Below are 57671 nucleotides of genomic sequence, written 5' to 3' on the forward strand. Positions count from 1 at the left end.
CGGACGCTGCGGCAGGGGAAGTATTCCCGGAAACGTTATACTTCAAACAAGACACCCCGAGCATTACGCAATAACTCACGCTAAAGCGTATGATTTTCATTCTTTTTACAAAGAAGAATTACTTCAGAGAGAAAAACTTTTTTATCCGCCGTATTGCGATGTGGCAAAAATTGCCGTGCGAAACAGAGACGAACAAAAAGCTTTGCAAGACGCTGAAAAGCTTTTTATTTTTTTGGACGGACTTGCAAAATCTTTTGAAATACACGTAAAACTTTTGGGGCCTGCAACGCCTTACATAGCAAAACTTCACAATACGCACAGACGCCACATAATAATTAAAGGCGATAAAAAAAATATTTTAAAGCTTGCCGAATTTGTTCAAAATTATAAGCAGTTGCCGGGCACGCATGTAAGCGTAGAAATAATGCCGTCGGATTTAATATAAAATGCAGAGGTAGAAAATATGTTGAAAAATGCAATTGCCGTTTTTTTAGGCGGAGCTTTTGGTTCGCTCTTTCGCTTTTTGATAAGCGAAGCGTTGCCGGTTGTTAAATACGGAATTCCGTTTACGGTAATATTTATAAATTTCGCGGGATGTTTTATTATGGGCGCCGCGGACGGTGTTTTTGAAATTTGTCAGCCGGCAAAAGTTACAAAACATTTTTTAACAGTTGGACTTCTCGGCGGGTTTACGACTTTTTCAGCTTTTTCGCTTGAGTTTTCAACTCTTATAAAAAGCGGTTCATACGGCGGCGCGTCTTTATACTTGCTGATATCAATTTTTATGGCGTTATTGGGTTTTTGGCTCGGCTATTTTCTTATTAAATTTGTTAAACTTCATTGGTAAACTAAAGTTTGACAACGGGCTGACTTTGTGATATAATCATTCAGCTTTAGTTGGTGTGTCTTTGAATAAATTTTTGCGGTAATTCGGGGGGTCGTGGTGTAGCCTGGTTTAACACACTGCCCTGTCAAGGCAGAGATCACGGGTTCAAATCCCGCCGACCCCGTTTTTACTTCGTTTTTTGAGTTTATATTTTATTATGCCGCTTTTTATTGTATAAAAAGGGACACCCAATGCGAAGACTGCTGCTTATATCATTCATATATAGAAATGTTTTATAAAAAAACCTGTTTCATTTATTTGAAACGGGTTTTTTTTGTTTATGGGTACTTTGCATTTTGACAGTAAGTTTAGCTATCGTTAATTGCCGTCAAATTAAAAATTATATGTCCCAAATAACAAGGGGTAAAAAATGAAGAAATCCATGCATTCAAAATGGAATCCGTTTATTTGCATGTTGCTTTCCTTCTGTATGACCGTGTATGCCTTTTCTCCTGTCTATGCCGTTAATGTAACTCAATCGTCCGATTTTGCTTCTAACTGGAACAGCGCGGTATCCCCCATTGTAGTGGTTGGCGCTCCAATAGACTCAAACGGCAATTACGGTATAATACTATCCAATTACCTAAATGCGATCGGAACAAATATGTCTCTTGTGGGTTATTCCGGCTCTCCCGACGGAGAAATGCTTGTGCTTGGTCAATACGCGCTTGCTTTTGCTCCGGGCTGGAGCAACGATATCAACGTTAATATTTCAAGTCTTAGTATAAGCGGCGCAACCAACGGAGCTGTTTCTTTTCAAGGAAACGGAACAGGCGCTCATAATTTATCGGTAAGCGATATATATTTTTACAACAACCAATTTGCAAGCGGCAACGGCGGCGCGATAAATGTAGGAACTCAAATTCAAAGCGTCGCAAATAACAAATTTATTTTGACTGATAACGATTTCATAAGCAATAAGGCGCAAAACGGCGGCGCAGTGTATGTGTCGGCGGTTAACGCCTATCTTTCATCTTTGCTGCAGCCTGTTTTTTCCGTAATTGACACCACAAACAATAACGGACATTATTTTGCTTTCAACCAGGCAACCAACGGCAACGGCGGCGCGCTGTATTTTGCTTCTCAAAATGCCCAATCTACGGTTGTAAATCAATTTACCGCACAAGGATATTCATATTACGCCAATTATGCTTCAGGTTTGGGCGGAGCTATTTATAACGGCGTTTCAAACGGCAATTCTCCCGCAGTAAACGAATTCAATATCAGCAGCGGAGTTTTTTCAAAAAACCAAGCGGGAAGCGGCGGAGCGGTAGCCACAACCGTTAACGGCGGCAATACTGCCGTAAATGTTGTCATAAACGGAGAGTTTTATTCAAATGCGGCTACAAACGGCGGCGGAGCTGTTTATAATTTCGTCGGCGATCAAAGTTCCCCTTACGGCGGAAATATTAATTTTAACGTTAACGGAATTTTTGACGGCAATAAAGCCGTAAACGGCGGCGCTATTTACAATAATATTCAGCCCGGACAAGCAACTATCGTAACTAATGCCGGCGGCTCTTTTACAAACAATTTCGCAAGCGGCAACGGCGGAGCAATCTATAACACTGCAGGCTTAAATACGGCTATATTAAATATTGCGGACGGCACTCTTTTTTGGGGTAACGGCGCAAGTTACGGCGGCGCAATTTTTAATTCGGGAAGCGGCGTAATCAACTTAAACACCGTTTCAGGTAATGCCATAACGTTTGGCAATAACTATGCTGCAAACGCTTTAAACGGCGCCGACATTTATCAAGATTCCGCAAATGCCGTTATAAATATAACGGGAAGCGGCACAGTTAATATAAACGACGGCTTTGGCGGAATAGGAACTATAAACCAGCAAACCGGAACAACTCTTAATCTAAATGCGCCGGGAATAAACAGCGGTTTTACCGGAACTTTTAATCAGGCGGTCGGCTCAATATTAAACGCCTCAGGCGTTATGTTTGGCGGGCAAAACAACATTGGCGGCACGGCAAACATAAATTCTTCGCAGAACTCTTTTTATTTTAACGCTAATATGCTCTCCGGCGCAACTTTAAATTTTACATCAGGCTCTAATGACAGAGTGTCAATCGGCGTCGCCTCAAGCGTTTCTTCTCCCGGGATTCGCTTTCAGGGCACAGGCGCCTCCGTTGGGTTTAACTCAAGCGTTTCATCCGGTTCGGCATATAACTTGATGCAGGATATCAGCAACGGGCAAAGCAATTCCGTTAATTTCAATAACAGCAATGTTACATTCGGTTCTACTCAATTTACCGGCGCAACTGCATATGGATTCTATAATAACTCCGTAATAAACCTTGCCGACTCGTCTTCAAACTATCAGACTTATAATTTTTCAACTTTGACTACCGACGGCAGCGGAGTTATGAATTTAAAAATCGGCAACGATCAAAACGCGTTGTTGTCCGATGCCGTAAACGTGCAAAACGGCGGCGGCAATATTGGACTTGGCAAAATATATATAAACGATGAAGAAGGATTAATTACCGGTTATATGCGTATAATTTACGGAGGTCCGTTAAAATTTGTAAACGGATTAACGCAATACGTTGCGACAAGCACGGGAACATACACAATAACAACCGCTAACGATTATTATGTTCAATTTAATTCTATACCTCAAACGCCTCCCAGCGGCGGCGTTGTAGTAAGCACCGCGGGCGCGGGCGGCGATACGAGCAGCACCATAAATAATATTGACGGCAGCACCACAACCGTAAATACAAACACCGACGGCAGCGCAAGCAGCACTACAAATAATGTTGACGGCAGTTCTACGACCGTAACTACGGGCACTGACGGCAGCGCAAGCGTAACCAATACGGGCTCCGGCGGAACAGATACCAGCGCAAGCACAACAAATCCTGACGGCAGCACATCTACCACAGTTACAAACCCTGACGGCAGCACTACAACAGTAACTACAAACCCCGACGGCAGCACATCTACTACAAATACTAATGCAGGCGGTACCACTACCAGCCAAAGCACAACAAATCCCGACGGCAGCACAACAACTACAATTACAAACCCCGACGGCAGCACCGTAACCACTACAACAAATCCCGACGGCAGCACTAGCGTAACGCATACTGATTCCACAGGACAATCTACAACCGTCGTGACAAACCCCGACGGCAGCGCGGTTATAACTAACCCTGACTCAAGCACTACGCCGATAAACCCGGGAGACTCTACAAGTGTAACAACGCCCGATGGCAGCACCGTTGACGTTAACGCCGGCGGCGACGGAACTACTACTACAAATGTTACCCCTTCCGGCGGAGGAAATGCCAGCGCTACCACAAATCCGGACGGCACTACAACCAGCACAACAACGGATGCAGACGGCAATGTGATAAACAATACGACAGGCTCCGACGGAACATCTACTACTACGGACACAACTGCAGGCGGGGGAACCGCGGGCACTACCACAAACCCGGACGGAACTACAACCAGCACAACAACAGATTCTAACGGAAATACTATAGATTCCTCTACGTCATCCGACGGAAATTCTACTACAACAAATACTACGCCCGGCGGAACGACCACTATTACTACTAACCCCGGCGATAATACTACCGTTGTAACTGACTCGGGCGGAAATACTACTACGGTTATAACAAATCCCGACGGAGGCGGATCAAGCGCATCTTTGCCTGACGGAACAACAACGTCAACTACTGTAGATAACGGGGACTCCACTGCGCAAATAAATACGCCCAATAATCAGCCGTCTTTGGTGTTGGTTCTAAACGATGTAAATGCCGTATCCGTAGCTGCATTCGGCGCCGGTATTTCTTCTTCAACGCCGCGCTCGTTTCAGATAGGCGCAAATGAGACATATTATAATGATGCGAATCTTGACGCTATGGCGGGCGGCGTATTTACCGTGTTTGGCGCAAATCCGGGCACAAGAACGTCAATTCTTTCAGGGCTTAATGCAACGGATTTGACGACGCAGCAATCTCTCTTCAATATAGCGTCAGACAGCATAACGTTTACATTGGAAGATTTGACTATAACCAATGCATATGCGGCAAGCGGCGGTTCCGTGCTTAATATGAACGCCGCAAATTCTTCGGCATATCTTGGTAACCTGCTTATAACGGGAAATTCATCAGGCGCCGACGGCGGAGCTATTAATGTTTCAAACGGCTCGGTTTATATAACAGGCGTTGATTTTATAAGCAATTCTGCTGCCGGCAACGGCGGAGCAATATCTAACGCCGGCGGAACCGTTGTGCAATCAGGATCGTTTATTGGAAACTCTGCGGTAAACGGCGGCGCAATTTATAATACGGCTTTGGCAGCTGCGCCAATGTCTATATATTCGGCAACGAGCAATTTGTTACTTTCAAACAATACGGCGGCAGCCTTGGGCGGCGCAATTTACAATGACGGTTTTATGACTATAGGTTCTGCAACCGGCGCGGATATTGTATTTAGCTCAAATACAGCTAACGGCGTTGCAAATGATATCTATAACTCAGGCACTCTTAATTTTGCAAGCACCGGCGGAAACATTTTAATAACCGGCGGCATAGCGGGAAGCGCGGCAGGCATAATAAACAAGAACGGATTGGCTGATGTAGTCTTGGCAGCAACCGCGGATAACTCGCAGTATTTAGGCGCGTTTAATATGACTAACGGTATTGTGGACGCTAACGGCAAATTCTTCGGCGGACAAAGCACGGTGCAAAGCGGTATTTTGAATTGGAATGCCGGAGCTTCAAAAGAAGAGTCTGCAATTCTTGCGGTAACCGGCGGCGTAATAAATATTTACGGCAATTTAATTCTTGCCAATGCCAATGATGTTATAGGTCAATATGCAAATTTAAATTTGTTTTCAGGCGGGTATTATGAAGTGGCAGGCGGTTCTGTTTTCATAGATTCCAACGATATGCTGGTAGCGCCGGACGGCAGTTACGGCTCTGCAAAAATGAGCGACGGACATTTGGTGCTAAACGGACAAGGATTAGTAGTTTATTCAGGCGCCTATAATCAGACAGGCGGAGTGCTTCATGTTGAAAATCAGGCAGTTACTTATACTATTTATGAAGGCGCGCAAAGCAATAACGGAATTTTAGGCGGGGATATCTCTATAACGAACGCCAGAGTTAACGTTCTTTGGTACAATTTCAATATTAGTTCGGGAACAGGTTCTATTATACCTACAAAAGGTTCATTGTCTATGGGAGACGGCGCGCTTTTCTATACGGTTGACAATACCTTGCAAACGCATACTTTTGCCGGCGATTTCGCATTGTTTTCCGCTGTGTCTGCTTTTAATACAGCTGCCAATTTTGAAGTTGATTTAGACGCGCAGGCGCATAAATCCGATATTCTCGTATTTGGCGGCACCGCTGCTCCCGGAACGATAGTTTCGCAGGGAAATCCGGCTGCCGGTATAGCAGATGTAGTTGCTTCAAGCGGAGTAGTTAATCTGTCTGGCATCAACTTTATCAACTCTCCAAAAGATGCGGTAGTGCCGTTTAGAATTATGGACGCGCCGTCATTTGACGCCGGTATAATATTTTCCGCGACTACAAAACGGTATTACACGCCTATCGGAATATATGACCTTTACTCTTTTGGCGAAGGAAATTACGAGCTGCGCATGGATTCTTTAAACCCAGTAACGCTTCGCGCGGAAGCCGCTGTCTTGGCAATGATTGACGCGCAGAACGTTTCAAACAGCGTTTTGTTTGATCACGTATTTTTTGACAGCAATCAAATGCTTGTTAACGCAAATAAAAACGAATATCGCTTTTTACCAAGACAGTTTTTAAAAGAAAACAGAGAAAAAGATTATTGGATAAAAACTTATTACGAACACGAAGCTTTCTCCGTTATTGATAATACGGATTTGAAAAATAATCTTTACGGAGCAATTTTGGGTCTTGATTTTACCGCAAGCGATATAGGCGAAAATTCATATTTTATGCCTACCGTGTTTGCAGGTTATACCGGCGCGTCGCAAACTCTTGATGCGGCAAGTATGCATCAAAACGCAGTAAAAGCCGGTTTCATGGCTTCCGCAATGGTTAACGACGTTTACACCGTGTCGGCTTTAGTTTACGGCGGATTATATCAAAACCATATGGAAGTTGACGGAGCCGAAGACAATCTTAACAACTGGTTTGCCGGCGTGTCCGTAAAAAACGCTTACGATATGTATATTGATAATTTCGTTTTACAGCCGTTTGTTACTTTTTCTTACAACATTTACGGCAGTCAGAAATGGAACTCTTCTTACGGCAGTATTGCAATGCAAACCGACAATGTTGACGGCTTTAACGCCTCGCCCGGGGTCAATATTATTTACGGATTAGACACATGGAATTTCGTTATCGGCGAAGCTTATGTTTATAATTTAGGCAATAAAATTTCCGGCAAAATAGGAAATATAGAGCTTCCGGATTTAAATAACGGAATCGGCTATTTTGAATGGACGGCAGGCGCGTCTAAATTATTCTCAAAACAACTAAACGTTTGGCTGCAGGCGGTTTATAAAACAAACAGAGACGCGGATATCGGAGTAAAAGCCGGCGCAGGGTGGAGGTTCTAAAATGAAAAATAAACATACTTTGAAACTTCGTTTGAATATTTACTTTGCGGCTGCAATTTGTTTGAGTTTGTTTTTGTTCGTTTCGTCTGCGTTTGCGGTTGAAGAGCTGGTTTCTCTTGCGGCATTAAATAACGCCGTTTTAAAAGCCGGAAGCAATTCGCTTAATAAAAGGCTTGGAGATTTAAGAAGAACTCCGGAAAGCGCGGCGGGCGTTTGGTTTCGGGGATATTATAATGAAACGTCTCGTTACGGCGCAATAGATCTTGACGCAAATATTTCCGGCGCAGAAGCGGGGGTAGATGCGCTGCTTTCTTCCGACGCTTCGCACAGATTTTACATAGGCGTTTTGGGCGGCTATATGGGCGCGGATAATTATCAGGATATTAACAAAATTCAGTCGCGCGCGCCGTTTGCCGGTTTATACGGAACATGGTTTAACGATGCCGGCTGGTTTGTAGATGCAACCGCAAGATACTTTTTCTATGAAACGAAAGATATTTTAGCGGAAGAAAAAACGAACTGGGGCATGTGGGCCGTAAGCGCCGAGGCGGGAAAAGAGTTTAAAATGCCGATAAACGCACGGTCATTTTTTAAGCTGGAACCGAAAGTTAAATTTATTTACGGGCAAATATCGGCGGAAACATTAAACGCTATTGATTACGTGGCGTCCAATGTTTTCTTTATCCGTCCGGCATTGTATGCGGGCTATGCGGCAACCGTAAGAAACGGCGCAATTGTGGAACCGTATATTGAGTTTGGTTTCAACGGAGATTTGTCGTCGGATTTAAAAGTTAATTCCGTTGCGTATAATGTGAAAGGCGGAAGTTTTGATATTGGCGGCGGAGTAAATTTTATAGTAACCGACATCATTTCGCTTTATACTTACGCAGGATATGAAAAAGGCGATAAAATTGCAAATTTGGCAACCAATGTCGGCGTGCGTCTTGCGATTGCAGGCGTAAAACACAAAGAAAAAACTAATGCGGATACTGCTGCGGATGCTGCGGTTGCGCAGTCGTCGGCAGCTGCGTCCGATTATTATGTAACAGCTTCCGGTTCGTCTTTAGCGTCGGCATCTAATGATAATGCGTCTGCGATGTCTGCGAAAAATTCAAATTCCGGCGAAGTAGTTGCTAATGCTTCAAATGCGAACACTGCGGAAAAAACTGCCGCAACTTCCAATGCAGCGGCAACTTCTGCAAACGGAAAAACTTCCGATGCCGCGGCAGCAGCAGCTAATAATAATGTTGCCGGCAATATCAATGGCGCTGCCGGTAATTCTGCAGACAGCAACGTTATACCGCCTGCATATTCCGGAAGCGGAAGTTCGCAATCTAACGGCGTTAACGCTTCAAAAAAAGTACATTTTGAATTCGGAAAATATGAGATAACGCCGTCGTATGCAAAATATTTACAATCGCTTGCGCCTTCGTTAAAAAATAATCAACAAATTGAAATTGACGGGCATACGGATAGAACCGGTCCCGCCGAATATAACCAAATTCTTTCCGAACATAGAGCAAAAGCGGTTTATGACGAACTTGTAAATTTAGGCATTGCGAAAGAAAAAATGATATATAAGGGTTATGGGTTTACTCGTCCGTTAAATAATGCTCATACTCGCGAAGCCGACGCTGAAAACAGAAGAGTTGAAATTATTATCGTTAAATAGTAAATAGTTAAATAAAATATATACGTTTTGATAAGCGTAAATTGAAGGATTGAGAATGAAAAAATTAAATATTTGTTTTTATGTTTTTATTGCAGCTGTAATTTTTATTTCCGGCTGTGCGGTTAAAAAGATTTCGCAGCAACCGCAGATTTCGCAAAGCGAAATAAAACAAGTTGAGTCGCAAGCGGCAGATTTAAGCAAAAGTTCTCCGCTTCAATTCAAGGAAGTTTTGGGATACTATGTTAAAAACAGCGTGAAACTCCCTAAAGATATAAATTTTACTGTAATAAATTCCGCAAAAAATTTTGACACAGTGCTGGCAAGATCAAAAACCGCCTCGTTTGTGTCGGCAGAACCGAGTTTTAAAAACAAATTTGCGGCGGTTATTGCTGTAAAGCCATCGGTTACAATAAACTCTGTAAAAATAAATAATGTTTATGCCGTAGGAAGCGATGTATATGTAGATTATGAAGTTATCTCGCAGGGATATGCCGGCGTAGGTTATTTTGTTTCAAATATGAAAGCGCTTGAAATTGTAAAGCCTAACCCTATTACAAATATCTGTTTTATTTCTGCGGGGAAGGTAAGCGAAGTATTGCCTTACGGAAACAGAAGCCAAAATTCTCCGGCAAGCGTTGATGATTTGCAGAAAAACTATACGGGAATTTTCAGCGGAACAATTCCGTCGGCAAGCGGTTTGGGAATGACAATTACTTTAACGTTAAACTCCGATTTTACTTTTGCTCTGCGTCAGATATATTTAAATAATCCCGACAGAAGTTTTGATTCTGCCGGCAACTGGATGCCTTCGGAAGACTTATCTTCTTTTACGTTAAATTACGATAAAGATGTTTTGTCGCAAATGAAATTTTATTTCACCGATAAAAACGCCATAGAAAAACTTGACGAAACAGGCGAAAAAATAAATTCGCAACATAATTACAGCCTAACAAGACAGGCGTTGCAATGAAGTTTTCAAAATATGCCCAAACCGCTCTTGCGGCGGCAAACGCCGGCGCTGATGTTCTTATGAAGTATTACCAAAAAACGCTTAATGTGGAATATAAAGGTATTACCGACCCTGTTTCGCAGGCTGATAAAAATTCACAAAAAGCCGTAATTAAAGTTATCAAAGATATTTTCCCGCAGCACGGAGTTCTTGCCGAGGAAGACGGCGTCAATGAAATAAAAAAAGATTACTGCTGGATTATAGACCCGCTTGACGGAACCGTAAACTTTGTGCACGGCGTTCCGCTATTTTGCGTATCTATAGGATTAAAATATAAAAATGAGATTATCGTCGGAGTTATTTATTCTCCGGTTATGAAAGAAATTTTTATAGCTGAAAAAGGCAAGGGCGCTTACTTGAACGGTAAAAGAATTAAAGTTTCCGATACCTCTAAACTTATACGCTCGCTTGCCGTAACAGGTTTTCCTTACGAACTTGAAGGCAGACGCAAAAGAGTTTTCGGCAATTTTGAAAATATAGTTTCTTGCGCACAGGGGATAAGGCGTTTAGGTTCCGCGGCGCTTGATATGGCTTATGTTGCGTGCGGGCGCTTTGATTTTTTCTGGGAAGAAACGTTAAAACCGTGGGATATTGCCGCAGGAATAATTATTGTTAAAGAAGCCGGCGGCATTGTTACCGATTACAACGGCACAAAAAATTATTTTTCATCTTCAACGCTTCTTGCCGCCAATAAAAAACTACATAAACAGGTTTTAAAAATTTTAAATGAAACAAAATAAAAAAGAATACGTTGCGGAAATAATAAAACTTTTGCTTAAAAGTTATAAAAAAGTAAAATGCGCTTTAAATTACAAAGAGCCTTACGAATTGCTTTTTGCAACCATATTGTCTGCGCAGTGCACCGATGAACGCGTAAATAAAGTTACCGAAGAACTTTTTAAAAAATACCGCGCTGTAGCCGACTATGCGAATGCGGATGTTAAAGAGCTTGAAGTTTATATTCGCTCCGCCGGCTTTTATAGAAATAAAGCAAAAAATATAATTAACAGCGCAAAGGTTATAATAGAAAAATACGACGGAAAAGTTCCGCAAAGCATGCAAGAGCTTCTTGTTTTGCCGGGCGTGGCGCGCAAAACCGCCAACGTTGTTTTAGGAAACGCTTTTAATAAAGCCGAAGGCATTGCCGTAGATACGCATGTTATAAGAATTGCAAATCTTTTAAAACTTACCAAAAGCGACAACCCCGTAAAAATAGAGCAGGATTTAATGGAAATTGTTCCTAAAAAATATTGGACGGAATTTTCTCATCTGTTGCAAACTCTCGGAAGGCGCGTATGTAAAGCAAGAAATCCGAATTGTTCCGGTTGTTCTTTAAAAGAGATTTGCCCGTCTGCAAAAGCATAGTTTGACATATTTCCGGCTTTTTGTTAAAATAACCGAACATGAATTTAGATACCGTAATAATTATTTGTTCAATATTGGTAACCGCCGCAATAGTCGTTCTTGCGGTTTATTTAATTATTTCTCTTGTGCAGATAAGAAAAACCGCGCAGGAAGCAGAATCTGTTTTGAAAAAAGTAAATGAAGATCTTGAAGTTGTAAATAAAGTTTCAAGCAAAGTCGCGGAAGTAACGGACAAAATTTCTTCTCCTATAATTGCGGCGGCTTCTGCTGTTTTCTATATCCTCTCGGGGATAAAAAAAAGAAAAAATGAAGACGGGGAGGAATAAAATGTCTGATAAAAAAGACGCTTTGTTAGCTTTTATTGTAGGCGGAGTAATCGGCGCAGCCATTGGAATATTGTATGCGCCCAAATCAGGTAAAGAAACAAGAAAAGATATTAAAAAGCTCGGCGACGAGTTTGCAGATACAGTTGGAGATTTAAGCGACGAGGTTAAAGAAACCGGTCGTAAAATTTACGAAGAAGGTCGCGAAAAAGTTTTATCCAAAAGAGATAAAATAAGCGAAGCTTTAGAAGCCGGAAAAAAGGCTTTTGAAAAATACGCAAAAGAAGATTAACGTATGCTGGGGTAGCTCAGTCGGTAGAGCACAGGTCTGAAAAACCTGGTGTCGACAGTTCGATTCTGTCCCCCAGCATATTTTTTATATATATTTAGGTCATTTTTAGGTCATCGGCTAAAAACCGATGACCTAAATATATAATATGCTTAAACGTTTTATAAGCGCCAAATTAAACAAATGCAATTTCCGCATCTTTGATACTGCTTCTTTGAGAATTGTCGGTAACGCCTCCACTAATGAAGAAAATCGGTATTCTTATTCTCTCTTCGGCTTTTTGCATCACGATTTTTGCTTCCAAAATTTTAGCTGAATATATTGCTGATTCCGAAGGTTCAATTTCTTTATACCAGAATTTGAGTCAGGGGAGTTTTTTTATTTACCATAAATGGTATAGTCTTGACGCCTCTGTTTTTCCTGTAGCTTTTACGCCTATGTTTTATAACGATGCAAGCGAAGATTATTCGTTAGATCACGAATATTTTGAAGAGTTTGATTACGCTCCCAACGTAAAAATAGACATACTTGCAAATGTTCATAGTACAAATACATACCATATTCCTTCCGAAGGCGCCGCGGTTTTTAGCGTGCAATACACCGATATTTACGAAAATCCTCCAAGCGCGGGATACCCTAAACTTGAGCTTATTTATCCGGACAGTTCAACCCAAACGTATTCTTTAGAGTCAACTTCCGACGCGGCTGTATTTTCCAAATCTCTTAATCTTCCGATGGGCGCTTACCAATATAAATATTACACCACAAACGACGAGTACGAAAGAGGTTTATACGAACTTTCCGGAAACTGGTATGCCACCACAAGACCTTATAATTTTTCAAAAACTAACCCGATAGATTTTGTTGAAAATTTGCCCGACAACGTCCAGTTTGCATGGACTGTAACTACCGACGAGCCCGGCGATATTTTAACGTATGAGCTTTATATAGGAAGAACTCCGGAGCAATCTTCGCTTGTAAAACATACCGACGATCCGTCGCCTAACGCAGTTTCTTTTACAATTCCTCAGCTTGAACATAAAAAGCAATATTATTGGTATATGGTTGTAAAAAATAAATACGGAGCCGAGCTTGTAACTCAAGTGTATAATTTTTACACGGGCGGTATGGTGCAGAAATTTTACAATGCGCCAAATCCGTTTAACCCCGCTACAGGCGTTAAAACAAAATTTGTTTTTCCTATGCCCGAAGACGGAACCGCAAAAATTACTGTTTATTCCGAATACGGCGATAAAGTTTGGGAATCAAACTCAATTAACGCCGCAGGCAACAGCTCCGTTGAAGTTGAATACGACGGGAAAGATAATTCGGGCAAAATGCTTTACAACGGAACTTATCTTGCGATACTTACAAAAAAATACGGCGGAAAAACGCAAACCGAAAGATGCAGAATACTTATAATAAAATAACAATTTTACTTATCATTACGCTTCTTTTAAGCGCGCAGTTTGCAAGCGCGGCTTCGGGAAGAAGGAAGCATTTCTTATCGCACGGTCCAAGCGTTAGCGCGTTTGGCGCCGGCGAAACGCTTTTTAGCGCATACCGAGATCCGTCTGTAATTCAGTATAACCCGTCGGTAATGTCATATTTTGATGATAATGCTCTTACTCTTTCGCGATATAATTTATACGAAGGAAGCTCATATAATTCCGGCTCAATAGTTTTCGGGCTTGGCAAAAGATATTTTCTCGGCGTGTCTGCGGCAAATTTATCAAGCGGAGATATTGAACTGCGCGAAACAATTTACAGCGACGAAAAAATTGCAAGCATTAACACATGGAATTTTCTTGTATCGTTTTCAGGGTTTTTAGATTTTCTCGGGCTTTCTTACGGCGCAAATGTAAAATATTTGTATTACGATTTATATCTTAACAAAGCCGGAACTTATATGTTTGACGCAGGGCTGTCAAAATATTTCAGAGGCCCTGAAATATTCAAAAACACGTCAAGAATTAAACTTGGGCTTGCGGCTCAAAATTTTTTTCACGGGGAACTTAAAGCGGACAAAGAAGCCGATGAAATTCCCGCTATTTACAGATTAAGCGCGGCAATATCTTTGCCTGTATATTACAGATTTTCAACGCAGGATATTTTAAGTTTATATTCCGACATAAAATATGAAGACGAATTTGCGGATTTTAGCGCCGGAGTAAGTTATTCTTTTGCGGATAAATACGCGCTGCGCGCAGGATATTATCCTCAACATATTACTTTTGGTTTTGGCGTAGATTTTTATGCCTTCACCGTAGATTACGCCGGAGATTTCAGCGAGATAGATTTAATACACAGACTTGGTCTTACATACAGATGGGCAAATAAAAAAGATTACGAACTAATGAAAGAAGCGGAAGAAGCGCTTGTAAAAGAAAAACTCGGGCTAAAAGAAGCCGAACAGAAATTTAAAACCGCAAAAAAACTTTACGGCAAAGGCGAGTATCTGCGCGCCACAGACATGCTTGCCGATATAATAGTGTCTTATCCTAATTTTGAATCTCCGCTTCATTTTTATAAAAATATTAACGAGTCAATGAATGAAACGGCTTATTCAAACGACGAGCTGGATTTCGGCAAGCTTACTTATGCAAGAGGATATTGCGCGTATTACGCGTCTAACTATCAGGAAGCTTTAAACGAGTGGAATAAGTTCATTCATTTTACCGACGGCACGGAAGAAGTATTTGAATATAAAAATAAAATTGACGACGCTATAAAACTTCAGCAGCTTCAGGCTCGCGAGGCGGAGCTTGACGCAAAAGCAAGCGAAATATTCAATGCCGGCGTTGCAAATTTTAATGCCGCAAGATACGTTCAGTGTATAAAAATTATGGAAAATTTGCAGAAGTTTGTAACCGATAATAATTTTTCAAAAACTGTAGAATACTACGGCAAAGCTAAAGAGTGCATAAATAAATCCGTGGCGGAACTTGCAAAATCTCTAAAGAAAAAAGAGCCTGTGCCCGTTAGCGAAGTTAAAGAAGAAAAACCTGATATAGACGAATCTTCCGCCGATAAAAAATACAATGAAGGTTTAATTCTATACGCTCAAGGCAAATATTTAGAAGCGGAACGCGCGTGGGAATTAACTTTACGCCTAAACCCCAATCACCAAAAAGCCAAAGTGGCGCTTTCAAAAATAAGAAATAATGAGTAAAAGGGAGATATTTATGAAAAAGATATTTTGTTTAGTTTGTATGATTTTTTTAAGCGTCGGAATAATTTCTTGCTCGTCAGGTTCATCTGAAAATAAACAATCTTATTTGCCGCAAGAGCAAAATGAAATTAATGCTTTTAAAAAACAGATTAACTTAAAAGACATAAATGCCGTAGATGTCAACGGCGACACTCCGTTGCTTTTTGCTGTAAAAAATGAAAAGTCAGACGCTGTGATAGATTATTTAATTTCACAAAAAGCAAACATAGAAGCAAGGGATAAAAACGGATATACTTCTCTTATGATTGCCATAAGAAAACATTATAATCGTCCTAAACTTGCGCTGGCTTTAATAAAAAATGGAGCTGATGTAAATGCAGCGTTTGACAAACCTTATGATAAAGAAGATAAAATGACGCCGCTGATGTATGCTGTAAGCGAATATATTTACACACGCCCGGAAGTTATTCAAGCATTAATTGACGCCGGCGCGGATGTTAATGCTAAAAATGCCGAAGAACTTACTCCATTGTTAATTGCTGCAGGAGATTCAAGAAATTTTGAACATATCAATATACTTGTTAAAGCCGGAGCAGATATTGAAGCAAGAAGTAAAACCGGACGCACTCCTTTAATGAATGCAATAAGACTAAACGGCAGGTGTCCTGAAATTGCAATAGCGTTAATATTAAATAAAGCAAATGTAAACGCAACTTACAACAAACCATACGACAAAGAAGATAAAATGACGCCTTTAATGTATGCAACCGACAAGGGGGCTATGACGATAAAATCAACAGTTCTGCAGGCGCTTATAGACGCAGGCGCAAATGTAAATGCTAAAAATGCAGAGGGAAATACTCCATTGTTGCTTGCTTCGCATTATGCAAGTGACCCTGAAAATATTGAAGTTTTACTTAAATCCGGAGCAAATATAGAAGAGCGTGATAAAAATGGATATACTCCTTTGATGATATCTCTTTGGAATGGAGCTTTCCCTGATATAACATTAACATTAATACGAAATAAAGCGAATGTAAATGCCGCAGGTATAGATGAAAAAAAACGCACAGCGTTGCTTATAGCTTTAGATTATTATACCGCTGCTCCGGCAAAAATTATTAAAGCTTTAATAGAATCGGGAGCAAATGTAAATGTAAAAGATGCTGACGGCAAAACCGCTCTTATATATGCCGCAAAAAATACAGATGATGAAAGAGTTAAAATTATTATAGATACCAATAAAGTAGATTTATACGCTAAAGATAAAGCGGGTAAAACAGCTTTTGATTATGCAAAAATAAACTCGCGTTTAAAAGAAAAAGATTTAAAAAAGTTAAAATAAAAAGGGGAAAATGCTATAATGATTAACATGAAAAAAATATTGTTAGGATTTGCATTTGTTGCGGCAATTTTTGCCGTTGTTTACGCAGAAGTGCCAAATGAAATACGTTATACGGGAAGATTGAAATCTTATCAAACGCCCGTTAACGGTTCAAGACAAATGAATTTTAAATTATATAATGCCGCCACAAGCGGAACAATGCTCTGGGAGACAGGCCCAAGGACTGTTGTTGTTAACGACGGAATTTTTGTATCTACCCTTTCCCCTACCATAGAGTTAGGCACTTTCCCTGACCTTTGGTTAGAGATCACTATTGACAACAAAACCCTCTCCCCAAGAGAAAAAATTATGGCTCAGGCTTATGCTCTTCATTCTCAATCCGCTGAGCTTCTATCCGTTTCCTCCGGCGAGATTCAAGTTAAAATAGGCACTTCTACCGCTTTTATAGGCATATCCAAAAATAGACTCTATGTTAAGTCCCCTACTCCTTTAGGTAATGAATATATAGGCGTTCCGGCGGGCACCGTTATTGCTTTTGCAGGCTCCAACATTCCTGTCGGTTATTTTGAGTGCAAGGGCGACTGGAAATTCATTGCCGAATACCCCGAACTCTACTCCGCTATCGGTTCTACTTACAATGACGGCGAATCCCGTTCCGGTCAGTTTAGACTCCCTGATTTTCGCGGCATGTTCCTTCGCGGTAACGGCTCTTACAAAGACGGTCTTCCCATTCCTCATCCTTCTTTCTCTACTTCCACTATCTACGTCTCTGCTCCCCTTGGCTCCCTTCAGGGTGATTCTATTAGAGGGATTTATGGGGTTGTTGCGAATGTTCAGTCTCAACAATCTGCTACTGTACCGACCCCAGCCACAAACCCGCCAAATGTTTTTACTTCGGTAGTTAGATATACAGGAAATTCAGCAGGAGGTTCTCCCGCTTACGACCTATATTTTAATGCATCTAGAGTCGTCCCAACAAGTAATGAAAATATACCCATAAATTACTCTGTAAATTACTACATCAAATATTAGGTTGAGAATGGGTAAAGTTAAAGAAACTACAAGAAAATTTAGAAGATCTTTTGGAAAGTTTTTATTTGATAAACGAAATAAGTCATTGAAAACTTTAGATATGAACAATGTGAAATCTATTTTGTTTGTCAGATATGATGATAAAATAGGTGATATGGTAACTGCAACAAGCCTTTTTAGAGAAATAAAAAAGAAATATCCAAATGTTAAAATCAAAGTTTTTTGTGGGGTAAAATCTGCCGAAGTAATAAAAAATAATCCTAATGTAGATAAAATTTATCTAATATATAAAAGATTTTGGGATATGTTTACATATCTGGAAATTAGGAATAAAATTGATATTGCTTTTGACTTTGACAGCGTTGCGCCAAAGTTTTCACATCTACTGCGTTGGCGTATTATAAAACCCAAGCTTATAATTGGCTTGAATAAAGAAGATTATAATATTTACGATTTATCTATTAATCTTTCTGACGATGAAATTTATAACAAGCACATAACATACAGATATAAAATATTTTTATATGCGTTTGGAATTCAAGCTTTAAACTTTGATTATGATATTTTTATCCCACAAGAAACAGACAATAAATACAGAGCAATTGTTGCGGAATTTAATGATAAGAAAAAAATTGTTATAAACCCTTCAGCAGATAATATTGGAAAATGTTTGAGCAAAAATCAAATTGAAGGGTTGATTAACGGTATCTTAAAATCACAAGACGCTCATATTTTTTTATTGTGTTTTGGTAAAATTTACGAGGATATAAAATATCTTCAGTCAAACAAAGTTAACATAGTAAAAGTTAGTTCAATATTAGAATCAGCGTCAATAATTAAGCACAGCGATATGGTTATTACGCCTGACACATCTATAGTACATGTAGCTTCTGCTTTTAAGAAAAAAACTATCGCATTGTATTGTCAGTGGGCTGCCAATCAAATTATTTGGGCGCCAAATAACCCTAATGCTATTGTTTTAACTCCGGAATTAAACAATGGCGATATTGCAAATATAGTGCCAAGTATAAAAGTTGAAAAGATTCTGGATGTGTTAAAGAATTTTATATAGAACACAGTATTTGTACAGCTGCTAAAACTTCCTCAACTGTTATATCTTTTATATTTGTATTAACAATAATTTTAGAATTAATGCCTTTTTGATAATTGCCTGAAAAAGGCATATGTCCGCCGCTATTCATTAATATAACTCCGAAAATATTCAAAGCATTAGCCAAATGCGCCATTGCGGAATCTATACCTATAAAAGCATGCGCTCCCGCTATAATATCTGCGCTGTCTTGAATACTTTTTAAACCGGTTTTGTCAATATAATTTTTATAGCGCTTTTTTATTGAAGGAAATAATCCCAATTCAACTATTTTTATATTAGGAAGTATTAATTCTAACTGTTCAATTAATGATTGCCATTTTTCTATTGTCCAATCTCTACGCCATTGTGCTGACACAGTGTGAATTGCTATATATTTTTCATTAATGTCAAATTTATATTGTTTGTCTTTTGGCCTGCGGTAAAACATAGGCGCATCATTAACAGGTTTAATTCTTGCAGCCCGCGAAAAAACATCAACAAGAGAATTTCCTTTGCTTACCGAATTAATTTCAGGATCATTATCGTTTATATAAACTTTACCTCTGTCAAGAATATACGCTCGTTCTCTGAAATGTAGATCAACTATAGTAACGGATTTTGATAAATTTTGTTTTAAAGTAATCCATTGAGAAACGCTGTTTATTTTAATAACACTCTTCAAGCATGGGTTATACTTTATAACGTCTGCATACTGCGACCCTATAATCCAATACAAAGGTCTATTAGGATACTGCTGTTTCATTCTTCTTGCAACAGGTTCACATGCAATAATATCCCCAAGTGATTCAAATAGAGCAATTATAACAGCATTATCTTCTATCTTTATCTTGCTAAAATTAACATTAATTTTTTTTGTACACAATTTCACTAAATACTTACCTGCTAAACCAAGAAATTTTTCTCTATTTCCAAAGGGAAGTTTTGATAGCAAGATATAAAAGATATATTTCAGTAAAAAGTATATTTTCATTTTATTCTTGAAAACTTTAATATTTGATGTAGTAATTTACAGAGTAATTTATGGGTATATTTTCATTACTTGTTGGGACGACTCTAGATGCATTAAAATATAGGTCGTAAGCGGGAGAACCTCCTGCTGAATTTCCTGTATATCTAACTACCGAAGTAAAAACATTTGGCGGGTTTGTGGCTGGGGTCGGTACAGTAGCAGATTGTTGAGACTGAACATTCGCAACAACCCCATAAATCCCTCTAATAGAATCACCCTGAAGGGAGCCAAGGGGAGCAGAGACGTAGATAGTGGAAGTAGAGAAAGAAGGATGAGGAATGGGAAGACCGTCTTTGTAAGAGCCGTTACCGCGAAGGAACATGCCGCGAAAATCAGGGAGTCTAAACTGACCGGAACGGGATTCGCCGTCATTGTAAGTAGAACCGATAGCGGAGTAGAGTTCGGGGTATTCGGCAATGAATTTCCAGTCGCCCTTGCACTCAAAATAACCGACAGGAATGTTGGAGCCTGCAAAAGCAATAACGGTGCCCGCCGGAACGCCTATATATTCATTACCTAAAGGAGTAGGGGACTTAACATAGAGTCTATTTTTGGATATGCCTATAAAAGCGGTAGAAGTGCCTATTTTAACTTGAATCTCGCCGGAGGAAACGGATAGAAGCTCAGCGGATTGAGAATGAAGAGCATAAGCCTGAGCCATAATTTTTTCTCTTGGGGAGAGGGTTTTGTTGTCAATAGTGATCTCTAACCAAAGGTCAGGGAAAGTGCCTAACTCTATGGTAGGGGAAAGGGTAGATACAAAAATTCCGTCGTTAACAACAACAGTCCTTGGGCCTGTCTCCCAGAGCATTGTTCCGCTTGAAAAGGTATTTGCCGTTTCCCCGAGCAAAATTTCCCTCTGATGGGAAATTTTGCTCGGGGGGATATGCTTTTTTTGACCTTGGGAATAGGGGTTTTTGATAGCAGGTAAAAATTTTGTATAATACTTATTCGTAAAAACATATATTTTCAAACAGGAAGAATAAAAATGAAAGAAGAAAAATCTCTTGATACTTTAAGACATTCTACGGCTCATATAATGGCGGCAGCCGTTACCGAGCTTTTTCCGGAAACAAAAGTTGCAATAGGTCCGTCAATAGAAGACGGTTTCTATTATGATTTTGACCGCCCGGAGCCTTTTACGCCGGAAGATTTGGTAAAAATTGAAGAAAAAATGAAAGAGATAGTAAAAGCAAACTATCCTTTTGAATGTTCTTCCGTCTCAAAAAGTGATGCTGTAAAAGAATTTACATCTAAAGGCGAAAAATATAAATCTGAAATAGCTTCCGGTATTACCGACGATAAAATAACAATTTACAAGTCGGGAAATTTTACGGATTTATGCAGAGGTCCTCACATTGCTTCTACGGGCGAGGCTAAAAATTTTAAACTTTTATCCGTAGCGGGCGCTTATTGGAGAGGGGATTCTTCAAAAGAACAGCTTCAGAGAATTTACGGCACTGCTTTTTGGACAAAAGAAGATTTAAAAGATTATTTAACTAAAATTGAAGAAGCGCAAAAGAGAGATCATAGAAAGCTCGGGAAAGATTTAGATTTATTTAGCATTTCAGACGCTGTCGGCGGCGGGCTTGTTTTGTGGCACCCCAAAGGCGCCTTATTGAGAAATATTATTGAAAATTATTGGAAACAGCTTCACTTGGATAACGGATACGACTTGCTTTTAACGCCCCATATTTCAAGCGAAGAACTTTTCAGAATAAGCGGACATTTACAGACGTATTCAGAGAATATGTATTCAGCAATAGAAATTGAAGGAAACCCGTATCGCGTAAAGCCTATGAATTGCCCGATGCATTTGATGGTTTATAAAACAAGACTTCATTCTTACAGAGAACTGCCTATAAGATATGCGGAACTGGGCACAGTTTACAGATTTGAAAAGTCGGGAGTTTTGCACGGACTTCTTCGCGTGCGCGGGTTTACGCAGGACGACGGTCACGTTATAGTAGCTCCGGAAGAACTTGAAGAAGAAATGCTGCGCGTTTTCAATATGGCAATAAATTTGCTTAAAACTTTTGGTTTTAACGAGTATAAAATTTATTTAGCCACCCGTCCTGAAAATAAATACGTCGGTGAAATTTCAGATTGGGAAAAAGCGGAAAACTCCATAAAAAACGCTTTAGAAAAAACAGGTTATGAATACGAAGTTGACGAGGGCGGCGGCGCTTTTTACGGGCCGAAAATAGACATAAAAATAAAAGATGCAATCGGCAGATTATGGCAGTGTTCAACAATTCAGTTTGATTTTAATTTGCCTGAAAGATTTGACATATCTTATGTGGACACTACGGGAAAAAAAGCAAGACCTTACATGATTCACAGAGCATTAATGGGTTCTTTGGAAAGATTTATAGGCGTTTTGCTTGAACACTATGCCGGCGCTTTACCGTTGTGGCTTTCGCCTGAACAGGTTGTTGTTGCAAATATAAATGAGAATCAAATAGAATATTGCAAAACTGTCGTAAAAAAATTAAAAGAAAACGCAATAAGAGTGCGCTTTGACGACAGAAATGAAAAAATAGGGCACAAAATAAGAGAAAACGCTATGCAAAAAGTGCCTTACATTATTGTAGCCGGCGATAAAGAAAAAGATATAGATTCCGTAGCCGTTCGCGCTAGAGGCAATAAAGATTTAGGCGTAATAAAAATAGACGATTTTATAAATTTAGTTAAAAGCAAAAATGTTCCCGGAGTAAACGAGCTTTAAAATTAAACAACAAACCCAACGGCTGCAGCAATATTTCAGCCGTTGGGTTTTTAATTGGACAATAATAAAATGAAAAAACTTTTAAGCATTGTAATAATGTCGGTAATTATATTGCAAAGCTGCACGGCGGTAAAAGAATATACGTCGTATGGAATAGATAAGGCGGCAACGTCAGCGGGAATAGATAGCCGCGCAACAAATGCAGTAAAAAAAGCAGTAACGCCTGAACAAAAAAGCTGGGACTACGGGGACAGCTTTGCTGATATGGATATTGTTTATAATGCGTCCAAATCGCAAAAATATCTAAGTGATGTTTTTAATAAGCTGCAAAAACAAGCAAATGTCAAAGATGTAAGCATATACATGTTGAGGACAGCGCGCGTGCAGGCTCTGGCAGCTTGGGGCGTTCAGGTCAAAATAACGCGCGGTATGTTTAACATGATAAACGACGAAGCGGAGCTTGCCGGCTTGATGGGGCACGAAATAGGACACATAGCATTAAAACACGGAGAAACAAGAAAAGAAACAAGACAAATAGCAAATAAAACAAATGATGTTATAGATAAAGTAACAGACAGCAGCATACACAGAAGCGTCTTAAAAAAGCAGCAAAAAACGTCATTTGAAACAGGCAGAAGCAGAAAAGAAGAAAAAGATGCAGACAAATATGGAGCAGAGTTAGCGGCTAAAGCAGGTTATGACCCGTATGCATTATGTGATTTGTTTGAAAGATTATCGCAAAGAGTAGATTTAGGATTGGCGTATAAAATCCGAAAAATGGAAGGAAGCCACCCTGCATTAGACGACAGAGCGCAATCATTAAGAGAGTATCTGCAAAAGAAAGGGTATAAACAGAACCAAGGGAAAAGAAACAGAGAGCAGTATGTAGAAGGAATGAGCGATTTGCTTTCTATGCACACAGGGGAAGGCAAGGAAGAAAATAAGCAAATACAAAAAGAGGTAAATGAAGAAGGGAAAAAAGATTTAGAGAAGTTAGAAAAGATATATAAGGAAGTAAATAGCAGCAAATCCATAAGCGCAAAAAGGTTTATGGAAATAATGGACGAAGTGTCGTCGTTATGCCAGAAGTATGGCATAAGCGCAGACGATGTGTTCTTTGATAAAAGTAATAAAAGTTCATTCATGGAAGAGTCTATAGTCCAAGACGAGCCGTTTTGGAATATATTCGCAAGCATAAAAGATGCGGTAAGCGGGAAAGTCGGACAAATATTAAACACATTAGGACATGTGGCAATAGGAGCAATTCCGGTAGTAGGCGACGTAGTAGATTTGTATGAATTGATAAGCGGCAGAGATGTATTTACCGGAGAAAAGCTTACTGCAAATGAAAGAATGTTAACAGCATTGGGAATACTCGTTGGGAGCGGAGGTCAATGGCGGGCTTTTGCAAAAGGGTTAGATGGAGAGATTTCAAGCCTCAGCGTCAAAGAAGCAAAAAGTAGTTTAAATTCAGCTGTTGGAAAAGTTGAAAAAGTTTCAGGTAGATTAGGATATGATACTACAGAATCTGTGTTTGACGTTGCAAAATCTGGTGGTGTACATAGCGGAACTTATAAACAATATGTAGGTAAAAGTAATAAAGAGTTAGAAAAGAGCATAAAGAGCTATGAAAAATTGATTGAAATTCACACTAAAAAAATTTCAAATCCTGAATTATTTTATCCTGATTTTCAATTGTTAGATGCAAGGCAGCAATATAGTTTGATAAGTAAAAATTGGCCACAAGAAATACAATTGTATAAGGAGCAAAAAGAGGTAATAGAAGGTATTCTTAAGGAAAGAGGAGTTTTATAAGTATGTATAACCTTTTTCTTAGTGATTATATTGAAAGTATACAATATTCGTACAACGATAATTTTAAAACAAAAGATGAGTATGAGCAAGGTATATTGCAAGGATACACAAAAATATTATCCGTTATAAAAAATCTGTTGCTCAAATATGGATATATTGATAAAAAATATAATATTGTGCTTCCTGAAGATGGGCATATTATAAGTAAATTTTTCAATAATTCTTTGCTTTTGAAAAAATATAAAAAGAATGTAAACGAAGAAATGCTTATAAAGTTGACAAGGGAATATATAACTAAAATTCAAGAATTCTATAACATTGCTTTTGATAATAAGTCTCAATTTTCAAACGGTGAAGTTGTGGCATATTACGTTGTTCTTGACAGATTGGATAATCTGTTGAAATTATGGGGATTTAAGAAACGATTTAAAAATGTACAAATTGCAATATTTCTAACAAAGAAATTTGGGAAAGTCTGAGATTTCAAGTCTGCAAATATAGTTGACAAAACGCAAAAGTTATTATAAAATTAACGCATATTAATAATAAAGAAGCCGTCCCGGCTCACCTTTACCGTAGGGGAAAAGGTTACTCAAACTTAAAAAGCAGAATATAATTCTGTTATTTTATATTTACGGGGCGGAAAGCAATTTCCGCCCCGAATTTTATTTATGGCAGGAGGGTGTCATAGACAACAAAAGATTTCGTACAAACCAGTTTATCAGAGTGCCGGAAGTAAGGCTTATTGATTCCGACGGAAGTCAGGTGGGCGTTGTTAAAACGCCGCAGGCTTTAGCTATGGCTCAAGCCAAAGAGTTGGATTTGGTGGAAATATCTCCGCAGGCAAAGCCTCCGGTGTGTAAAATAGTTAACTTCTCAAAATTTCGTTACGAAACGGAAAAGAGAGAAAAAGAAGCCAGAAAGAAACAAAAAGTTTATCAGGTTAAAGAAGTGCGCGTAAGAACAAGAATCGGCGAGCACGATTTGGAAGTTAAAATAAAGCACGCCAGAGAATTTATAGAAGACGGAAACAAAGTGCAGCTTACGGCGATGTTTTCCGGCAGAGAAATGCAGCACAAAGATTTAGGCATAAAAATTATGAACAGAATAAAAGACGCTCTTGCCGATATTGCCGAGCCGGAAGGAAGAACGTCTTCAATGGGCACAAGAGTGTTTTTAACTTTAGCTCCTAAAAAACAAACGGTTACTAAATAAAATATATATCGGAGGACGTAAAATGCCAAAAATGAAAACGCATAGCGGCGCGAAAAAACGCTTCAAAGTTACCGGAACAAAAAAAGTGAAATTCAAAAAACCCGGACAGAGACATCTTTTAACCGGAGATTCCGGAAACCAAAATAGAGCTTCCAGAAAGTCTTCTATCGTCTCAAAAACAGATATGAAAATAATGAAAAAATATTTGCCTTACGAATTCTAAATTTATTTACAAATAACACAGGAGAAATTTATAAATGCGTACTAAAAGCGTAGTTTACACAAGACAAAGAAAGAAAAAAATATTCAGGCTTGCGAAAGGTTCTTACGCAACGAAGAAAAATCGCTGGAGAATGGTAACGCAGCAGGTTCAAAGATCTTTGGCGTATGCTTATGTCGGCAGAAAAGATAACAAAGCAAACTACAGAACTTTGTGGATTATCCGTTTGAATGCCGCCGTTAGAGAAGAGGGAATGTCTTACAACAGATTTATTTCCGGACTTAAGAAAGCAAATATAGTTATAGACAGAAAGATGCTTGCCGATATAGCCGTTAACGACAACGCTTCTTTTAAGCAACTTGTTGCAGCAGCAAAAGCCGCTTAATAAATAAAAATGAATTATTCTCCGACAAAAATCCTTATGTTGTTTTTTCTCGGATTAATAGCCGCCGGGGCGGCTCTTTTGTCGCTGCCTGCGGCAAGAACTTTAGAGAGTTTTTCATTTATCAATAATTTATTTACGTCTGTTTCCGCCGTATGCGTTACAGGTCTTTCCGTTGTAGATATAGGAACGTATTACACTAAATTCGGACAGATTGTAATTCTTCTTTTAATGCAGCTTGGCGGAATAGGATACATGTTTGTTTCTACCGTCATTACTCTTTTAATAGGGAAGATGGCTCTTAAAGACAGGCGTATAATGCAGGATATGTTTGACATAAGTTCTTTTGCAGGGCTTAAAAAACTTCTTTTGAAGGCTATTTTTTTTGTTCTTGCCATAGAATTTATAGGCGCAATAATATTGACGTTGTTTTTCTTGAAAGATTTCTCGTTTTTAAGAGCTTCTTATTACGGAGTATTTCACTCTGTTGCGGCTTTTTGTAACGCGGGGTTTTCTCTTTTTCCGGACAGTTTGTCAATGTTTGCAAACGCGCCAGTTGTGTTATATGTTATTTCCGCTCTTATAATTTTGGGCGGGCTGGGCTTTTTTGTAATAGTTGATATATACGACACATACAAACAAAAACGTTTGCATCTTACAACTCATACTAAAACCGTTCTTGCGGTTTCCGCCGGAGTTCTTGCGGTTTCTTTCGTAATGTTTCTTTTTTCATGGAGCGCGCCGGATAAAGGTTTGTTTTATTTTATAAACAATTCTTTTTTTCAGGCTGTCAGCTCAAGAACCGCAGGTTTTTATTCTCTTGCTATTGTAGATTTTAACGAGTTCGTTGAAACGGCGCTTATATTTATAATGTCTATAGGCGCAGCTCCGGGAAGCACGGCCGGGGGAATAAAAGTTACTACGCTTGCGCTTATTTTTGTATTTATAAGAAGCGTATTAAGAGGCGATGAAAGCTACGTTTTGTTTAAAAGAAGAATACCTGCGGATATTGTAAAAAAAGCGATTACAATTTTTATAATATTTTTTGCTCTTGCGGCGTTGTTTTCCGCGGCTCTTGTTTTGTTTGAGAGTTATTTAAGACCGTTAGACGTTATTTTTGAAACTATTTCGGCTTTTGCCACGGTGGGGCTTTCTTTCGGGATAACCGAAGATTTGTCTCTTGGCGGGCAAATAGTGGCTATAATAGCTATGTTTGTGGGAAGAATAGGCATACTTACAATACTTATGTTTATGCTTTCTCCGTCAAATAAAGTTAAAAGAATAGAATATCCTGAAGCCAGAATACTTGTAGGATAGGAGTTTTTATGAAAGCAAAACAGTTTGCTGTTATCGGGCTTGGAACTTTCGGTTATAACGTTGCCGTAGAACTTGCCAAAAAAGGCATACAGGTTTTAGCTATTGATAATGACTCTGAAATAGTAAACAAAATAAGCCAGTTTGTAACCCAGTCGTTAATTGCCGACGCTACCGATGAAAAAGCTATGGCGGACGCCGGCGTTGCCGACTGCGACTCAGTGGTAATTTCAATAGGCGAAAGCATAGAAACAAGCATTCTTACAACATTAATAGTAAAAGAGCTCGGCGTAAAAAATATTATAGTAAAGTGCTCAAGTTTGTGGCACTCAAAAGTAGCGGCTAAACTTGGTGCCGACACTATAGTTTATCCCGAGTTTGAAATGGCCAAAAAACTTGTTGACAGTATAGTAACGCCCAATATTTTAGAACAAATAGAATTATCAAAAGATTATAATCTTGTTGAAATAGTAGCCCCTCAAGAGTTTTGGGGAAAATCCATTAAAGATTCAGGCATACGAGGGAATTACGGCGTTAACGTTATAGCCATAAGAAAACGCGTGCCCGTAATATCGGACGCCGGAGAAAGCGATATAGGCGAAGAGTTAAATATGGTGCCTGGTCCGGATGACGAAATATCCCGCAACGACGTGCTTGTGGTAATAGGTCCCGAGAAATCGCTTGAAAAATTAAAAAAACGCAAATAAAGGAATTTGAATGGGCAGTAAAAATATAGAAAACGAAACAGCGTATCTTGAGTTAGGTAAATTTTATTTTATGAACGATAAGCAGGACGAAGCCGTTTTGGAATTTAAAAAAGTTTTGGAATTAAATCCGGAAAATGCAGAAGCGTATTACAACCTTGGGCTTATAAACGAAAGCGCCAACAAAATTACCGAAGCTAAAAACTTTTACGCGAAAGCCTTGCAGTTTCGCGCAGATTATAAAAGCGCAAGAGAAAGATTAAATAAACTCATAGGACTTGAAGATGAATAATGTGGAACAAATTACCGCCGAGGCTCTTGAAAAAATAAATAATGCCGACGCTGCCGCCATTGAAACTTTAAAAACGGAATATATCGGAAAAAGCGGAGTTTTAACGCAGATTTTAAAATCTCTTGCGAATTATTCCGTGGAAGAGAAAAAGAAAATAGGCGCCCAGGCTAATAAGGCTAAAAGCGTTATAGAAGAAGCTCTTGAAAAAAGACAGTTGTTGTTAAAAAAAGCTGCTCTTGACGAAAAACTAAAAAAAGAAAAAGTTGATTATTCTCAGGCGTTTTATTTTCCTTTTGCAAAAGGAACTCTGCACCCCGTGCTTGAAACAATTGAAAATATCAGCGATGTTTTTAAGTCGCTTGGTTTTGCGGTTGCGGAAGGTCCGGAAATAGAAAACGACTGGTATAATTTTGAAGCGTTAAATATTCCCGCAGATCATCCTGCAAGAGATACTCAGGACACGTTTTATCTTGACGGAATTAAAAATTTGCTTAGAACTCACACTTCTCCCGGGCAAATTCACGCCATGGAAAAACAAAAACCGCCTATTAAAGTTATAGTTCCGGGAAGAGTTTATCGCAATGAGGCTTCCGACGCTTCGCATTCTTCAACGTTTCATCAAATAGAAGGTCTTGCCGTAGGAGAAAATATAACTTTTGCGGATTTAAAAAATACGCTTGCAAAATTTGTTCACAAATTTTTCGGAAAAGATTTAGATATACGTTTCAGACCGTCGCATTTTCAGTTTACGGAACCTTCCGCCGAGGTAGATATGCAGTGTTTTTTCTGCAAAGGCAAAGGATGCAGAGTTTGTAAAAATTCAGGCTGGATTGAAACTTTGGGGTGCGGAATGGTTCATCCTAACGTTTTAAAAGCCGTTAACTACGACCCGGAAAAATATACCGGCTATGCTTTCGGCATAGGCGTTGAAAGAATTACAATGCTTAAATACGGCATAGACGATATTCGTTTATTTTATGAAAACGATTTAAGATTTTTAAAACAATTTTAAACGACAGGCAACGGATAAAAGGTAAAAATTAAAATGAAACTTTCTTATAATTGGCTTAAAAAATTTGTTGATTTTAGTTTGTCGCCGCAAGAGCTTTCCAAAGTTCTTACTTCAATAGGCATTGAAACTTCCGTGGTTTCGCACGGCGCAAATTGGACGAGCGTTATAACCGCCAAAGTTTTAAGCAAAGAAAAACATCCCAATGCGGATAAACTTTCTCTTTGCTTGCTTACCGACGGAAAAAATAATTATTCGGTAGTCTGCGGAGCTAAAAACGTAGATGCGGGGCAAATAGTTCCTCTTGCAAAAATCGGCGCTGTTTTGCCGGGAGATTTTGAGATAAAAAAATCAAAAATAAGAGGCGTTGAGTCGGAAGGCATGATATGTTCCGAAAAAGAACTGGGGCTTAAAGACAGTTCCGAAGGCATTTTAGTTTTAGACGAAAAAACGGAAACAGGCGTCCCTCTTGAAAACGTTTTAGGAGATATAGATTCTGTTCTTGAAATAGAAATAACCACAAACAGAGGAGATTGTTTAAGCCATCTCGGAGTTGCAAGAGAAATAGGCGCAAAACTAAAAAAACAGGTTGTGCTGCCCGTAATTAAAACTCCAAACTCCGCGCAGGCAAATAACGTAACCGTAGAATCGCCGTTGTGCTCGCGCTATATCGGCTGTCTTATTAAGGGCGTAAAAGCGGCTCCGTCGCCGAAATGGCTTGCGGATTCTCTTGAGAAGTGCGGCATAAGACCTATAAATAATATTGTAGATATCACAAATTACGTAATGCTTGAAACAGGACAGCCGCTGCACGCTTTTGATATTACCAAACTCTCGTCTGAAAAAGTTATAGTCCGCGCCGCCGCTAAAGATGAAAAAATAACAGCCCTTGACGGTAAAGAATATAAACTTGATGCGGATATGCTTGTTATTGCAGACGAACAAAAGCCCGTTGCAATAGCCGGAGTTATGGGCGGAGAATATTCAGGCATAGACGACAAAACCGAAACAGTGTTTTTGGAAAGCGCAATATTTGCTCCGTCTTCAATAAGAAAAACTTCAAAAAAATTAAATCTTTCAAGCGATTCTTCATACAGATACGAAAGAGGCGTTTCTTGGGATATTTCCCAGTATGCGTCGTGGAGAGCCGTAAATTTAATACTTGAACTTGCAGGAGGACGTCTTGAGTCAAGAGGAGACGTTCGTAAAGTTGAGTATGAAAAAACAAATATAATTCTTAGAATAGACAGAGTGTCAAAGCTTTTGGGATATAACGTAGATGAAAAAGAGATAACCGAAATTTTAAGATATTTAGGCATAGATTTAGAGCCTAAAGGCGAAGTAATACTTTGCACGGTTCCGTCGTGGCGCAACGATATAAAAGAAGAAGTTGATTTAATTGAAGAAGTCGCCCGCATACACGGTTATGAAAATATTCCGGCGGTTAAAGAGCAGGACGATGCCGTATTTGTAAAAAATAATTCATTTTTTCCTGAAATCGTCGCCGCGTTTAGATCAAAACTTTCCGGACTTGGTTTTAGCGAAGCGTTAAACTACAGCTTTTCTGAAATTAAAGAGCTTGAGCTTTTTGATTTGAAATACTCATATAAAATAGCAAACCCTATATCAAAAGAGAATGAAGTTTTAAGGCCGTCTTTGCTGCCTTCTCTTTATAAAAATCTTTCGTTTAACGCCGGACAGGGCGCAAGCAGAGTGGCGCTGTTTGAATACGGCAAAATTTTTACCGCTAAAGGCGAGAGAAAAACTTTTGGCGCTGTAATGTATGGCAGCGTATGGCAGGAATGGTGGAAGTGGTCTGAAAATAAAATAAATCCGTCCTTTGATTTTTATTTTGGCGGCGGAATAGTTAAAAATATTTTGCCGTCCGAAGATTTTATTATATCGGAAAATTTAAATCCCGAGGGTTATTATCACCCGGGTAAAACGGCTGCCGTTATTTACAGGGGAAAACCTGTGGCGCAGTTTGGCATTTTAAAACCTTCCGTAAGCGCAGATTTAAAAGGCGAAGTTTTTTATTTTGAGTTTGATATTGAATCTGTGGCTGGCGTTTATGAAAGTTCCGCTTCGCTCTATAAACATTTTACAAAATTTCCGTCGGTAAAAAGAGATATATCCGTTACCGCGGATAAATCTTTGCAGTTTGCAAAAATAGAAAAAACTATTAAAAGCATTATGAAAGCCGGAAATATTTTGAAAGATTACTCGCTGTTTTCGGTTTACGAAGATGCCGCCAAACTCGGAGAAGGCAAAATAAGCTATTCTTTCAGACTGTCTTATAAAAATGACGAAAAAACTCTTACCGATAAAGAAGTAAATGACGATATGAATAAACTACTTGAAAAATTAGACGGCGAGCTGTCGGTTAAATTAAGACAATAATTAAGTGAGCTTGTAACTAAAAGCCAAAATAACGACAGATCCTGAACTTATTTCATGACCTGTCGTTTTATTTTAGACTTACCCAAAAATATGAAAAAACTTTTAATTTTATCATTATCAATATTTTTCTTTTTATCTCCGCTGTATGCCAACCAAGCCGCTGCGCTGCAAGAAAATACCGCTGAAACAATTATTGCCGAATTTGACGCTTATGCGCAAAGACTTCAAAAAGAGTGGAACATTCCCGGTATGGCTGTTTGCGTTGTTATAGACGGAAAAATTACGTATAAAAAAAGTTTCGGCGTAAAAAAAGTTGACACGTCTGACACGGTGGACGAAGAGACTGTATTTCAAATAGGTTCATGCACTAAAGCTTTCAGCGCGGCGTTGGTTGCAAAACTTGCGGACGAAGGGTATTTGAAATGGGACGACCCCGTAATAAAGTATCTTCCCGATTTTGCTCTTTACGACGACAGTACAACCGTAAATATTACCGTTGAAGATTTATTATCGCAAAATTCCGGACTTCCGTCGTATTCTCAGCACTTTATGATGCTGTTCGGGTATGATAAAGATTATATACTTCATTCAATGAGATATATAAAACCCGTCGGAGGTTTTAGGGAGAAATACGGTTATCAAAATAATATGTTTTTGCTTTTAGGCGAAGTTGTAGAAAGCGCTACGGGCAGAACGTGGGCTGAAAACGTAAAAAAATATATTTTAAAGCCGTTAAAGATGAAAAAAACTTCTACGGACTATAAAAGTTTTCTGAAAAATAAAAACAGAAGTTTCGGACATTATTACGCCGGCGGAAAATTGCAATATATGCCGGAAGATTCTTCTTACGGTCAATGGCCGTATTTGTTTGCTGCCGCCGGAGCCGTAAATACAAATATTAACGATATTTCAAAATGGCTTTTATTTATTACAAACGAAGCGTCTGCAGGCAAAAAGAAAATAATTTCCGACGAAAATTTTAATAAATTATTTGAACCTAAAGTTTACGTAAATAAAAATTCTTTTGATACAAGCAAAAAGAATTATTATTGTATGGGCTGGCGATACAGCGAATATTATCCGCAGTCCTATTATTGGCACGGCGGCGCTACCGACGGGCAGGGCGCTTATGTGTCTTTTCTGGAAAACAGAAAAGTTGCAATAGCGGTTCTTATGAATTTGCCTAACGGCAGAATGGCTGACGCTTTAACGAAGAAACTTTATGATTTGTATCTTGGAAATCAAAAAACAAATTGGAGCGCTTTGCAAATGAAAGAAGCCGCAAGATCTGCAAAAGATAAAAATTTAAAAACCAAACCGGCAAAACCGTCGGCGCATTTGGAACTTGAGAAATATGCCGGAAATTATCATAATATTTTATACGGCGACGCGGAAATAAAACTTGAAGACGGCAAGTTGAAATTTTCCGCCGGAGCAAAGCAAACGTGGATAACGTTAAAACATTTTAACGCGCACTCTTTTGACGGAACGGGCGTTCCCGGATGGAGTTTTAAACGCCCTATGTTTGTTTTCTTTGTAAGTAAAAAATCCGATGTGGAAGGTTTTATAGTAGAAAATATGACCGACGGCATAGAAGGCGTTTTTAAAAAAGTAAAATGATAATAAAAAAAGATAAAGATTTAATACAAAATTATTTTGAAGATAACTCCGGCGTTACGGGAGCGCACGCTTCTTTTGCGGCTATAGCTGAAAATGAAAACGATGTGCCGCGGTTTTTAAAAGAAATGTTTGAGTCAAAAACTCCGGTTACGGTAGCGGGAGCGCTTACCGGCAACACCGCTTCAGGGCTTGCTTTCGGCGGCGCTGTGTTATCTCTTGAAAAATTAAATAAAATTGGCGACATAATAAAAATTGATTCTGCGACGGCAAAAATTTTTGCACAGGCAGGGGCAAGACTTTCGGATATAAAAGCTAAAGCGGCGCTGTCCGGCTGGATGTATCCTCCCGACCCTACTGAAAAAAACGCCACTATCGGAGGCAATGTTTCAACTAACGCTTCCGGCGGAAGAGGTTTTAAGTTTGGCGTTACGCGCGATTATGTGTTAGCTTTAACAATAATTTTTACCGACGGTTCAAAAGCTTTTGTGGAACGCGGAAAATACTTTGCAGACGCAAACGGCGAAATAGTTTTTGAAACGGACTTGGGAAAAAAACGCATAACGCTTCCCAAATACAAACTTCCCAAAATAAAAAATGCGGCGGGTTATTATAATTATCCGAAAGCCGATTTGATAGACGTTTTTATAGGTTCCGACGGCACTCTCGGCGTTATAACCGAAGTTGCGTTAAAGCTTATTCCTAAATTTAAAGAAGTTTTCGGCGGAATAGTTTTTTTTGACACTCGCGATGGGGCGTATAATTTTGTCAACGCCGTAAAATCCGTTTCAAAAAAATCAGCAGCGAAAAATTTGAAAGACGAAATAAATGCCATGTCTTTAGAGTATTTTGATAAAAATGCTTTAGCCGTTATAAAAAACGATTATCCCGTAATACCTGACAATGCTGCCGCGGGAATTATGTTTGAACAAGACGTATATGAAAATAATTTTGATGTTCTAATGGGAAAGTGGGTTGATTTTTTAGAATCTATCGGCGTGGACGCGGCTAATGTATGGTTTGCGTCAAACGAAGCCGAGCAGGAAAATTTCAGAATATTCAGGCATAAAATTCCGGAGCGCGTAAACGAACGCGTTAGAAAAAATAAAATCCCGAAAGTAGGAACAGATTTTGCGGTTCCCGAAGGGAAGCTTGCGGATATGGTGAATTTTTGCGAAAAAGAGTTTGAAAAAGCGGGTCTGTTTAATTTAACTTTCGGACATATCGGCGAAAATCATCTTCATGCAAACATTATAGCTTCAAACAAGCTTGAGTATGAACAAACAAGAGAAATGTATGCCCGTATAGCCCAAAAAGCGGTTGAACTGGGCGGAACGGTTTCCGCCGAACACGGCATAGGCAAGCTTAAGCACATATTTTTAGAAAAAATGCTCGGCGAAGAAGGCTTTCAAGAGATGGCAAAATTCAAGAAAAGTCTTGATAAAGCCGCAATTCTCGGGCAAGACAATATCTTCCCTAAAAAATACCTCTAAAATCGTTAATTTTTCATAGCATTTTTAATTTTTTAATTTTATTGACATTTTCGGTCATAAAATTATAAAATATGTTATGGATAATTTTGACGTTTTGTCTGCAAAAATCAAAAAAACAGCTGAAAAACTGAAAAGATTAAATAATGAAAATTTGCGTCTTAAAGCTGAAAACGAATTCTTGAGAAAAGAGAGCGAACTTAACAGACAAAAGTCCGGCGAATACGCCGTTCTTAAAGATAATGCAAAAGAAGCTGTTGTAAAAATAGAAAGAATTTTAAAGAAAATTGACACCGTGAAGGAATAGTATGGCAAACGCTTACGGCAAAGTATTTGGCTGGGATGTGCCGATAAATATAGACGATATGGATGAACTTAGCCTTGCCGGCGTGGTAAGTTTTGTAAATGAGCAATGGCAGGAAACCAAAGAAGAAAATAAGCAAGTGGTGGACACTCAAAAAATAGCGGCGTTGACGGCTATAAAAATAGCCAAAGAGCTGCTTAAACTTAAAGGTTTGCAAACGAATATTTCAGATAATTATGAGAGAAAAATTAAAGAACTCATTAAACAGTTAGACGAAGCCGAAATTTCCGGCTGAAATATTTCTATGTTTTTCCTGCAGTGTTGGTCACGGTTTTAAGCGTACTTATTCCTACAAGTCCATTTCAGAGAACAGCAGGCGAGCATCTGCTCGTGGGCGTATGCCACTGTATCTCACTTAAAAAAAGGGCTATAAGTCGCTTGAGGTCAACGGCACTGCGGGTTTTTTTTATTTTTAATAACTGCGTTGTAGGGACAAAGTCCCGAAAATGAGTAAATGGTTTGATTATAACACGCAGCGTATAAGCATTCGGTAATAAAACATGAAACAAACAAATTTTCTTGAAAATGCCGCAAGTCAGAAAAATAAACCTTTAGCGGCAAGAATGGCTCCTAAAAGTTTTGAAGATTTTATGGGGCAGGATAATATTGTGGGCGCAGGTAAACTTTTGCGCCGTTCCATAGAAGCGGATAATATCAGTTCCGTAATTTTCTTCGGACCTCCCGGAACCGGCAAAAGCGCTCTTGCAAGAATAATTGCCTCTAAAACAAAAGCTTATTTTGAAGAAGCAAATGCCGTTACAATAGGTATAGCGGACATTAGAAAAATTATAGACCAAGCAAAAGCGCGCGCGGAAATGTCGGGCAAAAAAACAATACTTATGCTTGACGAAATACATCATTTCAACCGCTCGCAGCAAGACGCTTTGCTTCCGGACGTGGAAAGAGGAACTATTACGTTAATAGGCATTACCACCGAAAATCCTTTTTTCTACATTAACGCGGCAATTATTTCAAGAAGCACGGTTTTTGAATTTACGTATTTGCCTAAAGACGCTCTTTTAAAAATTTTAGTTTCCGCTTTAACCGATAAAGAAAACGGTTTGGGAAATTATAAAGTAGAAATGTCCGACGAAGCTAAAGAACATTTAATTTCTAACTCCGGCGGAGACGCGAGAAAACTTCTCAATGCTTTGGAAATAGGCGTTCTCTCAACGAAAGTTAACGAGAAAGGCGTAAGGGTTTTTGACATAAGCGTAGCTCAAGAATCTATGCAGAAAAGAGCGGTTCTTTACGACCGTTCCGGAGACGCGCATTACGATCACATTTCTGCTTTTATTAAATCTATGAGAGGAACAGATCCCGACGCGGCGGTTTATTGGATGACCAAAATGCTTGCCGCCGGCGAAGATCCGCGTTTTATAGCAAGGCGCATAGTTATTTGCGCGTCGGAAGACGTAGGCATGGCAGACCCCAGAGCGCTTATGTTTGCGGTTTCGGCTTTACGCGCCGTGGAATTTGTAGGAATGCCGGAAGCCAGAATTATTTTGGCGCAGGCCGCAATATATGTTGCAAGCGCTCCGAAATCTAACGCTTCGTATCTTGCGGTTGAAAGCGCGTTTGCCGAAGTAAAAAGCGGGAAAACACGCAGCGTTCCAAATCACTTAAAAGATGCAAATCTTGACGGCGATAAACTCGGGCACGGCAAAGGTTATAAGTATCCGCACGATTTTGAAGGGCATTGGGTAGATCAAATTTATTGGACTGATCCCGTGGAGCTTTACAAACCTACAAATGAAGGTTATGAGGGGAAAATTCGTGAACGACTTGCTGGAATCGGAAAAAAGAAAAGTAAGATATGAGTTTTTAACTTTGCGCAACAGGCTTGACGCTTTAAATATATCGTCATACAGCGGCATGATTTTTGCGAAAATTTGCGAGCTGCCTGTTTATCAAAAAGCTAAAACCGTTATGTTTTATTTGTCTTACGGATCGGAAGTTTTAACCGACCCTATGATAACGTCGTCTATCGGGTCCGGCAAAAGCGTTGTTGTTCCGGCTATAGCAAGTCCCGGGGACGCTCAAATGACGGCGGTTAAATTATCAAATATTGAAGCCGCAAACCAGTTTGTTTATGGCGTCCGACAGCCGGAAATAGATGAAGAAAACGTAGTCGCCAAAGAAGACATTGACGTTGTTTTTGTGCCGGCGATAGTTTTTGACGTAAACGGTTACAGAACAGGTTACGGAAAAGGTTATTATGACAGATGGCTTAAAGGCGTTCCCGTTGAAAAAACCGTAGGGATAGCTTTTGATTTTCAGGTTGCAGATAAAGTTCCGTTCGGTGAGTTTGATTTGCCGGTAGGGACCATAGTAACAGAGAAGAGAATTATTTACGCGAACAAAATCAAAAAAAATTAAACTGAGGAGAACTTAAGAGATGGAAAATTTTGTTGTGATTATTATAACCGCAATTGCCGCATTTTTGCTTGGCTTTGTGCTGCGCTTTGTATATGCAAAGCTTAATGCAAAATCAGCAGAACACGTGTCTGAAAGAATTATATCGGAAGCCAAAATGATGGCTGAAAGCAAATCAAAAGAGGCGCTTCTTGAAGCAAAAATTATTGTAGATAAAGAAAGAAAAGAGTTTGAAAACGAAATAAGAGAAAAGAAACAATCCGTGCAGATTCTTGAAAACAGAGTAAACCAGCGCGAAGAAAATTTGGACAGAAAGTTAGACGTTGTGGATAAAAAAGAGAGAGCGCTTTCAGAGAAAGAAAAAAGCGTGTCGGACAAAGAACAAAACTTAAAAGTTAAGTTTGACGAAGTAGAACAAATTAAAGAAGAACAGAAAAAAACTTTAGAGAGAATTTCCGCAATGACAAGGGAAGAAGCAAAGAAAACTCTCATAAGTTCTATGGAAGAAGAAGCAAAGCAAGACGCGGCAATTCTTGCTCAAAGAATAGAGCAGGAAACGCGCGAAACCGCCGATAAAAAATCTAAAGAGATACTTTCTATAGCTATACAAAAAGTTGCCGCAGACCATACGGCAGACATTACCACCTCAACAGTGGCTATTCCAAACGACGAAATTAAAGGAAGAATTATCGGAAGAGAAGGCAGAAACATAAGAGCGTTTGAACAGGCTACCGGAGTAGATTTAATAGTGGACGATACTCCCGAAGCCATAACTGTTTCGGCTTTTGACGGCGTGCGCAGGCAGATAGCAAAAATTGCGCTTGAAAAACTTATTGCCGACGGAAGAATTCATCCTGCAAGAATTGAAGAAGTCGTTGAAAAAGTAAAAAAAGAAATGGAAGAACATCTTAAGGAAATCGGCGAGCAGGCGGCAATAGATGCCGGCGTTCCCGGACTCAATTCCGAAATTATAAGACTTCTGGGAAAACTAAAATACAGAACTTCTTACGGGCAGAACCAGCTTCAGCATACGTTAGAAGTTACATGGCTTGCCGGCGCTATTGCAGGAGAGTTGGGGCTTGACGTAATGTTTTCAAAAAAAGCTGCGCTGCTGCACGATATAGGCAAAGCGGTAGATCATGAAGTTGAGGGAACTCATCACCAGATTTCCGCCGATATTGCAAAAAAGCACGGCGAATCTCCTAAAATGATAAACGCTATTTTGTCGCATCACGAAGGTTTTGAAACTCCGCAAAGCGCGGAAGCTTTTGTAATAGCTGCAGCCGATGCAATTTCCGCCGCAAGACCCGGCGCAAGAAGAGAGTCGGTTGAACTCTACTTGAAGAGACTTGAAAAACTTGAAAAAGTCGCAAAAGATTTTAAAGGCGTTTCAATGGCTTATGCAATTCAAGCCGGCAGAGAAGTTAGAATTTTGGTTGAACCCGAAAACGTTGATGACAAGCAGGCTCAAGTTTTAGCCCGCGACATAGCTAAAAAAGTTGAGCAGGAACTTGAATATCCGGGACAGATAAAGATTACCGTTATACGCGAAACTCGTGCTCAAGACATAGCGAAGTAGAAGGTAAGAAGTTTGGCAGTTTAGAAGTTTAGCGGAGGTATTATTTAGCTGCTAAACTTCAAAGCTTCCAATCTTCTAAACTTCTTAATTGGAGCATACATGTCCGAAGAGTTAGAATTAAATTTTAACTGCGCAAACGAAGAAGAGGGGCGTTTAATTTACACCGTTTCTCAAATTAGCGCCGAAATTAAACAGATTCTTGAGAATTCTTATCCCGGCGTTTGGCTGCGCGGCGAGATATCTAATTTTAAATTATATAATTCCGGACATATGTATTTTAATATTAAAGATGAAAATGCCCAGATAAAAGCGGTAATGTTTGCCGGCTCAAACGTTTCTTTAACTTTTGCTCCCGAAGACGGAATGCAGGTTTTGGTTTTTGGGCGGGTAAGTTCTTACCCTGTGCGCGGCGATTATCAAATTATTGTCAGCAATATGGAGCAAGCCGGACAGGGCGCTTTGTTTGAAGCTTATGAAAAGTTAAAAAAGAAACTTGAAGCCGAAGGTTTGTTTGACGAGGCGTCAAAAAAAGAAATTCCGCAAATTGTAAATAAAATAGGCGTTGTAACTTCCCAAGACGGCGCGGCGCTTTGCGATATTTTAAAAGTATTGGAAGATTTAAACGCATGCGCGCAGGTGCTTATTTATCCCGTAAGAGTTCAGGGGAAAGAAGCGGAAAAAGAGATTCCCGAAGCTATAGAGTATCTTAATAAAAATTATAAAGATTTAGATGTTTTACTCGTCGGTCGCGGTGGCGGTTCTATGGAAGATTTATGGGCTTTTAATACAGAACCTGTCGCAAGAGCAATTTTTGCTTCAAAAATCCCTGTGGTTTCCTGCGTAGGACACGAAATAGATTTTTCAATTGCGGATTTTGTCGCAGATAAAAGAGCTCCCACGCCTTCGGCTGCGGCTGAAATGGTTGTGCGTCAAAAAAGCGAATTAAAAAATAAGCTTGAAAATTTACGCGTCGCGCTTAGTTCAAATATAGAGTTGGTTTTTAACGATAATAGAGCAAGGCTTGAAACGCTTGCGGCTTCAAGAGCTTTTACAAAACCTCATCTCATTTACGAAGATAAAATAGCATACGTTGACGAGCTTGACGGACAATTGCGGCATTCTTTTAAACATTTGCTTAACTTAAAAGAAACAATCCTGAAAAACGTTTCGCACAAGCTTGATATTGTTTCGCCGCTTTCGGTATTAAAAAGAGGTTTTGCAATCTGTAAAAATGAAAAAGGCGAGATAATAAAAAGCAGCGTTCAAACCTCTGTCGGCGAAGTTGTAAATATAAAACTTTTTCAGGGCAGCATAAGCGCCGAGGTAAAAAACAATGACTAAAAAACCCGCATCTTTTGAAAAATCTTTGGAAAGACTTGAGGAAATTGTTTCGCAAATGGAAAACGCCGATCCGGATTTAGATAAAGCGCTGGCATTGTTTTCCGAAGGCGTTGAACTTGTTAAATTGTGCAGCGCAAAACTTAACGATACAAAAAAGAAAATAGAAATTTTAATTGACGGAAAAAAAGAGAATTTTAATGATTAACTTAAAAGATTATCTTTCAAAGCAGGCGGCGTTTGTTAATTCTTCCTTAAAAAAATATCTTCCAAAAGACAATTCAATTATTTCGCAAGCAATGCGCTACAGCGTTTTAGCGGGCGGAAAAAGATTGCGCCCTATTTTTGTTATTTTATCCGCAGAACTTTTCGGAGCGAAAGCTTCAAAAATTATTCCGGCTGCATGCGCGCTTGAATACCTTCATACGTATTCTTTAGTTCACGACGATTTGCCGGCTATGGATAATGACGATTTGCGCCGCGGAATGCCCACAAATCATAAAAAGTTCGGCGAGGCGGCCGCAATATTGTGCGGCGACGCGCTGCTTACGGAATCTTTTAACTTGCTTACAAAAGCAGACGCTAAAGAAAAAAATATAAATGAAGCAATACGCATTCTTGCGGATCTTTCAGGTTTTAAAGGAATGATTGCCGGGCAGGCGGCGGATACTTTGGAAGCAGGCAGATGGAGCAAAAAAAATAAAGCTCTTTTAAAAAAGAAATTGAGATTTATACAGCTTAATAAAACCGCCGCTCTTCTGACCGCAAGTTTAAAAGTAGGCGCAGTTTTAGCCGGCGCGGATAAAAAAAGCGTTAAAGCTTTGGAAAATTACGGAAGAAATATAGGTTATGCTTTTCAAATTGCAGACGATATTTTAGACGTGTATGCCGACAAGAAATTGCTCGGCAAAAAAGGAAGCGACCGCGATAACGATAAACTTACAGAACTTTCTTTATACGGAAAAGAAGCCGCCGTAAAACACTCGGAAAGTTATGTGAAAAGCGCAAAAAATGCAGTTAAAATATTTGGTAAAAAAGCGGATATTTTAATTGAGCTTGCGGACTATATGACTAAAAGGGCATATTAGTGAAAATACTTGATAAAGTAAATTCTCCGGAAGATTTAAAAAAATTAACAAAAGACGAGCTTCCTGCCCTTGCAAAGGAAGTCAGGGAAGAAATAATATCCTCCGTTTCCAAAACGGGCGGACATTTGGCGTCAAGCCTTGGCGCCGTAGATTTAACAATAGCTCTTCATTACGCATATAACGCTCCCAAAGATAAAATAATTTGGGATGTCGGTCATCAGGCGTATGCTCATAAAATACTTACCGGACGCAAAGATAAATTTAAAACGTTGAGAACTCACGGCGGTTTAAGCGGTTTTCCGAAACGTTCGGAGTCGCCCTATGACGCTTTTGGCGCGGGACATTCTTCCACGTCTATATCGGCGGCTTTGGGTTTTGCGGTTGCCAGAGATTTACAAAAAGAAAAGTTTGAAGTAGTTTCGGTTATCGGCGACGGTTCAATGACCGGCGGTCTTGCTTTTGAAGGGCTTCAAAATGCGGGACACTTAAAAAAAGACATGCTTGTTATTTTAAACGATAATCAGATGTTTATATCCCAAAAAGTAGGCGCTGTCGCCGGATATTTCGCAAAACTTTTAACGGGCGGAAAATTTAAAAAAGTAGAAGAAAAAGTTATGAAAACCGTAAGCAGATTTCACAGCTTCGGTTCGCCTTTCGGAAAACTCATTAAAAGAGTTAAGGTTATGCTTTTTCCGGGAATGCTTTTTGAAGAAATGGGTTTTACTTATATTGGTCCGGTGCAGGGGCACAATATAGATAATATAATTACAATTCTTACAAATATTAAAACCATGAAAGGTCCTGTGCTTTTGCACGTTATCACAAAAAAAGGCAAAGGCTATGAGCCTGCGGAAGAAAATCCCGAGAAGTTTCACGGCGTCGGCAAGTTTGACGCGGCTACAGGTAAAACGGTTAAAAGTAACGGAGTAACTTATACAAAAGTTTTTTCCGACGCGCTTGTTAAACTTGCGGCTTACGATAATAAAATTGTCGCCGTAACGGCGGCAATGCCGGAAGGAACCGGACTTGATAAATTCGCAAAGAGTTTTCCCAAAAGATATTTTGACGTGGGAATAGCCGAAGAACACGCCGTAACTTTTGCCGCGGGCATGGCTGCCGACGGGTTAAAACCTGTTTGCGCAATATACTCTACTTTTATGCAGAGAGCTCTTGATAATATAATTCACGACGTGGCGCTGCAAAACCTTCCGGTAGTTTTTGCTTTAGACAGAGCGGGGCTTGTAGGGGAGGACGGCGGCACACATCACGGCGCTTTTGATTTTTCATATCTTAAATTTATTCCCAATCTTATAGTAATGGCTCCGTCGGATGAAGATGAGCTTTCGCGTATGCTTAAAACAGCGTTACAGTCAGGAAAGCCGTGCGCGTTAAGATATCCCAGAGGAGCGGGCGCTGGCGTTGAAGTAAATAACAACGCTACGGTTTTACGCATAGGCAAGGCGAAAGTTTTATCCGAAGGAAAAGACGTTTGTATTCTTGCAATAGGAAACCATGTTAGCACGGCGTTAGCGGCGTCAAAAATTTTAAAGGAAAAAAATATTGAAGCAGCCGTTATAAATATGAGATTTCTTAAACCGTTTGACGAAGAAGTAATTTTTTCAATGTTGGCAAAAACAAATAAATTTATAACTGTTGAAGAAAATGCGCTCTCGGGAGGTTTTGGCGAAAGCGTTAAGTCCGTTTTATCCGGCACCGGAGCCATTGTTAAATCAATAGGACTGCCTGATAAATTTATAGAGCACGGAAATATCCGAATTTTAAGAGAAAAATACGGTCTTACACCTGAAAATATAGCAGAGACCGCAGTAAATGCGATACATGGAAAAAAATAAAAAAAAACGTCTTGACGTAGCGGTTTTTGAAAAAGGGTTTGCCGAAACGCGCACTAAGGCGCAGGCGTTTATAATGGGCGGCAGCGTTTTTGTTAACAATGAAGTTCAATATAAGCCCGGAATTTTAGTTGGCGATGAAGATATAATTGAAGTAAAAAATACTAATCCTTACGTTTCGCGCGGCGGTATAAAACTTGAATCTGCGCTTAACGCTTTAAATATAGATGTGTCAGGGTTTACATGTCTTGACATAGGCGCATCAACGGGCGGTTTTACCGATTGCATGCTTCAAAAAGGCGCGTTGAAAGTTTATGCGGTTGACGTGGGCACCGCGCAGCTTCATTATAAGTTAAGAAACGATCCGCGCGTAGTAAATATTGAAAACGTCAATTTCAGGTATTTTGACACAGCGCTGCTTAAAGACGAAATAAGTTTTGCTACAATAGACGTGTCGTTTATATCGCTTGATAAAATTTTACCGTCGGCGTTTAAAGCCGTTAAAGAAAACGGTTTTGTTTTAGCTATGATAAAGCCGCAGTTTGAACTTGAACCGTCGGAAATAAAAAAAGGCGTTGTGCGCGATGAGAAATTGCGTCAAAAGGCGATAGATAAAATAAAAAACTTTGCAATAAACCTCGGTTTTAAAATAATTTCAGAAGCAGATTCGGGTTTAAAAGGTCCAAAAGGAAATTTAGAGCACTTTGTGCTTTTAAAGAAATAGTTGAGAGGAATTATGTCAGATTATAATCACGGCGAAGTTGAAAAAAAATGGCAGAAAAAATGGGCGGACGATAATATTTTTAGAGCTGTTGAGCGGGAAGGAAAAGAAAAATATTATTGCCTTGTTATGCTTCCTTATCCGTCGGGAAATTTGCATATGGGGCATGTCCGTAATTACGGCATAGGCGATGTTTTTGCGCGCTTTCACAAAATGAAAGGTAAAAACGTTATTCACCCTATAGGCTGGGACGCCTTTGGGCTTCCGGCGGAAAATGCCGCAATTAAAAATAAAATTCATCCGGCAAAATGGACAAAACAAAATATAGCGCGCATGAGAGAGCAGCTTAAAACTCTCGGCATTTCTTACGATTGGGACAGAGAAATTGCAACCTGCGACCCCGAGTATTACAAATGGAATCAATGGATTTTTATAAAGATGTGGGAAAAAGGTCTTGTCTTTAAGAAAAAAGCTAATGTAAACTGGTGCCCGTCTTGCAACACCGTGCTTGCCAACGAACAGGTTTCGGAAGGAAAATGCTGGAGATGTTCAAGCGTTACGGAGCGTAAAGATTTGGAACAATGGTTTATAAAAATTACGGATTATGCCGATGAACTTCTTGAAGGTCATAAAGAACTTTCAGGCTGGCCGGAGCAGGTTTTGTCTATGCAGAAAAATTGGATAGGCAAAAGTTACGGAGCGGAAGTTGACTTCAAAGTGCAAGCGGGAAGCAGTAAGGATGAAAGAACAAGCAAAGACACGAAAACTTTAAAGATTTTTACTACTCGTCCGGATACGCTTTTTGGAGCAACTTTTATGGTGGTGGCTCCTGAGCATGAAATTATTCACGAGCTTGAAAATAAAATTAAAAATATCGGCGAAGTTGCAAAATATATAGAAGCTACCGAGGCGAAATCTAACATAGAGCGTTCGCAAAGCAAAGAAAAAACGGGAGTTAAACTTGAAGGGGTAGAAGCCGTTAATCCTGTTACGGGAAAATTAATTCCTATTTTTACCGCGGATTATGTGCTTACCGGTTACGGCACGGGCGCAATTATGGCGGTTCCCGCGCACGATCAGAGAGACCACGATTTCGCAAAAAAACACAACATACCTATTGTTGAAGTTATAAAAGGCTCTGAACCTTTTGACGTGCAGGAAAAGGCTTACGAAGGCGAAGGCGTTCTTGTAAACTCGGGAGAGTTTAACGGAGTAAAATCTACGGACGCTTTTAAAATAGTTTCAGAGTGGGTTCAAAAACGGGGCTTTGGCAAAAAGACAATAAATTTTAAACTTAAAGATTGGCTTATTTCCCGTCAGAGATATTGGGGAACGCCTATACCTTTTATACATTGCCCCAAGTGTGCAACCGTTCCCGTAAATGAAAAAGATTTGCCTATAACTCTTCCCGAAGACGTGGAGTTTACTGGTTCCGGAGAATCTCCCCTTAAAACAAGCAAAAGTTTTTTAAACGTTAAATGCCCGAAATGCGGCGCAAACGCGCAGAGAGAAACGGATACCATGGACACGTTTGTGGATTCTTCATGGTATTTTGCAAGATACTGCGACGCTCATAACGACAGCGCTCCGTTTGACGGTAAAAAATTAAATTATTGGATGCCCGTAAATCAGTATATCGGCGGAATAGAACATGCCTGTATGCATTTGATATACTCAAGATTTTGGTATAAAGTTTTAAGAGATTTAGGCTTGGCAAGAGATAACGAACCTTTTACAAATCTTTTAACTCAAGGAATGGTAACTCTCGGCGGAAGCGCAATGTCCAAATCGCGCGGAAATATTGTAAGTCCCGACGAAATAGTTGAAAAATACGGCGCTGATACCGCAAGACTTTTTATATTGTTTGCCGCGCCTCCGCAAAAGCAGCTTGATTGGTCTTCCGACGGCGTTGAGGGCTGTTGGAGATTTATAAATAGAATATGGAGACTTCAGGACGTTGTAAATACAAAATCTACAAACGCCGCTGCGGATAAAGATAAAGCGGATTTGCTTAGAATTATGCATAAGACAATTAAAAAAGTTACCGGCGACATTGAAAAAGAGTTTCAGTTTAATACCGCCATATCGTCGGTTATGGAACTTGTCAACGCGCTCTATTCCTATAAGTTTCATTCAAACGACGGCGGCGTTTCCAAGGAAGTTTATAAAACAATTATTCTTTTAATGACTCCGTTTACTCCGCATTTATGCGAAGAAATTTGGTCGCAAATCGGCGGCAAAGGCTGTATTTCAGCCGCGCCGTGGCCTGTTTACGACGAGAAAATGATAAAGGAAGACAGCGTGGAGCTTCCCGTCCAAATAAACGGAAAGATAAAAGCAAAAATCACGGCAGCTGCCGACGCTTCGCAGGAAGACGTGGAAAAAATAATAAATTCCGACGAAAAAATATTGCAGCAGCTTAAAGACAAACAAGTTGTAAAATTTATTTACGTTAAAAATAAAATAGTTACAATAGTGGTAAAATAAACGTAAGCGCCGTTGCAAAATTGTTTGCAAAGACGCCAATAGAGGTTAAAATGAAAAAATTATTATTAATGTTTTTGTTTACGGTTTTACTTTCTTCATGCGCCGCGCAGTATGATCCGGCTCCGCAGATTTTGCCGGACTACATAAAAAATATTTACATAAGACCAATTCTTAACAATACAAACCAGTTTGGTCTTGAAGCTAAATTTATGAACGCGGTGGTAGATGAATTTTTAAGCGACGGCAGGCTTTCTCTTGTAAATACTGAAAGCGAAGCAAACGGCGCCTTGTCCGTTACTATAAAAAAATATATTTTACAGCCGCTTACTTACGACGTAAACATGGTTGCCGAACAGTATAAACTTTGGATTATCGTCAGCGTTTCGTTTATAGATATTGAAAATAACGTAACGCTTTGGACGGAGCCTAATATGGAAGCAATTCAGATATACAGAGATATAACAAGAAGCAGCCAAAACAGCTATGGCTTGGGCGAAGGCATGAGCGAAGAAGAAGCAAGAGCAATTATCTGGGAAAAACTTTCCAGAGACATAGTTAAAAGAACAATTAAAGGTTTCGGCTCGGTAACAAGCGTTTCGGAACGCAAAGTTCCCAGTTAACGGCAAAGTGAAAAGCGGAATAATAAATTATAAGCCGTAGTCGTTCATTTCACTTTTCACTTTTCACTTTCCACTTTTTAATTCGGTATATATATGGCATTTATAAAATTTCAGGATTTTAACAGCGATAAATTAAATACTCCTCATGCGGCGTATCTTTTTGCCGGAGAAGAGTCTTTTCTTATAGACTTAAGTCTGAAAAAAATTGAAAAAATTATAGATGCGGGAGATTTAAACAGGGAAATTTTTTACGGCGGAGAGTTGTCCGCAGATGATGTTGTAAACGCGCTTCAAACTCTTCCTTTTTTAGGCGAAAAAAGGCTTATCATAATTAAAGAAGCTCATAAAATAAAAGCCGCAGACGCCGAAGTTATAACGGAGTATATTGATAATCCGTCTGACACGTCGTGCCTTGTTTTTTTATACGCTGCAAATTATAAAAAAGAAGGCGTGGCAAAACGAAAAGAGCTTGTTTCTAAATACTCTTCTTCAAAATTGTGCGTTGCCGTAGATTGCAGAAAACAGTATGAAAACGAGACGAGAGATTTTATTAAAACAGGTTTTGCCGACAGAGGTAAAAACGTTTCTTACGACGTTGTCTCAAGAATGATAGAAGAAAACGGCACGGATTTATTGAATATTTCAAATGAAATAGAAAAACTGTCTCTGTTTGCCGGCGGTAAAAAATCTATTACATTGGAAGATGTTGAGTATATAAGCGGTCATACAAAAGAAGCCAATGTGTATTCTCTCGCGGCTGAAATAGAAGCTAAAAATTTAAAGAAAGCGTTATTTGTTTTAGAAAAACTTTTGGTTGACGGGGAAGAACCCGTGGTAATTCTTTCTACAATCGTTTCTTGCGTGCGAAGACTGCTTGAAGCAAAAAGTATGATTGAAGAAAGAGGCGCAAGCTCTTCTGAAATTTCTTCGGCTTTAAGAATGCATCCTTACTTTGCAAAAACGTTTGTTTCTAATTTGCATAAGCACGATTTTAAAAGATTAAAAGATTCAATGAAAACTGTTTTGAAGGCGGACGCCGCCATTAAAACCGGCGCTTCGGACGCAGCTTCGGCGCTTGAAAAAGCTTTAATATTAATTTGCAGATAAACAAAAAGCCGGCTTCTTAAAAAGAAGCCGGCTTTTTTATTTTTTATATGTTTATTTTGTTTTTGAAAGAGAAGCTACTTTCTTTGAAAGTCTTGCTTTCTGGTTTGCGGCGGCTTTGTAATGGATTACGTTTTTCTTTGCGGCTCTGTCCCACTGTGAAAATGCGGTTTTAAGAGCGTCTTGCGCTGCTTTTAAATCGTTGGCTTTTACTGCAGCTTCAACTTTTTTCAACGCTGTTTTTATTTTGCTTTTTACGGCAACGTTTCTATCTGTTCTGGTTTTTGATTTTCTCGCTTCTTTAAGAGCGGATGTGTGTCTTCCTGTTTTAAGTTTTGCCATTAATAATTCCTCCGGAATATGTGAAACAAATTATATAAATTATTCATGGATTATACATTATTATAAGCTGTAAAGTCAATGTTGTAAAGCAGAGGGTGAGAAGTTGAGAACGGCAGGGGGTGAGAAGATAAGAGGGTAAGAAGATAAGCAACGTCTTTTTGAGTCTTTACTTACCATCTTATCCTCTTATCTTCTCACACTCTGCCTCCCGTGTCCTTAATTCCACTTTTCACTTTTAAAGATGTAATGAATACGTCTAATATTTAGCAACCGTGGATTGCCGATTACGGATTTCGGCAATGACGCATAAGTGTGTCACTTTTCACTTTGTCGTTTGCTGTTATTTGGTTTCTCGTCGTAAAAAAAAGACTTGACAAAGTAAAAATTGTTTTATATACTTTTGCCATATTAATAATAAACTGGCAAAGGCGCCAAAGAGAATTACTTTCTTTGGCGCCTTTTTGTTTTGGTAAGTTCATTGAAAACTTAATATTTTAAAACACAAAAAGGCAACGGCGCCAAAGATACGAAATATCTTTGTGCGCTTTTTTTATTTATAAAATTTCATAAGCGGTTGATAAATACAAAAGGAGGCATCAATATGGAACCAGCAACATTTTCTTCAGTGGACACATTGTGGGTATTGTTTGGAGCGGCTTTAGTATTTTTTATGCAGCCGGGTTTTGCAATGCTTGAAGCGGGTCTTACAAGAGCAAAAAACGCGGGAAACATAGTTTTGAAAAATCTTATGGATTTTGCGTTCGGTTCTTTGTGTTACTGGGCTATAGGTTTTGGAATAATGTTCGGAGCGGGAACGGCGTTTGTTGGCGTGCTTGATTTTTTTGTCCATGGAAATTACGCGCAGACATTTCCTACGCCGGCGTTTTTAATTTTTCAAACAGTTTTTTGCGCTACTGCCGCAACAATAGTTTCAGGCGCAATGGCTGAAAGAACTAAGTTCACCTCTTATGTTATTTACAGTATAGTAATAAGCGCAATAGTGTATCCGATTTCCGGTCACTGGATATGGGGCGGCGGATTTTTGGCAGAAATGGGATTCCACGATTTTGCCGGTTCTACAACAGTTCATATGGTCGGCGGAGTAGCCGCTTTTATCGGAGCTGCTTTGCTTGGCTCTCGTATAGGTAAGTATTCTAAAAAAGGCGAATCTCAGGCAATTCCCGGACACAGTATTACTCTTGCGGCTTTGGGCGTATTTATATTGTGGTTCGGCTGGTTTGGATTTAACGGCGCGTCAACGGTTTCCATGACCGGTGAATCTATAGTTTCTGCGGCAAGCATATTTGTTACCACAAATCTTGCGGCTGCCGCCGCTGCGGCTGCAACGCTTTTGTTAACGTGGGTGCGCTATAAAAAGCCTGATGTTTCTATGACGCTAAACGGAGTTCTTGCGGGGCTTGTCGCAATTACCGCAGGCTGCGACGCCGTTTCTCCGGAAGGAGCGGTTTTAATCGGGCTTATTGCCGGCGTTGTCGTTGTGTTTGCGGTTGAATTTATAGACAAGGTTTTGAAAGTTGACGACCCTGTAGGCGCTGTTGCCGTGCACGGAGTTTGCGGAGCGTTGGGAACGGTTTTAACCGGAATTTTTGCTCTTGACGGCGGACTTCTTTACGGCGGCGGATTGAAAATGCTGAGTGTTCAAGCTTTCGGCGTAATAGTTGTTGCGGCATGGATTTCCGTAACAATGTTTATTACTTTTTTTCTCTTGAAAAAAACTATAGGCTTGAGAGTTGATAAAGAAGAAGAAGTCGCGGGTCTTGATATAACCGAGCATGGAATGATAGGTTATGCGGATTTTATGCCTTCAATATTTGCGTCGGCTCTTGAAGACGAAGCCGGCAAAGATAAGCTTACTCCCGTTCCGCCGGTGCCTCATAGCGCGTTGCACAGCGGCATAAAATTGACAAAAGTTGTGGTTGTAATAAATCAAAATAAATTTGAACAGCTTAAATCTGCGTTGGATAATTTGGGCATTACGGGCATTACCGTTACTCAGGTTTTAGGCCGCGGAATGCAGAGAGGTCATCAGGAGTATTACAGAGGATCTCTTGTTGAAACCGCTTTGCTTCCTAAAGTAAAAGTTGAAATAGTTGTTGCAAAAATTCCCGTGGACGCGCTTGTTAACACAATTAAGCAGGCGCTGCATACGGGAAATATAGGCGATGGAAAAATATTTGTTTACGACGTGGAAAATGTAATAAAAGTTCGCACAAGCGAAGAAGGATATGACGCCTTGCAAGACGAGCAAGACGTTAAATAAATAAAAAAATGAGGCGGTCTTAAACGGCCGCCTCAAAAACAAGGGGGAGTAAAATGAAGAAAGTATTATTGTCTTTGGCATTGTTGGCGGCAGTTGCCGTAAACGGATTTGCGTATGATTGGTATGCAGGCGGAGCGTTTAATGTTGCTACGTTAAACGGAGATTCCGCCGTAATCGTATCGCCTGAAGTAGGTTATATTTTTTCGGACAAAATTGACGGAGGTTTAGGTTTTTCTCTTGATTACGTAAACGAAGCGGCAGGCTCGGTAACGTCGTATTCATTTATTCCGTTTGTAAGATACAAAGCTTATACGTCGGGAGCTTTTGCTCTTTACGCAAGACTTGACGCAACAATTTATGCGGGAGATGTCAAACCTGCGGATGCCGTAATTGCGGTTTCTCCCGTTGTAGAATATGCGCTCTCGGACAGATTTACTCTTTGGACGGTTCTCGGCGCAGCAAGTTATGTATCCGGCGGAGCAAGCGATGGTTTGTTTGACATCGGACTTGATTTTAACAATTTAACTATCGGAGTTGCTTACAATTTCTAAAAGCAATATTGCTATGCAAACGCCGGATAATACAACAGTCCGGCGTTTGCAATTTTAAGAGTTTTAAAAAAAGGCTTGCATTATAAAAAAACATTTGTTACAATTCTAAGCGTAAAGAAGAAAACAATAAAATAACGTTGAAAATGAACAACGAGGTTCAGAAAGTTTGATAATTGTGAAATTATCAAGATTCTAATCTCGTTTTTTATTATAAAAAGAGCTTTTAAGCTCAAAAAAATAAAAGGAGGAAGTACAAATGATTAATGTGGGAGACACAGCATTTATTCTTATTTGTGCGGCGCTTGTTTTCATTATGACGCCGGGATTGGCTCTCTTTTACGGAGGGTTGGGCCGCAGAAAAAACATGGTAAACAACATGATGAACTCTGTGTTCATCTTGGGTCTTGGAATTTCATTGTATGCTTTGATAGGCTACAGTCTTTCTTTCGGAGACGGAGGCGGTCAGATAATAGGTTCTCTTAAAAATGTTGCGCTTAACGGTATAACCAAAGACAGCATTTTCGGCGAAAACTTGCCTACGTTTGCATTTGTTGCTTTCCAGATGATGTTTGCGCTTATTACTCCGGCTATTATTACAGGTTCCGTTGCCGGAAGAATGAAATTTAAAGCGTTATTTATATTCATCGGTTTATGGTCTGTTCTTGTATATTATCCGTTGGCGCATATGGTTTGGGGCGGCGGATTTATTGGCGAAACTTTGAAAGCTTTAGATTTTGCCGGCGGCGATGTTGTTCACATCAGCTCTGGTTTAACCGGTCTTATTCTTGCTATAATTTTAGGCAAAAGACAAGGTTATGCGCAGACCTCTTACAGAGTTCACAATGTTCCTTTAATAGTTTTGGGCATGGGACTTTTGTGGTTTGGATGGTTTGGCTTTAATGCGGGTTCGGCTTTAGCGGCAAACGGTTTGGCTGCTCACGCGTTTATGACAACTGCAGTTTCTGCGGCAATAGCTTTGGTTACATGGTTGGCTATAGATGTAATTAAGCAGGGAAAAGCAACTCTTATCGGCGCTTGCACCGGTGTTGTTGCGGGACTTGTAGGAATTACTCCGGCTGCCGGCTTTGTAAGTATTACCGGAGCATTTGTTATTGGTATAACTACAAGCATAGTGTGCTATTTCGGCATAACGCTTATTAAAAAAGTTCTTAAAATTGACGACGCTCTTGACGCTTTCGGATGCCATGGTATCGGCGGAATTTGGGGCGGATTGTTGACCGGATTTTTTGTTGTTCCCGAACTTAATCTTACGGAAGGACTCGGCGGATTGTTCTACGGCGGCGGCTGGACGCAATTTATTGCTCAGGCGGAAGGTATTTTGGTAACAATTGCAATAGTTATAGTAGGCACTTTGATTTGCGCAGGAATTACGCGAATATTTACTCCTTTAAGAGTTGATAAAAAAGAAGAGCTTCAAGGGCTTGACGTTTCCGAACACGGTGAAAACGCATATCCTTCTTTCTTCGGTTTGGATTAATTAACGGCAAGATGTAAAGCGAAAAATTCAAAGTGGAATTTTTTAAAATAATACGGGAGGAAAAAAATGATTAAGATTGAAGCAATAGTGCGTGAAGAAAAATTAGAAGATATTAAAGAAGCTTTAAATAAAATTCAAGTAAACGGAATCACGGTTTCTCAAGTAATGGGCTGCGGCAAGCAGAAAGGTTATACGGAACTTGTTCGCGGAACGGAAGTTGCAATAACCATGCTTCCCAAAGTAAAGTTTGAAATTTTAGTTTCTTCGCCGGCATGGGAAAAGAAAACAATTGACGCTATTCTCAAAGCGGCATACACGGGAAAACCCGGCGACGGAAAAATTTTCAGTTATGATTTAAGAAACGTCGTGAGAGTTCGCACAAAAGAAACGGGAACCGACGCTATCAATTAGTATTTGGCGTTCGTTGTAAAATAAAAAAGACAGTCGCGCATATTTTATGCGCGGCTGTCTTTTTTGTTATTGCTTTATCTGTTGCTATGATAACATAGCCGTTGCTTACCTTCTTATCATCCTAACTTCCTATCATCATTTGTTCTTCGTTTTCTTAAAGATTTCGTCTCTGCAAATTGCATCGTCGGGTTTGCATTCTTCTGCGGCTATTTCGGCTGCCGCGGCAAGCAGGCTTTGCTCTTCAAGATCGTCAAGCAAAAGCGACGTAAGAGATTTTGCAACTTCTTCTTCCTCTATCGCGATTCCGGAAATGCCTATTTGTTTTAAATGTTCTTTGCTGTGAAGAAAACGCGCTCTTACAAAAATGCGCGCTTTAGGGTTTAGCGCCGCCGCAAGCGACGCTGTTGCGGAAGTTATGCTTAAAGACGGCACGGTTATTATAACGTAATCCGCGCTTGAAATGCCTGCGGCTTCCAAAATATCTTTTTTAGTTGAATCGCCGTAAATTGTGAAAAATCCTTTTGCGCTTAAACTGTTTACGGTGTCCACGTTCATTTCTATTATTATAGGGTGCACGTCATGCTCTAAAAGCATTTGCGTTATTTTTTGCCCCGTCGGTCCGTAGCCTATTATAAGCGCTGTTTTTTTTGCGAGATAATCTTCGGTAGGCAAAAGATTTTTTGCAAGTTCTTGATTTTTATTTCTCTTGCTGCCGCGTTTTTCCGCAACCGCATTTAAGAAGTTCCATAATTTTTCTTTTGAACGCAAGATAGTTTCAAAAGCGGGAATACGTGAAAATACCGCAGGGTTTAAAGTTATTGAAATTATCGCGCATATAACTATTGCGTTGTAAACGGTGTCTCCGGCGAGGTTTAATCTTTTTGCTTCCTGCGCTAAAATGAAAGAAAATTCTCCAACCTGCGCAAGTCCCGCGGCCACGGTAAGCGCCGTGCGTATTGAGTATCCTAAAATTGTAACAACAAACATTGCCGTAAGCGGTTTTACAATAAGAACTATCGCAAGACACGCCAATATTAGAAGAGGATATTCAATAAAATATCTCGGGTCAAAAAGCATTCCCACCGATAAGAAAAACAAAACGGCGAAAGCGTCTCTTAAAGGAAGAATATCTGCCGCAGCCTGATTGCTTACTTTGCTTTTTCCTACAACCATTCCGCCCAAAAACGCGCCTAAAGCAAATGATGCCTGAAATACTACCGCCGCTATCATAGCTGTTGCAAAAGCTATTACAAGAACCGTAAGCGTAAACAATTCCTGCGAGCGCGTTCTTGCCACTTTTGACATAATCCACGGAACAAGTCTTCCGCCTGCTTCTATTACCAAAATCCACAAAACGCCTATTTTTAAAACGGCAAACGCTACCGCTTCCACAATTTTCAAATTGCTTTCGCCGCCGCCGGCAGCGGCGGAATTGGCGCTGTTTAACATTCCTGCAAGAATCGGCAAAACTACCAAAATTAAAACAGTAAGAATATCTTCTACCACAAGCCACCCTACGGCTACGTGCCCATGGACTGTGTTTAAGGCGTCGTTGTCTGATAAAACTCTAAGCAAAACAACCGTGCTGGCTACCGCAAGCCCAAGACCTAAAATAAGTCCGGACTGTAAATCAAGACCTAAAAGCGTTCCTATATAAGTACCTATTACCGTAGCAACTGCGCTTTGCACAATTGCGCCCGGAATAGCTACGCCTTTTACGGCAAGTAAATCGTCTATTTTAAAATGTAATCCTACGCCGAACATTAAAAGTATTACGCCGGCTTCGGAAAGCTGGAAAGCAAGACTGTAGTCTGCGGTAAAAAACGGGGTGTTGGGGCCTATTAAAAAACCTGCAAGCAGATATCCTACGATAGAGGAAAGACCGAGTTTTTGAGTGATAAACCCGAATGCAAGAGCGAAAGCAAATCCTACGCCTAAAATGTAAAGAAGCTGGTATTCGTGCATTTTTTTCCGCCGGGAAGTTTTATTATAGCGGTATTATAGCATATTTTTATTTTATTATTGCTCCGCCTAAAACTACGTCGTTATCGTAAAAAACTACGCTTTGTCCGCTTGTTACCGACATTTGCGGTTCGTAAAAAACAACTTCCGCTTCGTTATTTTCAAGCGCGGTAACTTTTGCTTTTGCCGGAGCGTGCTGTTGTCTTATTTTTGCCATAACGTCAATTTCTGTTTTTGGCGCGGCAATAGAATTCCACAAAACTTTTTGCGCCGTAAGTTTTGACGAATATAAATCTTTTTGCTCGCCGACTACTATAACGTTTTGTTTTGCGAGAATATTTATTACGTAAAGCGGTTCTTTTGTTCCGCCGGAAAGTCCGAGACCTTTGCGTTTTCCTATTGTGTAATTCCAAATTCCGTTGTGCTTGCCTAAAATTTTTCCGTTTTTATCTGCGATATCGCCGGAGTTTGTTTTAAATTGCAAAATATCGTTGTAATCTCCGCAGTAAAAATCCTGACTGTCCGGTTTTTCAGCAACAGGAATGCCTGCGGCTTGCGCAATTTCTCTTACTTCGCTTTTTGTAAGCTCGCCGAGGGGAAATAAAGTTTCCGATAAATTTTTTTGATTTAATCTGTATAAAAAATAAGTCTGATCTTTTTTTTGGTCTTTAGCTTTGCAAAGTTGGAACATTTTTAAACTGTCGTTGTATTTTATATTTGCATAATGTCCGGTGGCAAATTTATCAAAAGATATTCCGGTTCTTTTTGCCGCTTGAGGTAAAACTCCGAATTTAATGTAAGTGTTGCACCACACGCACGGGTTTGGAGTGCGTCCGCTTTTGTATTCGTTTTTAAAGTTTTCAAGAACCACGTTTTTATATTCCTGACGGCAGTCTATAATGCGGTACGGTATTTTTAAAAATTCAGCAATTTTTTTAACCGACGCAATATCGTCTTCTTCTGGACCCAAACAAGCGTCTCCGCCTGTAATTTTAGGCGCGGCAATAGAACCGTCCCAAATAGACATCATGGCGCCGATAACTTCATGCCCCTGTTTTTTTAATAAGTATGCCGCCACCGCGGAATCTACTCCGCCGCTAAGCCCAACTAATATTTTCATAGAATTTCCTTGCTTTTTGAATTTCCTTTTCCTTGCGATATGCTTCTGCCTATTGAATTTATTTTACTTTCAATGCAAAATCTGCACTTATAAGGAGTGTCTGTAACGCAAATTTTTCCCGGATACAGTTCATAAAGTTTTCTGTATTCGCCCTCGGTGGCGTTAGGCATAACAACATTTGCCCCGCTTTGCAAAGCAATCATGCGTCCGTCAGGGTTCAACGTTTCCATAGCCGTGGTCGCAGGAATATTGATATCAGGCATTAATAATCTTAAAATAGCCATAACTTTCAGCGCAAGCTCAAAATTGTTTTGGTCGTTTGCCGTTAATTCAACTTTTAACTTTTCACTTTTCACTTTGTCGTTAAGAGGAGTATTCGGATTTAAAATAAACGGTCCAATTCCAGCCATATCAACGGGAATAGATTTTAAATAAAGTATATCTTTGGCAATGCTTTCAAGAGTTTGTCCGGGAAGCCCTACAATAATTCCGGAGCCTGTTTCATATCCGAGTTTTTTTATATTTTGAATGCATTCTTTTCTGTTTTCAAGGCTCATTTGCGGATCTAATTTTTCATATAAATCTTTGTCTGTGGTTTCAATTCGCAAAAGATATCTGTCGGCGCCTGCGTCTTTGTAGACTTTATATTCTTCAAAAGTTTTTTCGCCTATGCTTAACGTAACGGCAATGTCAAATTTTTTTATGGCCGAAATTATTTGAGACATAATGTCTGAAGTGTAATAAGGATCTTCGCCGGACTGCAAAACTACCGTTTGATATCCGTAGCTTTTAGCTTTTTTTGCTAAATCAATTATGGTTTCCGGTTCAAGACGGTAACGGTCAACTTTTTTATTGTCTCGTCTTAACCCGCAGTAGAGACAATTTTGTTTACAGATATTTGAAAATTCTATCAGCGCGCGCAAATGCACTTCGTCGCCTACGTTTTTTTTGCGGACTTTGTCTGCGGCGGCAAACAGTTTTTGCGGCT

General features: G+C 39.6%; 50 protein-coding genes and 2 tRNA genes (2 of these 52 only partly in view). 46 read left to right on the forward strand and 6 right to left on the reverse strand.

Annotated elements, in window-relative coordinates:
- The 16 genes from priA to Epro_RS00990 all read left to right on the forward strand — a co-directional run.
- A protein-coding gene (gene priA / locus Epro_RS00915) for a replication restart helicase PriA (RefSeq protein ID WP_052569732.1) crosses the window boundary here: on the forward strand, positions 1 to 445 show its final stretch. 1541 nt of this gene lie to the left of the window's left edge; only the last 445 of its 1986 coding nucleotides appear in the window; the start codon falls outside the window, past its left edge; it ends in the stop codon at positions 443 to 445.
- Positions 446 to 463: 18 nt separating this feature from the next.
- Positions 464 to 847: a fluoride efflux transporter CrcB gene (gene crcB, locus Epro_RS00920; protein ID WP_052569734.1), complete on the forward strand. Its 384-nt coding sequence runs from the start codon at positions 464 to 466 to the stop codon at positions 845 to 847.
- A gap of 87 nt (positions 848 to 934) precedes the next feature.
- Positions 935 to 1010, forward strand: a tRNA-Asp gene (locus Epro_RS00925).
- Between the two features lie 246 nt (positions 1011 to 1256).
- Positions 1257 to 7475, forward strand: a complete 6219-nt coding sequence (locus Epro_RS00930; protein ID WP_052569736.1) for a beta strand repeat-containing protein — start codon at positions 1257 to 1259, stop codon at positions 7473 to 7475.
- A gap of 1 nt (position 7476) precedes the next feature.
- Positions 7477 to 9147, forward strand: coding sequence for an autotransporter outer membrane beta-barrel domain-containing protein (locus Epro_RS00935; protein ID WP_052569738.1), 1671 nt, complete (start codon positions 7477 to 7479; stop codon positions 9145 to 9147).
- A gap of 55 nt (positions 9148 to 9202) precedes the next feature.
- The gene (locus Epro_RS00940) at positions 9203 to 10117 is read left to right on the forward strand and encodes a copper resistance protein NlpE N-terminal domain-containing protein (RefSeq protein ID WP_052569739.1); all 915 of its coding nucleotides are present in this window, start codon (positions 9203 to 9205) and stop codon (positions 10115 to 10117) included.
- Complete coding sequence (locus tag Epro_RS00945) at positions 10114 to 10896, forward strand: inositol monophosphatase family protein (RefSeq protein ID WP_052569741.1); 783 nt, start codon at positions 10114 to 10116, stop codon at positions 10894 to 10896. Before Epro_RS00940 ends, Epro_RS00945 begins: the two co-directional genes overlap by 4 nt.
- Positions 10883 to 11521, forward strand: coding sequence for an endonuclease III (nth, locus tag Epro_RS00950; protein WP_052569743.1), 639 nt, complete (start codon positions 10883 to 10885; stop codon positions 11519 to 11521). The genes Epro_RS00945 and nth overlap by 14 nt, the downstream gene beginning before the upstream one ends.
- Positions 11522 to 11559: 38 nt before the next feature.
- Positions 11560 to 11847: a DUF948 domain-containing protein gene (locus Epro_RS00955; protein ID WP_052569745.1), complete on the forward strand. Its 288-nt coding sequence runs from the start codon at positions 11560 to 11562 to the stop codon at positions 11845 to 11847.
- A gap of 1 nt (position 11848) precedes the next feature.
- Entirely contained in the window at positions 11849 to 12136 is a 288-nt protein-coding gene (locus Epro_RS00960; protein ID WP_052569750.1) for a YtxH domain-containing protein, read from the forward strand.
- A 5-nt stretch (positions 12137 to 12141) separates the two neighbouring features.
- A tRNA-Phe gene (locus Epro_RS00965) sits at positions 12142 to 12214 on the forward strand.
- Between the two features lie 161 nt (positions 12215 to 12375).
- Positions 12376 to 13563 carry a flagellar hook assembly protein FlgD gene (locus Epro_RS00970; RefSeq protein ID WP_052569752.1) on the forward strand — a complete coding sequence of 396 codons (1188 nt, stop codon included), beginning with the start codon at positions 12376 to 12378 and terminating at the stop codon, positions 13561 to 13563.
- Positions 13539 to 15305, forward strand: a complete 1767-nt coding sequence (locus Epro_RS00975; RefSeq protein WP_144412018.1) for a PorV/PorQ family protein — start codon at positions 13539 to 13541, stop codon at positions 15303 to 15305. The genes Epro_RS00970 and Epro_RS00975 overlap by 25 nt, the downstream gene beginning before the upstream one ends.
- A gap of 13 nt (positions 15306 to 15318) precedes the next feature.
- On the forward strand, positions 15319 to 16650 hold the full coding sequence (locus tag Epro_RS00980) for an ankyrin repeat domain-containing protein (protein ID WP_158408974.1): 1332 nt from the start codon (positions 15319 to 15321) through the stop codon (positions 16648 to 16650).
- A gap of 18 nt (positions 16651 to 16668) precedes the next feature.
- Positions 16669 to 17682, forward strand: a complete 1014-nt coding sequence (locus Epro_RS00985; protein ID WP_052569757.1) for a phage tail protein — start codon at positions 16669 to 16671, stop codon at positions 17680 to 17682.
- Positions 17683 to 17689: 7 nt separating this feature from the next.
- Positions 17690 to 18754 carry a glycosyltransferase family 9 protein gene (locus Epro_RS00990; RefSeq protein ID WP_052569758.1) on the forward strand — a complete coding sequence of 355 codons (1065 nt, stop codon included), beginning with the start codon at positions 17690 to 17692 and terminating at the stop codon, positions 18752 to 18754.
- On the opposite strand, the gene Epro_RS00995 is transcribed toward Epro_RS00990, so the two are convergent.
- A complete protein-coding gene (locus Epro_RS00995; protein ID WP_144412019.1) occupies positions 18747 to 19766 on the reverse strand; it encodes a glycosyltransferase family 9 protein in 1020 nt (339 codons plus the stop codon). The two genes, Epro_RS00990 and Epro_RS00995, sit on opposite strands and share 8 nt — an antisense overlap.
- Positions 19767 to 19782: 16 nt before the next feature.
- On the reverse strand, positions 19783 to 20616 hold the full coding sequence (locus Epro_RS01000; protein WP_052569760.1) for a phage tail protein: 834 nt from the start codon (positions 20614 to 20616) through the stop codon (positions 19783 to 19785).
- Between the two features lie 177 nt (positions 20617 to 20793).
- On the opposite strand from Epro_RS01000, the gene thrS reads away from it, so the two are divergent.
- The 26 genes from thrS to holA all read left to right on the forward strand — a co-directional run bounded on the left by thrS (position 20794) and on the right by holA (position 48521).
- A complete protein-coding gene (gene thrS, locus Epro_RS01005) occupies positions 20794 to 22533 on the forward strand; it encodes a threonine--tRNA ligase (protein WP_052569762.1) in 1740 nt (579 codons plus the stop codon).
- 69 nt (positions 22534 to 22602) lie between these two features.
- On the forward strand, positions 22603 to 24348 hold the full coding sequence (locus Epro_RS01010; protein WP_052569764.1) for a M48 family metalloprotease: 1746 nt from the start codon (positions 22603 to 22605) through the stop codon (positions 24346 to 24348).
- A 2-nt stretch (positions 24349 to 24350) separates the two neighbouring features.
- Positions 24351 to 24827: a hypothetical protein gene (locus tag Epro_RS01015; RefSeq protein WP_052569766.1), complete on the forward strand. Its 477-nt coding sequence runs from the start codon at positions 24351 to 24353 to the stop codon at positions 24825 to 24827.
- A gap of 208 nt (positions 24828 to 25035) precedes the next feature.
- Positions 25036 to 25563: a translation initiation factor IF-3 gene (gene infC, locus Epro_RS01020; protein ID WP_052569768.1), complete on the forward strand. Its 528-nt coding sequence runs from the start codon at positions 25036 to 25038 to the stop codon at positions 25561 to 25563.
- 22 nt (positions 25564 to 25585) lie between these two features.
- Positions 25586 to 25786, forward strand: a complete 201-nt coding sequence (gene rpmI / locus Epro_RS01025; protein WP_052569770.1) for a 50S ribosomal protein L35 — start codon at positions 25586 to 25588, stop codon at positions 25784 to 25786.
- A gap of 34 nt (positions 25787 to 25820) precedes the next feature.
- Positions 25821 to 26168: a 50S ribosomal protein L20 gene (gene rplT, locus Epro_RS01030; RefSeq protein WP_052569772.1), complete on the forward strand. Its 348-nt coding sequence runs from the start codon at positions 25821 to 25823 to the stop codon at positions 26166 to 26168.
- 9 nt (positions 26169 to 26177) lie between these two features.
- On the forward strand, positions 26178 to 27482 hold the full coding sequence (locus Epro_RS01035; RefSeq protein ID WP_052569773.1) for a TrkH family potassium uptake protein: 1305 nt from the start codon (positions 26178 to 26180) through the stop codon (positions 27480 to 27482).
- 8 nt (positions 27483 to 27490) lie between these two features.
- Positions 27491 to 28186: a potassium channel family protein gene (locus Epro_RS01040; RefSeq protein WP_052569774.1), complete on the forward strand. Its 696-nt coding sequence runs from the start codon at positions 27491 to 27493 to the stop codon at positions 28184 to 28186.
- Between the two features lie 10 nt (positions 28187 to 28196).
- Complete coding sequence (locus Epro_RS01045) at positions 28197 to 28475, forward strand: tetratricopeptide repeat protein (protein ID WP_052569775.1); 279 nt, start codon at positions 28197 to 28199, stop codon at positions 28473 to 28475.
- Positions 28468 to 29487: a phenylalanine--tRNA ligase subunit alpha gene (gene pheS, locus Epro_RS01050; RefSeq protein WP_052569777.1), complete on the forward strand. Its 1020-nt coding sequence runs from the start codon at positions 28468 to 28470 to the stop codon at positions 29485 to 29487. The genes Epro_RS01045 and pheS overlap by 8 nt, the downstream gene beginning before the upstream one ends.
- 33 nt (positions 29488 to 29520) lie before the next feature.
- Positions 29521 to 31884, forward strand: a complete 2364-nt coding sequence (gene pheT / locus Epro_RS01055) for a phenylalanine--tRNA ligase subunit beta (RefSeq protein WP_052569779.1) — start codon at positions 29521 to 29523, stop codon at positions 31882 to 31884.
- A 90-nt stretch (positions 31885 to 31974) separates the two neighbouring features.
- Positions 31975 to 33504, forward strand: coding sequence for a serine hydrolase (locus Epro_RS01060; RefSeq protein ID WP_158408976.1), 1530 nt, complete (start codon positions 31975 to 31977; stop codon positions 33502 to 33504).
- Positions 33501 to 34994 carry an FAD-binding oxidoreductase gene (locus Epro_RS01065; protein WP_052569782.1) on the forward strand — a complete coding sequence of 498 codons (1494 nt, stop codon included), beginning with the start codon at positions 33501 to 33503 and terminating at the stop codon, positions 34992 to 34994. Before Epro_RS01060 ends, Epro_RS01065 begins: the two co-directional genes overlap by 4 nt.
- A gap of 76 nt (positions 34995 to 35070) precedes the next feature.
- Positions 35071 to 35298 (forward strand): hypothetical protein, encoded by a 228-nt coding sequence (locus Epro_RS01070; RefSeq protein ID WP_052569783.1) that lies wholly within the window; start codon positions 35071 to 35073, stop codon positions 35296 to 35298.
- 1 nt (position 35299) lies between these two features.
- Positions 35300 to 35590 (forward strand): cell division protein ZapA, encoded by a 291-nt coding sequence (locus tag Epro_RS01075; RefSeq protein WP_052569785.1) that lies wholly within the window; start codon positions 35300 to 35302, stop codon positions 35588 to 35590.
- Between the two features lie 265 nt (positions 35591 to 35855).
- Complete coding sequence (locus tag Epro_RS01080; RefSeq protein WP_052569787.1) at positions 35856 to 37175, forward strand: replication-associated recombination protein A; 1320 nt, start codon at positions 35856 to 35858, stop codon at positions 37173 to 37175.
- Positions 37132 to 37734, forward strand: coding sequence for a 5-formyltetrahydrofolate cyclo-ligase (locus Epro_RS01085; RefSeq protein ID WP_052569789.1), 603 nt, complete (start codon positions 37132 to 37134; stop codon positions 37732 to 37734). The genes Epro_RS01080 and Epro_RS01085 overlap by 44 nt, the downstream gene beginning before the upstream one ends.
- A 19-nt stretch (positions 37735 to 37753) precedes the next feature.
- On the forward strand, positions 37754 to 39310 hold the full coding sequence (gene rny / locus Epro_RS01090) for a ribonuclease Y (protein ID WP_052569791.1): 1557 nt from the start codon (positions 37754 to 37756) through the stop codon (positions 39308 to 39310).
- Positions 39311 to 39409: 99 nt separating this feature from the next.
- Entirely contained in the window at positions 39410 to 40651 is a 1242-nt protein-coding gene (gene xseA, locus Epro_RS01095; RefSeq protein WP_082121452.1) for an exodeoxyribonuclease VII large subunit, read from the forward strand.
- Entirely contained in the window at positions 40644 to 40856 is a 213-nt protein-coding gene (gene xseB, locus Epro_RS01100) for an exodeoxyribonuclease VII small subunit (RefSeq protein WP_052569793.1), read from the forward strand. The genes xseA and xseB overlap by 8 nt, the downstream gene beginning before the upstream one ends.
- Positions 40849 to 41736, forward strand: a complete 888-nt coding sequence (locus Epro_RS01105; RefSeq protein WP_052569795.1) for a polyprenyl synthetase family protein — start codon at positions 40849 to 40851, stop codon at positions 41734 to 41736. The genes xseB and Epro_RS01105 overlap by 8 nt, the downstream gene beginning before the upstream one ends.
- Complete coding sequence (gene dxs, locus Epro_RS01110) at positions 41730 to 43589, forward strand: 1-deoxy-D-xylulose-5-phosphate synthase (RefSeq protein ID WP_052569796.1); 1860 nt, start codon at positions 41730 to 41732, stop codon at positions 43587 to 43589. The genes Epro_RS01105 and dxs overlap by 7 nt, the downstream gene beginning before the upstream one ends.
- Positions 43567 to 44310, forward strand: a complete 744-nt coding sequence (locus Epro_RS01115; RefSeq protein WP_202812879.1) for a TlyA family RNA methyltransferase — start codon at positions 43567 to 43569, stop codon at positions 44308 to 44310. Before dxs ends, Epro_RS01115 begins: the two co-directional genes overlap by 23 nt.
- Positions 44311 to 44322: 12 nt before the next feature.
- Positions 44323 to 46794, forward strand: coding sequence for a leucine--tRNA ligase (gene leuS / locus Epro_RS01120; RefSeq protein ID WP_052571547.1), 2472 nt, complete (start codon positions 44323 to 44325; stop codon positions 46792 to 46794).
- Positions 46795 to 46844: 50 nt separating this feature from the next.
- The gene (lptE, locus tag Epro_RS01125) at positions 46845 to 47414 is read left to right on the forward strand and encodes an LPS assembly lipoprotein LptE (RefSeq protein WP_052569799.1); all 570 of its coding nucleotides are present in this window, start codon (positions 46845 to 46847) and stop codon (positions 47412 to 47414) included.
- Positions 47415 to 47507: 93 nt separating this feature from the next.
- The gene (gene holA / locus Epro_RS01130; protein ID WP_052569800.1) at positions 47508 to 48521 is read left to right on the forward strand and encodes a DNA polymerase III subunit delta; all 1014 of its coding nucleotides are present in this window, start codon (positions 47508 to 47510) and stop codon (positions 48519 to 48521) included.
- A 51-nt stretch (positions 48522 to 48572) separates the two neighbouring features.
- Here holA and rpsT read toward each other — a convergent pair whose 3' ends face one another.
- Positions 48573 to 48860, reverse strand: coding sequence for a 30S ribosomal protein S20 (gene rpsT, locus Epro_RS01135; protein WP_052569801.1), 288 nt, complete (start codon positions 48858 to 48860; stop codon positions 48573 to 48575).
- Between the two features lie 601 nt (positions 48861 to 49461).
- Between rpsT and Epro_RS01140 the strand changes: the two genes are divergently transcribed.
- From Epro_RS01140 to Epro_RS01155, 4 genes are all read left to right on the forward strand, one after another.
- Complete coding sequence (locus tag Epro_RS01140) at positions 49462 to 51141, forward strand: ammonium transporter (RefSeq protein ID WP_052569802.1); 1680 nt, start codon at positions 49462 to 49464, stop codon at positions 51139 to 51141.
- 53 nt (positions 51142 to 51194) lie between these two features.
- Positions 51195 to 51692 (forward strand): hypothetical protein, encoded by a 498-nt coding sequence (locus Epro_RS01145; RefSeq protein ID WP_052569804.1) that lies wholly within the window; start codon positions 51195 to 51197, stop codon positions 51690 to 51692.
- Between the two features lie 259 nt (positions 51693 to 51951).
- Complete coding sequence (locus Epro_RS01150; protein WP_193352841.1) at positions 51952 to 53190, forward strand: ammonium transporter; 1239 nt, start codon at positions 51952 to 51954, stop codon at positions 53188 to 53190.
- A gap of 66 nt (positions 53191 to 53256) precedes the next feature.
- A complete protein-coding gene (locus tag Epro_RS01155; protein WP_052569807.1) occupies positions 53257 to 53601 on the forward strand; it encodes a P-II family nitrogen regulator in 345 nt (114 codons plus the stop codon).
- A gap of 135 nt (positions 53602 to 53736) precedes the next feature.
- Here the strand turns inward: Epro_RS01155 and Epro_RS01160 are convergent, their stop codons facing one another.
- The 3 genes in view from Epro_RS01160 to hydE are tightly spaced (at most 46 nt apart) and all read right to left on the reverse strand, a layout consistent with a single transcriptional unit that may run on beyond the window.
- On the reverse strand, positions 53737 to 55566 hold the full coding sequence (locus tag Epro_RS01160; RefSeq protein ID WP_082121453.1) for a cation:proton antiporter: 1830 nt from the start codon (positions 55564 to 55566) through the stop codon (positions 53737 to 53739).
- A 46-nt stretch (positions 55567 to 55612) separates the two neighbouring features.
- Positions 55613 to 56683 (reverse strand): tRNA 2-thiouridine(34) synthase MnmA, encoded by a 1071-nt coding sequence (gene mnmA / locus Epro_RS01165; protein ID WP_052569808.1) that lies wholly within the window; start codon positions 56681 to 56683, stop codon positions 55613 to 55615.
- Positions 56680 to 57671, reverse strand: the 3' portion of a protein-coding gene (gene hydE, locus Epro_RS01170) for a [FeFe] hydrogenase H-cluster radical SAM maturase HydE (RefSeq protein ID WP_052569810.1). 85 nt of this gene lie beyond the right edge of the window; 992 of the gene's 1077 nt are visible here — the last part of the coding sequence; the start codon falls outside the window, past its right edge — the gene reads right to left on this strand; it ends in the stop codon at positions 56680 to 56682. The genes mnmA and hydE overlap by 4 nt, the downstream gene beginning before the upstream one ends.

Origin of the sequence: Endomicrobium proavitum (assembly GCF_001027545.1) — a bacterium.
Taxonomy (GTDB): domain Bacteria; phylum Elusimicrobiota; class Endomicrobiia; order Endomicrobiales; family Endomicrobiaceae; genus Endomicrobium; species Endomicrobium proavitum.

What these genes read in the sequence shown, in the direction of transcription:
- xseA (WP_082121452.1), top strand. Translation starts at nt 39,410, where the DNA reads ATGTCCGAAGAGTTAGAATTAAATTTTAACTGCGCAAACGAAGAAGAG.
- leuS (WP_052571547.1), top strand. Translation starts at nt 44,323, where the DNA reads ATGTCAGATTATAATCACGGCGAAGTTGAAAAAAAATGGCAGAAAAAA.
- Epro_RS01035 (WP_052569773.1), top strand. Translation starts at nt 26,178, where the DNA reads ATGAATTATTCTCCGACAAAAATCCTTATGTTGTTTTTTCTCGGATTA.
- Epro_RS01070 (WP_052569783.1), top strand. Translation starts at nt 35,071, where the DNA reads ATGGATAATTTTGACGTTTTGTCTGCAAAAATCAAAAAAACAGCTGAA.
- rny (WP_052569791.1), top strand. Translation starts at nt 37,754, where the DNA reads ATGGAAAATTTTGTTGTGATTATTATAACCGCAATTGCCGCATTTTTG.
- rpsT (WP_052569801.1), bottom strand. Translation starts at nt 48,860, where the DNA reads ATGGCAAAACTTAAAACAGGAAGACACACATCCGCTCTTAAAGAAGCG.
- pheS (WP_052569777.1), top strand. Translation starts at nt 28,468, where the DNA reads ATGAATAATGTGGAACAAATTACCGCCGAGGCTCTTGAAAAAATAAAT.
- Epro_RS01145 (WP_052569804.1), top strand. Translation starts at nt 51,195, where the DNA reads ATGAAGAAAGTATTATTGTCTTTGGCATTGTTGGCGGCAGTTGCCGTA.
- Epro_RS00955 (WP_052569745.1), top strand. Translation starts at nt 11,560, where the DNA reads ATGAATTTAGATACCGTAATAATTATTTGTTCAATATTGGTAACCGCC.
- lptE (WP_052569799.1), top strand. Translation starts at nt 46,845, where the DNA reads ATGAAAAAATTATTATTAATGTTTTTGTTTACGGTTTTACTTTCTTCA.
- Epro_RS00930 (WP_052569736.1), top strand. Translation starts at nt 1,257, where the DNA reads ATGAAGAAATCCATGCATTCAAAATGGAATCCGTTTATTTGCATGTTG.
- Epro_RS01000 (WP_052569760.1), bottom strand. Translation starts at nt 20,616, where the DNA reads ATGCTCTGGGAGACAGGCCCAAGGACTGTTGTTGTTAACGACGGAATT.
- xseB (WP_052569793.1), top strand. Translation starts at nt 40,644, where the DNA reads ATGACTAAAAAACCCGCATCTTTTGAAAAATCTTTGGAAAGACTTGAG.
- mnmA (WP_052569808.1), bottom strand. Translation starts at nt 56,683, where the DNA reads ATGAAAATATTAGTTGGGCTTAGCGGCGGAGTAGATTCCGCGGTGGCG.
- Epro_RS01045 (WP_052569775.1), top strand. Translation starts at nt 28,197, where the DNA reads ATGGGCAGTAAAAATATAGAAAACGAAACAGCGTATCTTGAGTTAGGT.
- Epro_RS00985 (WP_052569757.1), top strand. Translation starts at nt 16,669, where the DNA reads ATGATTAACATGAAAAAAATATTGTTAGGATTTGCATTTGTTGCGGCA.
- pheT (WP_052569779.1), top strand. Translation starts at nt 29,521, where the DNA reads ATGAAACTTTCTTATAATTGGCTTAAAAAATTTGTTGATTTTAGTTTG.
- Epro_RS00940 (WP_052569739.1), top strand. Translation starts at nt 9,203, where the DNA reads ATGAAAAAATTAAATATTTGTTTTTATGTTTTTATTGCAGCTGTAATT.
- Epro_RS00960 (WP_052569750.1), top strand. Translation starts at nt 11,849, where the DNA reads ATGTCTGATAAAAAAGACGCTTTGTTAGCTTTTATTGTAGGCGGAGTA.
- thrS (WP_052569762.1), top strand. Translation starts at nt 20,794, where the DNA reads ATGAAAGAAGAAAAATCTCTTGATACTTTAAGACATTCTACGGCTCAT.
- Epro_RS01080 (WP_052569787.1), top strand. Translation starts at nt 35,856, where the DNA reads ATGAAACAAACAAATTTTCTTGAAAATGCCGCAAGTCAGAAAAATAAA.
- Epro_RS00975 (WP_144412018.1), top strand. Translation starts at nt 13,539, where the DNA reads ATGCAGAATACTTATAATAAAATAACAATTTTACTTATCATTACGCTT.
- Epro_RS01155 (WP_052569807.1), top strand. Translation starts at nt 53,257, where the DNA reads ATGATTAAGATTGAAGCAATAGTGCGTGAAGAAAAATTAGAAGATATT.
- Epro_RS00935 (WP_052569738.1), top strand. Translation starts at nt 7,477, where the DNA reads ATGAAAAATAAACATACTTTGAAACTTCGTTTGAATATTTACTTTGCG.
- holA (WP_052569800.1), top strand. Translation starts at nt 47,508, where the DNA reads ATGGCATTTATAAAATTTCAGGATTTTAACAGCGATAAATTAAATACT.
- nth (WP_052569743.1), top strand. Translation starts at nt 10,883, where the DNA reads ATGAAACAAAATAAAAAAGAATACGTTGCGGAAATAATAAAACTTTTG.
- Epro_RS01040 (WP_052569774.1), top strand. Translation starts at nt 27,491, where the DNA reads ATGAAAGCAAAACAGTTTGCTGTTATCGGGCTTGGAACTTTCGGTTAT.
- rplT (WP_052569772.1), top strand. Translation starts at nt 25,821, where the DNA reads ATGCGTACTAAAAGCGTAGTTTACACAAGACAAAGAAAGAAAAAAATA.
- Epro_RS01105 (WP_052569795.1), top strand. Translation starts at nt 40,849, where the DNA reads ATGATTAACTTAAAAGATTATCTTTCAAAGCAGGCGGCGTTTGTTAAT.
- Epro_RS01075 (WP_052569785.1), top strand. Translation starts at nt 35,300, where the DNA reads ATGGCAAACGCTTACGGCAAAGTATTTGGCTGGGATGTGCCGATAAAT.
- Epro_RS01115 (WP_202812879.1), top strand. Translation starts at nt 43,567, where the DNA reads ATGCGATACATGGAAAAAAATAAAAAAAAACGTCTTGACGTAGCGGTT.
- Epro_RS00990 (WP_052569758.1), top strand. Translation starts at nt 17,690, where the DNA reads ATGGGTAAAGTTAAAGAAACTACAAGAAAATTTAGAAGATCTTTTGGA.
- Epro_RS01010 (WP_052569764.1), top strand. Translation starts at nt 22,603, where the DNA reads ATGAAAAAACTTTTAAGCATTGTAATAATGTCGGTAATTATATTGCAA.
- Epro_RS00995 (WP_144412019.1), bottom strand. Translation starts at nt 19,766, where the DNA reads ATGAAAATATACTTTTTACTGAAATATATCTTTTATATCTTGCTATCA.
- Epro_RS01140 (WP_052569802.1), top strand. Translation starts at nt 49,462, where the DNA reads ATGGAACCAGCAACATTTTCTTCAGTGGACACATTGTGGGTATTGTTT.
- Epro_RS00945 (WP_052569741.1), top strand. Translation starts at nt 10,114, where the DNA reads ATGAAGTTTTCAAAATATGCCCAAACCGCTCTTGCGGCGGCAAACGCC.
- Epro_RS00970 (WP_052569752.1), top strand. Translation starts at nt 12,376, where the DNA reads ATGAAGAAAATCGGTATTCTTATTCTCTCTTCGGCTTTTTGCATCACG.
- rpmI (WP_052569770.1), top strand. Translation starts at nt 25,586, where the DNA reads ATGCCAAAAATGAAAACGCATAGCGGCGCGAAAAAACGCTTCAAAGTT.
- crcB (WP_052569734.1), top strand. Translation starts at nt 464, where the DNA reads ATGTTGAAAAATGCAATTGCCGTTTTTTTAGGCGGAGCTTTTGGTTCG.
- Epro_RS00980 (WP_158408974.1), top strand. Translation starts at nt 15,319, where the DNA reads ATGAAAAAGATATTTTGTTTAGTTTGTATGATTTTTTTAAGCGTCGGA.
- Epro_RS01065 (WP_052569782.1), top strand. Translation starts at nt 33,501, where the DNA reads ATGATAATAAAAAAAGATAAAGATTTAATACAAAATTATTTTGAAGAT.
- Epro_RS01160 (WP_082121453.1), bottom strand. Translation starts at nt 55,566, where the DNA reads ATGCACGAATACCAGCTTCTTTACATTTTAGGCGTAGGATTTGCTTTC.
- Epro_RS01015 (WP_052569766.1), top strand. Translation starts at nt 24,351, where the DNA reads ATGTATAACCTTTTTCTTAGTGATTATATTGAAAGTATACAATATTCG.
- Epro_RS01060 (WP_158408976.1), top strand. Translation starts at nt 31,975, where the DNA reads ATGAAAAAACTTTTAATTTTATCATTATCAATATTTTTCTTTTTATCT.